Origin of the sequence: Streptomyces violens, from assembly GCF_000717745.1 — a bacterium.
GTDB classification, from domain to species: domain Bacteria; phylum Actinomycetota; class Actinomycetes; order Streptomycetales; family Streptomycetaceae; genus Streptomyces; species Streptomyces violens.
This window is the reverse complement of the sequence record NZ_JOBH01000017.1, coordinates 1-57204: the sequence shown is the minus strand read 5'-3', so window position 1 is coordinate 57204 and position 57204 is coordinate 1. Positions and strand designations below refer to the sequence as shown.

The window sequence follows — 57204 nt, the reverse complement described above, 5'->3', positions numbered from 1 at the left end:
CGCCCTGGACGCCGCACAGATCGAGCTGGACCGGCTGGCGGGCCTGCTCCCGTACCGTCCAGCCGGCGGCCCGCGCGCCTGGGCCCGTAACGTCGCCGAGCTGCTCGGCCACCGCTGCGGCTTCCACGGCCTGCCCGCCGACTACCAGCGGCTGGAGTCCTCGCTGCTCCACGAGGTGCTGCGGCGCCGCCGCGGGCTGCCGATCCTGCTGTCCGTGGTGTGGACGGAGGTCGCGCGGCGGGCGGGGGCGCCGGTGTACGGCGTGGCGCTGCCCGGGCACTACGTCGTCGGGTTCGGCGACCCGTACGGCGCGCATGTGCTGGTGGACCCGTTCGACGGCGGGCGGATCCTGACCGACGAGGACGCCGGACTGCTGGTCGCGGGCGCGACCGGCGAGCCGCTGACGCCGCAGATGCTGGCGCCCGCCGATCCCCTGGAGACCGTCCTGCGCGTCCTGAACAACATCAGGGCCTGGGCGGCGGCCCGCCCCGAGCGCAGCGACGTACGGCTGTGGGCGATCGAGCTGTCGCTGCTGCTGCCGAGCCATCCGGCGCGGCTGCGGCACGAGCACGCCAAGGTGCTGGTGGAGCGGGGCGACTTCGTGCGCGGCGCGGCGGAGCTGGAGGAGTACGCGACGGTGGTGGAGGCGGTGGACCCGGCGGCCGCCGAAACGGTCCGCCGGCAGGCGTCGGCGGCCCGGGCGATGCTGAACTGAGAGCGGTCAGCGGAGGGAGCGGGCCGGGGCGGCCGTACAGCCATGTGCGCGGCCGAGCTCCGGGCCGTCCGCCGCCGGCCGCAGCGGGGCGCTGTCCGGGCTGCGCCGGACGACCAGTACCGTCGCGTCGTCCCGTAGGGCCCCGTCCGTGAAGTCCTCCAGGTCGGCGCGGAGGGCCGCGGCCAGCTCGGCCGGGCCGAGGCCGGTCCAGCCGGCCAGCCGCTCGCGCAGCGGGTAGAACGTGCCGTCCGGGCCGCGGGCCTCGGTCACGCCGTCGGTGCACAGCACGGCCCAGTCCTCGTCCAGCGGCCGTGCGTCGAAGGCCCGGCGCCGCTCACCGGTCAGGTCGCCCAGGCCGAGCGGCAGCCAGTTGCCCTCGCCGCGCTCGGTGACGGAGTCGCCGCGGACGACGTAGTACGGGATGTGCCCGCAGGACAGCGAGCGGCCGCGGCCCTCGGGGCCGACCTCCATGAGCAGCGCCGTCACGAAGCGCTCCTTGCCGCCCTGCGCGACCGCACGCGCGTTGTGCCGCTTCAGGGACGCCTCCATGCGCTCGGCGACCCCCTCCAGCGTCGGTTCGTAGTGCGCGGCCTCGCGGAAGGACGCCAGCGCCTCGTGGCCCGCGCCGATCGCCGGCATGCCCTTCCCCTGCACGTCGCCGATGACCAGCCGGGTGCCGTACGGCGTCTCGACCGCCTCGTAGATGTCGCCGCCGACCCGGGCGCCCTCCAGCGCGGAGACGTAGAAGCCGGCGACGCCGTACCGTCCGGCGCGCAGCGGCAGCTCGTGCAGCATGGCCCGCTGCACCTCGTCGGCGACCAGCCGGGTACGGGAGTACACCTCGTCGCGCCGCCGCCGGTTGTGGCACAGCCCCAGGGCGAAGACGGCGACCACGAGGGTGCCGAAGATCCCCACGAGGGAGCCGGACAGGGTCCAGTCCACGAAGTTGAGCGAGTAGATCCAGGCGCTCGCGGCGACGAACGTGGCCGTCACCGCGGCGGTCCAGCGGGCGGAGCAGCGCAGCGCGGCGAACATGGGCACGACGCCGGCGAAGGAGATGATGCGCACCTGCGGACCCGTGGCCCAGTCCGCCAGTGCGAGCAGGACCAGCACGACGATCAGGAGCAGTGCTCTCCGGCGGCCGGAGTGCTTCAGACGCGTGAAAGGCATAGCACTGTCCAGCATGCGCCCGCCGCTCGCCGCCCCCACAGGGGCGAAGGTCCCGTCGTACAGGGGAATTCGCGGGCAGTACGGGAAGGCCCCCACGGGCGTGCCGTGGGGGCCTTCGCGTCGTCGCCGCGGGTCAGCTGGGGTTCGTCGGGATGGTGACGACCCGCTGGGCCGGGGTGGTGCCGCGCAGCGCCTGGCTGACGGCGCTCGCGACCTCCTCGACGCTGACCGGCTTCTTCGAGCCGTCGCCCTTGGTGACCAGGACGCCCTTGAAGGTGTCGCCGTAGAGCGACTTCAGGGCCGGCCGGTCGTAGTACTCCACGAGCTTGCCGTTGACGGGCTTCATGGAGAGGAACTTCGGGATCGACTTCTCGGGGCTGAAGGACACCGTGTGCTCCGCGTCCGTCCGCACCGTGATCAGCCCGGACATCGCCGGCCTGGCGAAGTCCTTCAGGGCGCGGTTCACCTCGGAGTCCGGGACCGTCGGCCGCTGCATGCTGGTCTTCAGGGCGACGGGCTGCCCCTCGGTACCGGCGAGCCGCTCCTGGTACGCCTTGGTGACCTCCTGCTTGGCGGCCGCGACGTCGATCGACTTGTACGGCTTGCCGTAGTGCGGGACGGCCTTGCCGGCGGTGAACACTATGCCGCCGTCCTTGGCCGCGCCCTGCTCGCCCGCCACCGCCTTCAGCGCGATGTCCAGCTTCTCGTCGTCGATGATCATCGAGGGCTCGGCCGTACGGGCACCGCCGAAGAGCGAGCCGATGACCGAGACCGGGTTGTAGTCGCGGCCCGCCGCGCCCCGCACCGTGGCCTGGGTGTCGATGTCCAGGCCCGCCTTGGCGGGCAGCAGGGTCTGCGGCTGCCCGTCGACGGTCAGCTTCAGCGGCGCGGTCCTGGTGTCCTTCAGCGCCGCGTCGAGCTTCTCGACGGCCTGTTCCTTCGTCGTGCCGCCGATGTCCACGCCGAGCGCGGTGGTGCCACCGGGCACGTCGGAGTGGTCCAGCAGCAGCCCGGCTCCGTAGGCGACGCCCGCGAGCACGACGATGCCGCCGAACGCGAGGACGAGCTTGTTACGGCCCTTCTTGCGCGGGTTGATCGGCTCGGGGATCTTCGCGCGCTGCGGGGGCTTCGGCGCCGTGGAAGCGTCGGAGGGACCCGGACGGTCCCCGCGCTTCGGAGCCGGCGGCGCGCTGTCGGCGGACACCGTGGGGATGCCGCTGACGAGCGTGTCGCTGGAGGTGCGGTCGTCCGTGCCGGTGACCGGGCCCACGGCGCCCGGGCGCTGCCCCGGCTGCGGGGTCAGCTCGGCGGTGTCGTCGCTCAGGGGCGGCGGGGTGGCGCCCCCGGTGAGCCCGCCTCCGTTGAGCGCGCCGCCGGGCCAGTCGTCGCCCGGCCGGTCGTCGCCCGGCCAGTCGTCGGAGCCGGAGCGCGCGCCGCGCCGCCCGCTCGCGGGCGCGGAGGGCGGCAGCGTCTCGCCCGCGGCCAGCGCCTCCAGCCCGGAGCGCGGCCGGCCGCCGCCGTCCGCGGGACCGGCTCCCGGGAAGGAGAGGTCGCCGCTGGCGGGTCCGGTCGTCGGCCCCGCCGGGCCGGGCGTGCCGGGCGCGGTGCCTCCGGGGCCCGCGGGGCCGCCGCCACCGGGCGCGGCCGGGCCGTCGGAGAAGTACGGCAGGACGGAGTCCTGGCCGGGCGCGGACTGACCGGGCCCGGACTGACCGGGGCGGCCGCCGCCGGCCGGGCGCTGCGGGAACTGCCCGCTGCCGGAGCCCTGGCCACCGGCGGGCGGGGTGCCGCCCTGCGCCGCGGGGGCCTGGCCGGGCGCCGGGCGCTTGGGCCGGCGCGGCGCGAACCAGTCACTGGTGCTGGTCGGGGCCGCGGGCTCCTTCCGGTCCTCGGGCGCGTTCTCGGCGGACGCGGCGGGCGCGGGCGGCGCGGCCTGCGGCCGGGGCCGCGGCGTGCTGCCGGTGCGCTCCGCGGTCCGGCCGGCGCCGGCGCCGCCGCGGCCGCCACCGGCCCCGTCGGCGCCGTTCGCAGCGGCGTCCTCGCCGACCGGCTTGCGCACCACGACCGGCGGGATCGGCCGCGATCCCGGAATGTTGATCTTGATGCGGGTGGTCAGCGTGGTCTCGGTCCTGGGCTCCTCCGGCCGCGCCGCTACCGCCTCGTCGGCGTCGCCCTGGCGGGTTCCGTACGGCGGGGTTCCCGAGGGGTAGGCGGCAGCGCCGCGCCCCTGGGGCCCGGAGGACGAACTGTCAGATTCACGACTCAAAGCAGGATCTCCCGGTTGGCTCCGCCGCTCGTCATCGACGTGCTTGGGCGGCTCGGCGGCGCGCACCACCATACTGTCCGGCGCGGGCGGGGATCCGGGGTGCGGAGGAACGCTCCCCGTACGGACGCCTGCCCGCGCCGCCGAACAAGGGCCTCGGACGGCCCGTCACATGCCACGTCGTACCGCACCCAGGTGCGCCGGGCGCCCCATGGACGTCGTGGTACAGATCACAGCGACGGCGATGCCGCCCAGCAGGAAGGCGTAGGCACCCAGCCCGGCGCCGAAGACGAAGTCGCCCTCGGCGCGCGTCGCGCTGAGCGCGATCACCGTCACCAGCCAGGCGGCGGCCGGGACCAGCGCCCCGACGACCGAGACGGCCGCCCGCGCGCCCCCGGTGAACAGCGCCGCGGCGCCCGCCAGCGCGAGCAGCAGGCCGCCGGGGAACCACGCCCCCTGGACCAGCGCCCCGGCCACCGCGACCAGCACGCCGAGGACGACCAGGAGCGCGTACAGCCCGGCCTTCAGCACGCCGCCGGGCGGCGTCTCCTGCTGCCGCGGCGCCTTGGCCTCGGCGGCCCCGGCGCCGCCGCCGGCCGCCCGGCTGCGCTTGTCCGACCCGTCGTTGCCGCTCATCGCGCCGTCTCCCTCGTGTCCGCGGCCGTGTCCGGCCCGTCCTGCGTCCGTACGCCCGCGAAGAGGTCGTCCTCGCGCGCACCGTCCCGCGCGCCGGACGTGCCGCGCACGAGGCGGTAGTGCTCGTCGCCCAGCAGCGGCTGGCCGAGATCGTTGGAGAGCGCGAAGAAGGGGCCGTCCACGGCGATCTGGGTGACGTGCGCGCGCATCGCGGCGGCCTTGGCCGCGCCGTGCTCGGGCGCGGCCGCGATCGAGGCGGTGACCTGGTCGTCCGGCACGACTCCGGGGACGTCGTCCACGGCGGCGACGCCGGGGAAGGACAGGCCGGCCGCGTGCAGCCGCTCGAAGCCCTCCTCGACGACGGAGCGCGGGTTGCAGTTCCAGTAGACCTTCTCGATCACGTGGGCCGCGCCGAGCTCCGGCCGGAAGGCGGGGTCGGCGGCCAGGTCGGCGGCGCGCATCGCGACCCGGTGGGCCTGGATGTGGTCGGGGTGGCCGTAGCCGCCGTCCGGGTCGTAGGTGACCAGGACCTGCGGGCGCACCTCGCGGACCACCGCGACCAGGTCGCCGGCGGCGGTGTCCAGGTCGGCCTGCCAGAAGGCGTCCGGGCGGTCGTTCTGGGGCGCGCCCATCATCCCGGAGTCGCGGTAGCGGCCCGGGGCGCCGAGCAGGCGGTGGTCGGTGACGCCCAGCTCGGCCATGGCTGCGGCCAGTTCGCCGCTGCGGTACGGGCCGAGCACGTCGTCCTTGTCGGCGGCCAGATGCGCGAGGTGCGGCGGGATGACCTCGCCCTCCTCGCCGAGAGTGCAGGTCACCAGCGTGACGAGGGCGCCCTCGGCCGCGTATTTGGCCATGGTGGCGCCGTTGTTGATCGACTCGTCGTCCGGGTGCGCGTGCACCAGCAGCAGACGGCGGGCGGGAAGGTCGGACATGGGGACAGCGTACGAGCCGTACGTGCGGCACGGGGAACCCGACCGGGTGATCCACCCGGTCGGGCTCGGTGGCGCACGTCACGGCCGCCGAGGCGGCAGCGACCGGCTCAGAACTTGATGCCCCCGATCATTCCCGCGATGTTGGTCGTCAGCTCTCTGATGGTCGGCGCGATCGTCGAGCTCGCGATGTAGAAGCCCAGCAAGATGCACACGACTGCGTGGCCCGCCTTCAAGCCTGACTTCTTCACCAGCAGGAAGACGATGATCGCCAGCAGCACCACCGCCGAAATCGAGAGTGCCACGGCGGTCACCTCCAAGTACGCACGGACGGAACGGGATTGGGCAGGTACGGCCCCGGCCCTTTGGCCAATGGCTCCATACCCACACGCCCCAGCGATCATAACTATCGGCACGCACGCATATGCCGGTGCACGGGAGCAGAGTGGGGGCGCACACGATCTTCACGAGAGCGGCCACGGTGAGCCCCGTGGCCCTTACGCTCGGCCCATGACCGGACAGCTCTCATTTCCCCGGCAGCACGCGCGCACCCAGCGCTTCAGCCTGGGCGTGCCGCGCGGCTTCAGCATCTCGCCGGATGGTACGCGCGTCGTCTTCCTCCGTTCCCGATCCGGCACCGATCGGGCGAATCTGTTGTGGGTCCATGACCTTGACGCCGGGCGCGAGTACCCCGCCGCCGACCCGGCGGCGCTGCTGGGCGGCACCGACGAGGAACTGTCGCCGCAGGAGAAGGCGCGGCGCGAGCGGGCCCGTGAGGGCTCGGCGGGCGTGGTCGGCTACGCCACCGACGCGGCCGTGGAACTGGCCGCCTTCCCGCTCTCCGGACGGCTGTTCGTCTCCGAGCTGCGGGCCGGCACCTGCCGCGAACTGCCCGTTCCCGGCCCGGTGGTGGACCCGCGCCCGTCCCCCGACGGCCGGTACGTCGCGTACGTCGCGGAGGGCGCACTGCGGGTCGTGCCCGTAGCGGGCGGCGGCACGGCCGACGGTGACGGCGCACGGGACGGCGACCGTGCGCTGGCGGCGCCGGACGGACCGAACGTCGCCTGGGGTCTCGCGGAGTTCATCGCGGCCGAGGAGATGAGCCGGTACCGCGGCTTCTGGTGGTCGCCGGAGAGCGACCGGCTGCTGGCCGCGCGGGTCGACGACTCCCCCGTACGGCACTGGTGGATCGCCGACCCCGCGCACCCGGACAAGGCGCCCGCCGAGGTGGCCTATCCGGCGGCCGGCACCCCCAACGCCGAGGTCACGCTGGCCCTGCTGGGTCTGGGCGGGGAGCGCACGGACGTCGTCTGGGACCGCGAGCGCTACCCGTATCTGGCCCGGGTCCACTGGTCCTCCGCCGGCCCGCCGCTGCTCCTGGTGCAGTCCCGCGACCAGCGCTCCCAGCGCTATCTGGCGGTCGACACCGAGACCGGCGCGACGCGCCTGGTGCACGCCGACGAGGACCCGGTGTGGGTCGAGCCGTATCCGGGCGTGCCCGCCTGGACGCCGGACCGGCGGCTGGTGCGGATCGCCGACGAGGGCGGCGCGCGCAAACTCTTCGTGGGGGACCGGCCGCTGACGTCCGCGCCGCTGCACGTGCGCGGGGTGCTCGATATCGGCCAGGAAGATGTCCTGTTTTCAGCGAGCAGCGAGGACCTGCACGACGTGGGGGTCTACCGGGCCTGGTACCGCGGCAGCGGCGACCAGGGCGGCTGGGAGCGGGTGACGGAGCGCCCGTACGCCTCGTACTCCTCCGCGGTGCGTGTGGGCGAGGTGGCGGTCGTGTCGCACATGTGCGCGGAGCGGCCCGGGGCGCAGGTGGAGGTCCTGCGGCTGAGCGCCGACGGCAAGGAGACCCGGCTCGCGGAGATCCCCTCGTACGCCGAGACACCGGTGCTCACCGCCCGGCCGCGGTTCGTGACGGCGGGCGAGCGGGACATCCCGTGCGCGGTGCTGCTGCCGACCGGTTACGAGGAGGGGGACGGGCCGCTGCCGGTGCTGCTGGACCCGTACGGCGGGCCGCACGCGCAGCGCGTACTGGCGGCGCACAACGTCTTCCTCACCTCGCAGTGGTTCGCCGACCAGGGGTTCGCCGTGGTGGTCGCCGACGGCCGGGGCACGCCGGGCCGCTCCCCCGCCTGGGAGAAGGCGATTTCGCGGCGGGTCGCGGAGGTGGTGCTGGAGGACCAGGTCGACGCGCTGCACGCGCTGGCGGAGCGTTTTCCGCTGGATCTGGAGCGGGTGGCCATCCGCGGCTGGTCGTTCGGCGGGTACCTCGCGGGGCTCGCCGCGCTGCGCCGCCCGGACGTCTTCCACGCGGCGGTGGTGGGCGCGCCCGTCACGGATCAGCGGCTGTACGACACGCACTACACCGAGCGGTACATGGGTCACCCGGACGAAGATCCGGATTCCTATGTGAGGAATTCCCTGGTCACGGACGCGGGCCTGGTCGAAGCGGCCGATCAGCACCGGCCAATGATGATCATTCACGGGCTGGCTGACGACAATGTGGTCGTGGCCCATTCGCTGCGGTTCTCCTCGGCACTGCTCGCGGCGGGCCGGCCGCACGAAGTACTCCCGTTGTCCGGGGTGACCCATATGACGCCACAGGAACAAGTGGCCGAAAATCTGCTCCTGCTGCAAGTCGCATTCCTCAAGCGGAGCCTCGGCCTCTCCTGAGTACGGGAGAACGGGCGAAAAGCGACCGGCCGGGGAGGCTGTTGGCCTCCCCGGCCGGTCCACGGCACCCGCACGGCCGTACGCTGTCGAGGATGGCGCGTTCGTATATCGGTGCTGCGACAGCCAAGTGTCCTTCTTGTTAAGGATGTTGGGGACGAAATGTCTCGCATGCCGTACACCTCCGGTAACTGTCAAGCACGCCGTGGCGTCAATCTGCGCAATCTTCGCTCAAGAAGCGAACAAGCTGGCTACGGTCCGTCCGCAGACTCTTGACTCCGCCGTAAATCACTTGCGAAAGTCCGCTCAACCAGCGGTGCAACTCTGTGCCGCTTCATGTTCCAAGAGAACTCGGCGCGGGGGCACTTCGCGATGACTAGTCCATCCCAGACCGCGGTTTCCAAGACCGACACCCCAGGACTTGGACCCGACGGGCTGAGCAAGGGAAAGGACCGCAAGGGCGGCGAATTGGTCGGCCGTTCGCCCGGCCAATTGATGTGGGCCCGCTTCCGGCGTGACCGCATCGGAGTGATCAGCGCCTACGTCGTGCTGTTCTTCTTCGCCGTCGGCCTGCTGGCCCCGGTCATCTCCAAGCTGTACGGCAAGGACCCCTACACGCGGTACGGCATGCTCACACCGGGCCTACTGACGAACGGTTACCCGACCCAGCCCAATGGCGGCATCTCGAGCGAGTTCTGGTTCGGCATCGAACCGACCCTGGGCCGCGACGTGTTCATGCAGCTCGTCTACGGCATCCGCACCACGCTGTACACCGCGGTCGCGATCACCATCGCCTCGGTGCTCACCGCCATCGTGCTCGGTGTGGCGGCCGGCTACTTCGGCGGCAAGATCGACTACTTCATCGGCCGGGTCATCGACCTGCTGATGGCCTTCCCGAACCAGCTCTTCTTCGTCGCCTTCGTCCCCGTCGTGGGCGCCATCTTCGTGGCCCCCGAGGACGCCATGCCGACCTGGCTGCGCGCGACCATCCTGATCCTGGTGATGTGGTTCCTGGGCTGGATGAGCCTGGCGCGGCTGCTCCGCGGGCAGGTCCTCTCGCTGCGGGAACGGGAGTACATCGAGGCCGCGAAGGTCTCCGGCGCCTCCCCGGCCCGCATCGTCCGGCGCGAACTGCTGCCGAACGTGGTGACGCCGATCCTGGTCCAGACGACCTACATGCTCCCGAACTTCGTGACGTCCATCGCGGGCCTGTCCTTTCTGGGCGTCGGCTTCGTCGAACCCACCCCGGACTGGGGCCGGATGTTCGCCAACGCCGCCGACTACTACCGCAACGACATCACGTACCTCTTCTTCCCCGGCCTGGCGATGGTCATCTTCATCGTCGCCTTCAACCTGCTCGGGGACTCGGTCCGGGACGCTTTCGACCCGAAGCGGGCTCGATGAGATCCGTTCCGTGGGGGGTGCTGCCACCCCGGCACCGCATGAGTCAGGCAGCAGCAACGGATCAACGACAGGCAGGTGCATACACCGTCATGAGCAGCAACCGTACGCGCAGAACTCACGCCACCCTGGTCGCCCTGGCCGCCGGCGCGCTCGTCCTCACCGCGTGCAGCAGCGGCGCGGGCACCAACACGGAGGGCGGCAACGACCGCTCCGGCGCGGAGGCACAGCGCTCGCAGATCGCGTTCGGCGACGCCGCGGCGTCCAAGGGAGCGGCCGAGGAAGTGCCGGGAGCCCAGAAGGGCGGCACGATCAAGGTCTACCAGCGCGACACCTTCTCGCACCTGGACCCGGCGCAGATCTACGTCAGCGACGAGGGCGCGCTCGCCACGCTGCTGTTCCGCAAGCTGACGACCTATCACATGGACAACAAGGGCAAGTACACGGTCGTCGGTGACCTCGCCACGGACAGCGGCCAGTCCTCCGACGGCGGCAAGACCTGGAAGTACACCCTCAAGGACAACGTGAAGTGGGAGGACGGCTCCCCGATCACCGCCAAGGACATCCGGCACTCGATCGAGCGGACCTTCGCGCCCTTCATCACCGACGGTCCGTACTACCTCCAGCAGTGGCTGGCGGACACGAACTCCACGGACTACCGCAAGCTCCTGAAGGACGGCCCCTACAAGGGCAAGCACCTTCCGGACAGCGTCCTCGAGACGCCGGACGACAAGACCATCATCTTCCACTTCAAGTCGCCGCATCCGGACCTGCCCTACGCCCTGGCCATGGCCGGCTACGCCGCGGTGCAGGAGAAGAAGGACACCAAGGAGAAGTACGACAAGGCCCCGCAGTCCTCGGGCCCGTACAAGATCAAGCCGGGGTCCTTCAAGTCCGGCAAGGGCATGACGCTGGTCCGGAACACCGAGTGGGACCCGAAGACGGACAACTCCCGCCACCAGTACGTCGACAAGTTCGACATCCAGTTCGGTGTGTCCTACCCCGACTCGACCCAGCGTCTGATCGCGGACAACGCCGACAACCAGACGGCGATCAGCTTCAGCAACCAGGTCGACGCGGCCAGCATGCAGACCGTGGCCAACGACCCGAAGGTCAAGAAGCGCTCGACCTCGGGTTACCAGCCCTACGTCGGCGTCATCAACTTCAACATGAAGCGGATCAAGGACAAGAAGGTCCGTGAGGCCCTCGCCTACGCGATGCCGACGCAGGCCGTCCTGGACGCCTACGGCACCCCGGGCGGCGGCGAGCTGGCGGGCAGCTACATCAGCCCGACGGTCACCGGCTACAAGGACATCGACCCCTACGGCAAGCTGAAGAAGCCGCTGGGCGACATCGAGAAGGCGAAGAAGCTCCTGAAGGAAGCCGGCAAGACCGGCATGAAGATCACCTTCGCCTACATGAACGCGCCGGAGCCGCAGAAGTACTCGGTCTCCATCGTCGACAACCTCAAGAAGGCCGGCTTCGACGTCCAGCCGAAGGACCTGCCCTCCGACACCTACTACGACGTGATCGGCAAGGTCGACAACAAGTTCGACATCTACGCGTCGGCGTGGGGCGCGGACTGGCCGAGCGCCTCGACCGTGCTGCCGCCCACCATGGACGGCCGCCAGGTCCAGGACGGCTCGCCGAACTACTCGCACTACAACAACCCGGAAGTCAGCAAGGAGATGGACCGCATCGCCAAGATGCCGGACCAGGAGAAGGCGTCCGAGGAGTGGTTCAAGCTCAACGAGAAGATCCTCAAGGAGGACCTGCCGGCGATCCCGACCTTCTACTACAAGCAGATCCAGCTGCACGGTTCCAAGGTCGGTGGCGTCGTGAACAACGACATCATCAGCGGTGTCGACCCGACGAAGCTGTTCCTCAAGAAGTAGCCGTGCCCCCGCGCCGGTAATCCTGGCGCCCGGTGTGCCCGTCCGGACCGGACGGGCACACCGCGCGGTCCCCACCCACCTCCTTCCGCTGCCCCACGAGAGCTGCGATCTGCCATGCTTCGTTTCCTTTTCCGCCGGTCCCTCGGCGCGATCGTGATCCTGCTGCTGATCAGCGCGTTCACCTTCTTCCTGTTCTTCGCCGCCCCACGGGATCCCGCGCTGCTGTCCTGCGGAAAGAACTGCACCCCGGACGCCATCGCCCTGATTCACAAGAATCTCGGCCTGGACAAGCCGATCCCCGTCCAGTACTGGGACTTCATGTCCGGCATCGTGACCGGGCGGGACTTCGCCCAGGGACCGTGCCCGGCCCCGTGCTTCGGCTACTCCTTCGCCAACGGCGACCCGGTCTGGGACACCATCGTCGACCGCTTCCCGACCACCATCTCGCTGACCATCGGCGGCGCGGCGGTCTTCCTGACGGTCGGCCTGAGCACCGGCATGATCGCCGCCTGGAAGCAGGGCAAGCTGGTCGACAAGGTCTTCAGCTCCGCCTCGCTGGTGCTGAGCTCCATGCAGATCTACTTCATCGGCCCCATCGTGCTGGCCCTGCTGGTGTACAACCTCGAAATCCTGGGGCAGCCGAAGTACGTGAACTTCACGGACAATCCAGCCGCCTGGTTCATGGGACTGCTGATCCCCTGGTGCGTGCTGTCGGTCATCTTCACCGCGCAGTACACCCGTATGGCGCGCTCCTCGATGATCGAGCAGCTGGCCGAGGAACATGTCCGTACCGCCCGCGCCAAGGGCATGAGCCGGCGGACGGTCTTCTTCCGGTACGCCTGGCGAGGGTCCCTCATTCCCATCGTCACCATCTTCGGCATCGACCTCGGATCGCTCTTCGGCGGCGCGATGATCACGGAGCAGACCTTCGCCCTGCCGGGCCTGGGCACCCTCGCGGTGCAGTCCGTACAGAACACCGACCTGCCCATGGTCATGGGCGTGATGCTGTTCGCGGCGACCTTCATCGTCCTCTTCAACATCATCGTCGATGCGGCTTACGCGTTCATCGACCCGCGCGTGCGCCTGTCCTAGGAGAGCCACCAGTGACCACACTCACCAAGACCGAAGGCGCACCGGTCCCGACCGGATCGGACCCCTTCCTGTCGGTACGCGACCTGTACGTGCGGTTCTCCACCGAGGACGGCATCGTCAAGGCCGTCGACGGGCTCTCCTTCGACCTGCTCAAGGGCCAGACGCTCGGCATCGTCGGCGAGTCCGGCTCCGGCAAGTCGGTGACCAACCTCGCCGTCCTGGGCCTGCACAACCCCGCCTCCACCGAGATCACCGGCGAGATCACGCTGGACGGCCAGGAGCTGACCGGCGCCCGCGAGCGCACGCTCCAGAAGCTCCGCGGCAACAAGATGGCGATGATCTTCCAGGACCCGCTGACGGCGCTCTCGCCGTACTACACGGTGGGCCGGCAGATCGCCGAGCCGTTCATGAAGCACACCGGCGCGAACAAGCGCGAGGGCCGGCAGCGCGCCATCGAGATGCTGACCAAGGTCGGCATCCCGCAGCCGGGCCTGCGGGTGGACGACTACCCGCACCAGTTCTCCGGCGGTATGCGCCAGCGCGCCATGATCGCCATGGCGCTGGTCTGCAACCCCGCGCTGCTCATCGCGGACGAGCCGACCACCGCGCTCGACGTCACCGTCCAGGCCCAGATCCTGGACCTCCTCAAGGACCTCCAGCAGGAGTTCGGCTCGGCGATCATCCTGATCACCCACGACCTCGGCGTGGTCGCCAACATGGCCGACGAGCTGCTGGTGATGTACGCCGGGCGGGCGGTCGAGCGCGGCACGGTCAAGGACATCCTCACCTCGCCGCAACACCCGTACGCCTGGGGCCTGCTGGGCTCGATGCCGCGGCTGTCGGCCAGCGTCGACGAGCCGCTGCACCCGATCCCCGGCACCCCGCCGAGCCTGCTGAACCCGCCGACCGGCTGCCCCTTCCACCCGCGCTGCGCCTTCACCTCGGAGGTGGGCGGCACCCGCTGCGCCGACGAGCGGCCGCTGCTGGCGCCGGGGCGCGCCTCGGCCTGCCACCTCACCGCCGAGCAGAAGCACACCTTCTTCACCGAGCAGATCAAGCCCCGGCTGGGCTAGGGAGCGACGACCATCATGAGTGAAGCCACAGACGTCACCCTCCCCGCTCCCCGCGACGCCGTCCCCACGGGCGAGCCGCTGCTGGTCACCGAGGGCCTGACCAAGCACTTCCCGATCATGGGCGGCTTTCCGTTCCGGCGGAAGATCGGCGCCGTGCAGGCCGTGGACGGGCTCGACCTGACCGTGTACGCGGGCGAGACCTTCGGCCTGGTCGGCGAGTCGGGCTGCGGCAAGTCCACGACGGGCCGGCTGCTGACCCGCCTCCTGGAGCCCACCAGCGGCACGATCTCGTACCGGGGCCGGGACATCACCCACGCGAACCGCAAGCAGCTCGCGCCGGTCCGGTCCGAGATCCAGATGATCTTCCAGGACCCGTACTCCTCGCTGAATCCGCGGCAGACCGTCGGCACGATCATCGGCGGCCCGATGGAGATCAACGGGATCAATCCGCCCGGCGGCCGCGAGAAGAAGGTCCGCGAGCTGCTGGAGACCGTCGGCCTCAACCCCGAGCACTACAACCGCTTCCCGCACGAGTTCTCCGGCGGCCAGCGGCAGCGCATCGGCGTGGCCCGCGCCCTCGCCCTGGAGCCGAAGCTGATCGTCGCCGACGAGCCGGTCTCGGCGCTGGACGTCTCCATCCAGGCGCAGGTCGTCAACCTCCTCCAGGAGCTCCAGCGCGAGCTGGACATCGCGTTCCTCTTCATCGCCCACGACCTGGCGATCGTGCGGCACTTCAGCCAGCGGGTGGCGGTGATGTACCTCGGCAAGATCGTCGAGGTCGGCGACCGCGAGTCCATCTACACCCGGCCGCGCCACCCGTACACGCACGCGCTGCTCTCCGCGGTGCCGGAAGCGAAGCTCACCGAGGACGGCGAGGACGACCGCGAGCGCATCCGGCTCGCGGGGGATGTCCCCTCCCCCGTGAACCCGCCGTCCGGGTGCCGGTTCCGCACGCGGTGCTGGAAAGCGCAGGACAAGTGTGCTTCCGAGGAGCCGCCGTTGTTGCAGATCGCGGGGAACGCGGCGGGGCACCTGACGGCTTGCCACTTTCCGGAGGAGCCGACGATTGCCTCGCGGGGCGAGGACATTGTGCTGGACCCTGCGCTTGCGGCGATCGAGGACGCGGACCGGGACCGGGACTGACGGCCCACCCGCCGTGGGTGGTTCGGTTCGTGGCGGACCATCCCGCCGCGTCGGTTGCGCGCGCAGTTCCCCGCGCCCCTTACGGGGCGCCCCCTTCAGGGGCGCGGGGAACTGCGCGACCAGCCACAACGGCGCCGCACCCGGCTACTCACTGGGCACAACATGGCGCTCCTCCGCGAAGTGGCAAGCGGAGGGATGCGCCGGCCCCGCCGCCCCCGCGAACCATTCGGGTACCGCCAGCGGCGGCACGACCTCCGCGCAGACCGGCTGCGCCTTCCAGCACCGAGTACGAAAGCGGCAGCCGCTGGGCGGATCGGCCGGCGAAGGCACGTCCCCGGCCAACAGGATGCGCTCCCGGTGCTCGCGCGCCTCCGGATCCGGTACGGGCACCGCGGAGAGCAGCGCCTGCGTGTACGGATGCGTCGGGTGCCCGTAGATCTCGTCCTCCGTGCCGGTCTCCACGATCCGGCCCAGGTACATCACCGCCACCCGGTCCGAGATGTGCCGCACCACCGACAGGTCGTGCGCGATGAAGACGTACGACAAGTCGAACTCGTCCTGGAGGCGCTCCAGGAGGTTCACCACCTGCGCCTGGACCGAGACGTCCAGCGCGGACACCGGCTCGTCCGCGACGATGATCTCGGGCCGGAGCGCCAGCCCCCGCGCGATGCCGATCCGCTGCCGCTGCCCGCCGGAGAACTGGTGCGGGTACCGGTTCACGTACTCCGGATTCAGCCCGACCACGTCCAGCAGTTCCTGCACCCGGCGCCGCCGGTCCCCCTTCGGGGCCACCTCCGGATGGATGTCGTACGGCTCGCCGATGATGTCGCCGACCGTCATCCGCGGGTTGAGCGAGGTGTACGGGTCCTGGAAGACCATCTGGATGTTGCGGCGCACCGCCTTCAGCGCGCGCCCGGACAGCTTGGCGATGTCCTCGCCGTGGTACCGGATCGCGCCCGCGGTCGGCCGCTCCAGGCCGACCAGCGTCCTGGCGACGGTGGACTTGCCGCAGCCGGACTCCCCCACGATGCCCAGCGTCTCGCCCTTGCGCAGGTCGAAGGAGACCCCGTCGACCGCCTTGACCGCGCCGACCTGCTTCTTCAGGACGATGCCCCGGGTCAGCGGGTAGTGCTTGACCAGATCGCGTACTTCGAGAATGGCCTCAGCGGGCATGCGGCGGCTCCTCGTCACGCACGGTCTCCTCCCAGAAGTGGCAGGCGCTGGACCGGCCCGGCGCCACGTCGTACAGCGGCGGGCGGTCCGTGGTGCAGACGTCGCGGGCCCGGGGGCAGCGCGGGTGGAAGGGGCAGCCGGGCGGAATGGCGGTCAGGCTCGGCGGCAGGCCCTTGATCGCGTACAGCTCCTGGCCCTTCTGGTCCAGCCGCGGGATGGAGTCCAGCAGGCCGCGGGTGTAGGGGTGCGCGGGGCTCTTGTAGAGATCGTGAATGGGAGCGGTCTCGACGATCCGGCCCGCGTACATCACCGCGATCCGGTCGGCGACGTCCGCGACCACACCCAGGTCATGGGTGATCAGGATCAGCCCCATGTCGTACTCCCGCTGGAGGTCGGCCAGCAGGTCCATGACCTGGGCCTGGACCGTGACGTCCAGCGCGGTCGTCGGCTCGTCGGCGATGATCAGGTCCGGCTCCAGGGCCAGCGCCATCGCGATCATGATGCGCTGGCGCATACCGCCGGAGAACTGGTGCGGGTAGTCACCGACCCGGCTGCGGGCCGCGGGGATCTTCACCCGGTCCATCAGCTCCACCGCCTTGGCCCGCGCGTCCTTGCGCTTCATGCCCTGGTGGACCTCGTACATCTCGCCGAGCTGGGCGCCGACGGAGAGCACCGGATTCAGGGACGACAGCGCGTCCTGGAAGATCATCGCCATTCGGGCGCCGCGGACCTTGCGGCGCTCCTCGGGCGTGGCCTTGAGCAGGTCACGGCCCCGGAAGAGGACCTCGCCGCCGGTGACGAAGCCGGGCGGCGAGTCGAGGATGCCCATGATCGCCTGGGCGGTGACGGACTTGCCGGAGCCGGACTCGCCCAGCACGGCGAGCGTCTCGCCCGCGTCGACGCGGTAGCTGACACCGTTGACGGCCTGGGCGAGGCCGTCGCGGGTGCGGAACTCCACGTACAGGTCGCGTACGTCGAGCAGGGCAGGAGCCGGTGTACCGGGGTCCGGCGCGGGCTCGGGAGTGGTGGCGGTGGCCATCAGCCGTCTCCTCAGCGCAGCTTGGGGTCGAGGGCGTCGCGCACCGCGTCGCCGAGCATGATGAACGCCAGCACCGTGATCGACAGCGCGCCCGCCGGATACAGCAGCATGTGCGGCGCGTTGCGGATGTAGGTGGAGGCGGTGGAGATGTCGATGCCCCAGGAGACGGTGGGCGGCTTCAGGCCCGCGCCGAGGTAGGACAGCGTGGCCTCCAGGGAGATGTAGGTGCCCAGCGCGATGGTGGCGACGACGATGACGGGGGCCACGGCGTTGGGCGCGATGTGCCGCAGCAGCAGCCGGCCGGAGGAGGCGCCGAGCGCCCGCGCGGCCTGGACGTAGTCGTTCTGCTTGGCGGTGACGACGGAGCCGCGGGCGATCCGGGCGATCTGCGGCCAGCCGAGCAGCACGATGAAGCCGACCACCGGCCAGACGGTCTTGCTGGTGACGACGGAGAGGAAGACCAGGCCGCCCAGCAGCACGGGGATGCCGAAGAAGATGTCGGCGACGCGCGAGAGCAGCGCGTCCCACCAGCCGCCGAAGAAGCCGGCGAGGCCGCCGAGGGCGCTGCCGAGGAGGGCCGCGCCCGCGGTGGCGCAGATGCCGACGGTGATGGAGGCGCGGGCGCCGTAGACGGTACGGGTGTAGACGTCCCGCCCCTGGGTGTCGAAGCCGAAGGGGTGGCCGGGCGCGGAGCCCTCCTGGGCCTTGGCGAGGTCCGCGCGGTAGGGGTTCCCATCGGCGATCAGCTGCGGCCAGATCGCGATGACGACCAGGAAGAGAATGATCAGCGCGGAGACCAGGAAGACGGGGTTGCGGCGCAGGTCGCGCCAGGCGTCGCCCCACAGGCTGCGGGGCTTGTCGCGCGGGCTGCCGCCCCGGCCGTTCCGGCCGCCCTCCAGCGTCTCGGCCTCGGCCATCGCCAGGGCGGCGGTGCCGCCGTCCCCATGGGTGACCGCTTCGTTCGGTACATAGCGCTCAGGCATAGCGGATCCTCGGGTCGAGGACGGCGTACAGCAGGTCGACGACGAGGTTGGCGAAGAGGAAGACCAGTACGAGGACGGTGACGAAGCCGACGACGGTGGGCGAGTTCTGCCGCAGGATGCCCTGGTAGAGCTGGAAGCCGACGCCGTGGATGTTGAAGATCCGCTCGGTGACAATGGCGCCGCCCATGAGCGAGCCGATGTCGGTGCCGATGAAGGTGACCACGGGGATCAGGGAGTTGCGCAGCAGGTGCCGGGTGACGACCCGGCGCCGCGGCAGCCCCTTGGCCACCGCCGTCCGCACATAGTCCGCGCGGGCGTTCTCGGCGAGCGAGGTGCGGGTCAGCCGGGTGACGTACGCGAGCGAGACCAGCGCGAGCACCACGCCGGGCAGCAGCAGCTCGTCCAGGTACGCGTCGGTGGAGACGGTCGGCTTCACCCAGCCCCACTTCACCCCGAGCAGGAACTGCAGCACATAGCCGCTGACGAAGGTCGGGATGGAGACCACGACCAGGGTGAAGACCAGGACGCTGGTGTCCAGCGCGCGGCCGCGGCGCAGCCCGCTGAGGACGCCGAGGGTGACGCCGACGATGATCTCGATGACGATGGCGACCAGGGTCAGCCGCAGGGTGACCGGGAAGGCGGTGCCCATCAGCTCGGTGACCGGCTGCCCGTTGAAGGCGGTGCCGAAGTCCCCGCGGAAGATCTGGCCCATGTAGTGCAGGTACTGCTTCCACAGCGGCTGGTCGAGGAGGAGTTCCTCGCGGATCCGCGCCGCGGTGGCGGGGTCGGGGGCGCGGTCGCCGAACATCGCGGCGACCGGGTCGCCCAGCGCGTACACCATGAAAAAGATCAGGAACGTGCTGCCGATGAACACCGGGATCATCTGGAGCAGCCGCCGGATGACGTAGCGTCCCATGAGGTCAGCTGCCGACCTTGATCCGGTCGTAGACGGGCACGCTGAACTGATTGAGTCTCACATCGCTCAGCCGGTCGGTGTAACCGCCGCTGCCGTTCTGGTACCAGAGCGGGATCACCGGCATGTCCTTGACCAGCACCCGCTCGGCGTCCTGGAACTTCTTCACCGCCGCCTGCCGGTCGGTCTCCGCATTCGCCTCGTCGACCAGCTTGTCGAACTCCTTGTTGCTGTACTTGCCGTCGTTGGAGGAGGCGTCGGTGTAGTACATCGGCTGCAGGAAGTTCTGGATGAGCGGGTAGTCCATCTGCCAGCCGGCCCGGAACGGCCCCTTCATCTTCTTGGCCGTGATCTGGTTCCGGTAATCGGCGAAGGTGCCCACCGGATTTCCCACGCACGCCTTGTCGTTCTTCAGCACCTTGTTGACGCTGTTGCAGAGCGCGTCGACCCAGTCCTTGTGCGAGCCGGTGTCGGCGTTGTACGTGACGGTGACCTTGCCGCCGGGCAGCCCGCCGCCCTCCTTGATGAGCTTGCGTGCCTCGGCCGGCTTGTATTCGCACGCCTTTCCGCACAGCCCCGACTTGTACCCGCCGTCGGCCTTGAGCACGGGCGAGGTCCAGTCACTGGCCGGGGTGCGGGTGTTCTGGAAGATCTGCCGCGTGATCGTCTTACGGTCGATCGCCATGGACAGCCCCTGCCGCACCTTCGCCATCTTTTCCGATCCCCACTGGGGGTCGTACATGGGAAAGGTCAGGGTCTGGATGATCCCCGCGGGCTGATTGATGTACCGGTCGCCGAGGTCGGCCTCAGCGTTCTTCAGCTGCGCGGCGGGAATGTCGTCGCTGAGGTCGAGATTGCCGGCCTGCAGATCGGTGTAGGCGGTGTTGTTGTCGGTGTAGACGCGCAGGTCCACGCCGCCGTTCCGGGCCTTGTCCGGGCCCTTGTACCCGCCCCACTTCCGCAGCTTCATCGCCGACCCCTTGGTGTAGGACTCGACCTTGTACGGCCCGTTCCCGACCGGCTTCTTCAGCCAGCCGTCGTGGTCCTTGAAGAAGGCCCGCGGCAGCGGCGCGAAGGCGGGATACCCGAGCGTCTGCGGCCAGGTGGAGAACTTCTGGTTGAGCTTGACGGTAAAGGTCCGGTCATCCTTCACCTGCAGCCCGGAAAGCGTCCTGGCGCTGGCCTTCCCGCTCTCCGGGTGGACCTTCTCATATCCCTCGATATACCCGAAGAAATACGCATTCTTCTGATTGTTGTCGATCAGCGCACCATAATTCCAGGCATCCACGAACGACTGCGCGGTGACCGGCTCCCCATTGCTGAACTTCCAGCCCTTCTTGATCGTGACCGTGTAATTCTGCTGATCCTTGGACTCGATCTTCTGGGCGAGCATGTCCTCGGCCGCGCCGGTCTTCGGGTCGTACCGCTTGAGCCCCCGGAAAATCATGTCGAGGACCTTGCCGCCCTGCACCTCGTTCGTATTGGCGGGCTCCAAGGGATTCTGCGGGTCACCCCAGGACGAACTGAGGACCCCCTTGCCGTCCCCGCCACCGCCGCCCCCGCCGCCACCACACGCCGTCGCCACGAGGGCGACGGCCACCGTTCCCACCGCCCACTTCGCACGGGTGGCTCCACGCATCCGGTGCCTCCTCAGTCCGCGACACAAGTCGTACGTAGGCCACATAAGAACCCAAAGAGGATGCGGTCGCACTCCCACTACGTCCGTACGAGCCCCCGGCCCCACGGAAACCATCCGAATGCGCGAGCGCCCCCGGGGATGCCGGGGGCGCGGAGAGGGGCGGAGGTCAGGAAAGCGGCGGGCTCACCTTGTCGATGTCCGCGAGGATCTGACGCTTCAGCTCGATGTCGGACTCCACGAGATCCCGCGCGAACTTCCCCGGGTCCTTGTCGTACATCGCCCGGCCGAGCTCCGAGTGAAAAGCCTCGGCCGGAAGCCGGTCCTGCCCCTCGGCGAAGAACTTGAGCACTTCCTCCGTCGCCGCGAGGGCGTAGACGGCCTGCGGGCGGAACTGGCGCCGCTCCGCCGCCGGAGTCCGCAGCATTTCGGGGCTGATACGAGTGGTGATCCGGGCGGCCACCGCCTTGAACTGTCCCGGATCGATAATGCGCGAAGGCGTCGGCCCGCCGAATGCCGGCGGAGGCGGCGGCGTTTCTTCCGCCATCTCGAAAGCGAACTGCCGCTGACGCCCGCATCCCGCACACGCGCCCTCGTACACCGAAACCAGCGCACCCGCGCGCTCCTGAAGGCTGTGCTGACGCGCGAATTCCGCGACCCCGCATTCGCACGGATGCAGGTCCATGTAGAGGTGGGCTTCCAGGGCCGAACGCGCTATCAGCATGATCGCGATCCTATACGCTGCGGCTCACGGTAGTACGGGAGTTGACGTCATCGGGGGAATACGTGGACGCGGGTACCGATCCCAGACTGCTGCTGAGCATGCCGCGGCAGCAGGGCTCATGGACGAGCCAGCGCGAGTTGCTCGCGGAAGCGCAGCGACTGCTGCCGCAGGTACTGGAACTCGCCGGTTACCGGGCCGAGCTGAAGCACGACGACGGGCGTCCCTTCTTCGACGCGCTGCATGTCTCCGGGCAGTCGATCTCCGTCTGGGTGGACGCGGTACCGCTCCCGGACGGCACGGTGGCGCGTACGTTCGTCAACACGACATCCGAGCACTACATGGTGCACGCGTCCGACCGCCTGCCCCTCGACCGGCTGGGGCGGGTGCTCGCCCACGGCGCGGGTGAATTCCTGGCCGGCCGGGAACGGTCCGGCGCCGGCCTCGCCCCCGTCACGCGGGACATGCTGCAGCACGGGACGGAGCTGCCGTCCGATGCGGAGCTGTCCGCGACGGACCGCGGGCAGATCGCTCAGCTCAACTGGCTCGCACGGCAGCTCTCCGACCCTGCGCTTCCGGTAGAGGAGCGAGCAGAGGTACGCGCCGAGCTGTCAGGTCTGATCGACCGGTGCGGCCTCCGGCCGACAGCGGCGCTCGACGAGAGCGAGGCGTTCGCCCAAAGCGCCATGGACGCCCGCATCCGGCTCGGCTACGCACGCGACCATCTGTCGGCCGACGCCGAACGGCTGACGGACGACCTCGCCCACCCCATAGAACACCTCACCCCCCAGGACGCCGCCGCCCTCCACGCCTTCCGGGAGGCCGAGGCCCGCGCCGCGCGCGAGGTGCGGACGGTCATCGGGGGGCGGGCGGTTTCGGTCGCGCTGCCGGAGGCGGACGCGCCGGCGAGCACCGTGGGCGAGAGCGCCCAGCAGGAGGCCGCGGCGCGCAGCGCGCGGAGCGCCGCCACGGAGCGGCAGCTTCGGGACGAGGCGCTGTGGCAGGGCGGCAGGGTGCGGCCGCGCCCGGTGATGATCGGCGGCGGCGCCGCGCTGACCGGCCGGGACGAGGACATGCTGCTGGTCGACGCGGTCGGGCGCTGGCATCTGGACCCGGGCGCGGGGCTCGTACAGTCCGCCGACCAGGACCGCGACCTGCGGCAGGTCGGGCTCGATCCGTACGCCGACAGCGGGCCCAAGGAACGGGTGTCCATCCTGGCGACCCGCGCGTGGGAGGACCGGCTGGCGGCGCGCGGGCCGCTGGTGGACGGGTACGGACAGCTCTCGCTGGACAAGAACGGCAGGCTCGTGACCCGGATCGAGCCGCTGAGCGGCGGCGAGCCGCTCACGGTCGAGGTGGCCGGTACGCCGGTCATCGCCACGGGGCTGACGCCGGAGGTCGTGCCGGGTGTCGAACGCGACGACAACGGCCGCGGCGTACGCGGCGTGGAGAGCCTGAGCGAGGCGGTGCGTCTCCTGGGCGAGCGCGTGCCCGAGCTGCGGGAGCGGCTCCACGAAGCGGAGCGCTCGGGCGACGGTGCCGCCGCCGTACTGCGCATGCTGGACGAGGAGGCGGTTCAGGAGCGGCTGGGTGGCAGTAAGTCCGTGCAGGGCGAGACGGTGGACGGCATCCGCCAGACGTTGGCAGCCACGCAGCGGTGGGAGGACGCCCGCGCGGCCGCGCCGGGGCGGGCGCTGATGGGTGACGAGGTCGCCGACAACCGCTTCGATCCGGACGCCGCCGAGCACTGGATCATCGCGGGATCGGGCGGCACCGGCGTCGCCAACGCGGAGATCATCCTGGAGCGGAACCAGCACGCACGCGTCACCATCCTGGGCGGAAACGCCCCGCCCGCCCTGGACCATCAGGTGCAGTACCGGGAGATGACAGCGAAGAACTCCAAGTACGGTGACCGGCTGAACATCGAGAGGGCCCGCCTGGGAGCGGTGGAGACCGTGCCGGGGCCGGACGGGAAGCCGCTCTTCCGCGTGCCGTACACGGACCGGGACGGCAACGTGACGGAGCTGGTCGCCGACGGGTACGTCGCCAGCCTCGGCCGTACGAATCCGCTGCCGCCGGTCACCCGGGAGCTCGCGGACCGCGTGCGGGAGGCGGGCGACAAGGTCGAGGGCACGCTGCTCTTCGACGAGCACCAGCAGTACCTGGGGTACGGGCTGACCTTCCCGGTGGACGGCAGGGAGCACCGGGTGGACGTGACCGGCGCGGCCTCCTGGCAGTTGCCGCGGCAGGTGTTCGACCAGCAGACGGTCGGCGAGCTGGGCCGGATGGGGACGCGGCAGATCCCGTCCGAGAGCGCCAACGCCGCGCCCGGGTTCGCGCCGGTCGCGCACCAGGCCGCCGCCTTCGCCACGGCGCGGGCGACGGACTCGGTGCAGCGGCTGCCCGGGGTACCGGAGCGATGGGTGGGGCCGCGACCGCCGGCCCCGGAGACCGACCCCCACGCCCCGGCCAAGGCCGCGCCGGAGGCCGAGGCCCATGCCCCGGCCAAGTCCGAAGCCGCGCCACCGGTGTGGCAGACCGGCGTGCCGGCCGAGCCGTCCAAGGGCCCGGCCGCGGCACGTCCCGTACAGACCCCGCCCACCGGGCCGGCGCCGGAACCGCCCCGGCCGGACCAGGGCCTCGGACTGTAAGGCGGGCTACGCCGCCCCCACCACGTCCTTCTCCTCCGCGAAGTGGCAGGCCGACGCGTGCGCGGCGAGCGAGTCGGTGTCCTTCAGCGCCTCGGGGACGGCGAGGAGAGGAATCTCCTCGGCGCACTTGTCCTGGGCCTTCCAGCAGCGGGTGCGGAAGCGGCAGCCCGAGGGCGGGTTCGCCGGGGACGGCACGTCGCCGCTGAGGATGATCCGCTCCCGCCCGCCGCGGGCCTCCGGGTCGGGGACCGGCACGGCCGAGAGCAGGGCCTGAGTGTACGGATGGGTCGGGTGCTCGTAGATCTCCTCGTCCGTGCCGATCTCGGCCATCTTCCCGAGGTACATCACGCCGACCCGGTCGGAGATGTGCCGGACGACGGAGAGGTCGTGCGCGATGAAGAGGTACGAGAGCTCGAACTCGTTCTGGAGGCGCTCCATCAGGTTGACGACCTGCGCCTGGACCGAGACGTCGAGCGCGGAGACCGGCTCGTCGCAGATGATGATCTCGGGGTTGAGCGCGAGGCCGCGGGCGATGCCGATGCGCTGGCGCTGGCCGCCGGAGAACTGGTGCGGGTACCGGTTGAGGTACTCCGGGTTCAGCCCGACCACGTCCAGCAGCTCCTGGACCTTGCGGCGCCGGTCGCCCTTCGGGGCCACCTCGGGGTGGATGTCGAAGGGCTCGCCGATGATGTCGCCGACCGTCATCCGCGGGTTCAACGACGTGTAGGGGTCCTGGAAGACCATCTGGATGTTGCGGCGGACGGCCTTCAGGGCGCGCCCTGTGAGCTTGGTGATGTCCTCGCCCTTGTAGAAGACCTCACCGGCGGTCGCCCGCTCCAGATTCATCAGCAGCTTGGCGACGGTGGACTTGCCGCAGCCGGACTCCCCCACGATGCCGAGCGTCTCGCCGCGGTACAGGTCGAAGGAGATCCCGTCGACCGCCTTGACCGCGCCGACCTGCTTCTTGAAGAGGACGCCCTGGGTGAGCGGGAAGTGCTTCACCAGGTTGCGGACCTGGAGGATCGGCTCACGCTCGACGCCCTTGGTGACCTCAGCCATCGATCGTCTCCTTCCAGAAGTGGCACGCGCTGCCGCGGCCGTCGGCGACCGTGGCCAGCGCCGGGACGTCCGCACGGCAGACGTCCTGGGCCTTGGGGCAGCGCGGGTGGAAGGCGCAGCCGCCGGGGATGTTCAGCAGGTTGGGCGGCAGGCCCTTGATCGCGTACAGCTCCTGGCCCTTCTGGTCCAGGCGCGGGATGGAGTCCAGCAGGCCGCGGGTGTAGGGGTGCGCGGGGTTCTTGTACAGCTCGCCCACGGGCGCGTGCTCGACGATGCGGCCCGCGTACATCACCGCGATCTTGTCGGCCACGTCCGCGACCACGCCGAGGTCGTGGGTGATGAGGATCAGGCCCATGTTGTACTCGCGCTGCAGCTCCGCGAGGAGATCCATGACCTGGGCCTGGACGGTCACGTCGAGGGCCGTGGTGGGCTCGTCGGCGATGATCAGGTCCGGTTCGAGGGCGAGCGCCATCGCGATCATGATGCGCTGGCGCATGCCGCCGGAGAACTGGTGCGGATAGTCCCCCACGCGGTTGGCGGCCGCCGGGATCTTCACCTTGTCCATCAGCTCGATGGCCTTGGCCTTGGCGGCCTTCTTGGACAGGCCCTGGTGGACGCGGAACATCTCGCCGAGCTGGTAGCCGACGGAGAGCACCGGGTTCAGGGAGGACAGCGCGTCCTGGAAGATCATGGCGATCTTGGCGCCGCGGATCTTGCGGCGCTGCTCGCCGGACATCGTCAGCATGTCCTGGCCGCGGAAGAGGATCTCGCCCTGCGGGATCTTCGCCGGCGGCATGTCGAGGATGCCCATGATCGCCTGGGCGGTGACGGACTTGCCGGAGCCGGACTCGCCGAGCACGGCGAGCGTCTCGCCCGCGCTCACGCTGTAGTTGACGCCGTTGACGGCCTTGACGACGCCGTCCCGGGTGTGGAATTCGACGTGCAGGTCGCGGACCTGGAGCAGCGGCGAACCGGCCGCTTCCGGGGTCCGCGGGCCGGGCACGGCCGCGGTCTTCTCGGTGGTGGTCACGTACGCCTCCCTCAGCGCAGCTTGGGGTCGAGGGCGTCGCGCACCGCGTCGCCGAGCATGATGAACGCCAAAACCGTAAGAGACAGCGCACCTGCCGGGTACAGCAGGGTGTGCGGAGCGTTGCGGATCTGGGTGGCGGCCTGGGAGATGTCGATGCCCCAGGAGACCGTCGGCGGCTTCAGGCCGACGCCGAGGAACGACAGGGTGGCCTCCAGCGAGATGTACGTACCGAGCGCGATGGTCGCCACGACGATGACGGGCGCGAGGGCGTTCGGGGCGATGTGCCGGAGCAGCATGCGCGGGGTCGACGCGCCGAGCGCGCGGGCCGCCTGTACGTAGTCCTGCTGCTTGGCGGTGATCACCGCGCCGCGCGCGATACGCGCGATCTGCGGCCAGCCGAGCACGGCCATCAGCAGGACGACCGTGAAGATCGAGCCGCCCTTGACGACGGACAGGAAGACGATGCCGCCGAGCAGGATCGGGATGCCGAAGAAGATGTCGCCGATCCGGGAGAGCAGCGAGTCCCACCAGCCGCCGAAGAAGCCGGCGAGGCCGCCCATGAGGCAGCCGATGACGGCGGCGAGGAGGGTGGTGCAGATGCCGACGGTGACGGAGGCGCGGGCGCCGTGGACCGTACGGGCGTAGACGTCGCAGCCCTGCTTGTCGAAGCCGAAGGGATGGCCGGGGGCCGCGCCCTGTGCGGACTTGGCGACGTCGCAGGCGTACGGGCTCGTGCTCGTCATGATGCTCGGCCAGATCGAGATGACGACCAGGAAGAGGATCAGTACGGCGGAGATGTAGAAGATCGGGTTGCGGCGCAGGTCCCGCCAGGCGTCGCCCCACAGGGAGCGGGCCTTCTCGGCCTGCTCGGGCACGGCCTCGGCGGCGGCCACGGCTTCATCGGCCGCTGTCTTGGTCATCTCAGGCATACCGGATCCTCGGGTCCAGGACCGCGTAGAGCAGGTCGACGAGCAGGTTGGCGGCGAGGAAGACGACCACGAGCACGGTCACGAAGCCGACGACGGTCGGCGCGTTCTGCCGCAGGATGCCCTGGTAGAGCTGGTAGCCGACGCCCTGGAGGTTGAAGATCCGCTCGGTGACGATGGCGCCGGCCATCAGGCCGCCGATGTCGGTGCCGAGGAAGGTGACGACCGGGATGAGGGAGTTGCGCAGCAGGTGCACGCTGATCACGCGGCGGCGCGGCAGGCCCTTGGCGGTGGCGGTGCGGATGTAGTCGGAGCGGATGTTCTCCGCGATGGAGGTGCGGGTCAGCCGGGCGACGTACGCCAGCGAGACGCCGGCCAGCACGATGCCGGGCAGGATCAGCTCCTCGAAGCGCACCTCGGTGGAGACCGACGGGGGCAGCGCGCCCCACTTCACGCCGACGAAGTACTGCAGCAGGTAGCCGGTGACGAAGGTCGGGATGGAGATCACGAACAGGGTGAGGACGAGCACGCCGGTGTCGATCAGACGGCCGCGGCGCATGCCCGCGATGACGCCCAGCGTCACGCCCACCACCAGCTCGATGACGAAGGCGACCAGGGTGAGCTGGATGGTGTTGGGGAAGGCGTCCCCCATCAGCTCGATGACCGGCCGGCCGTTGAAGGCGGTGCCGAAGTCGCCCTGGAAGATGCCCGCCATGTACTGCAGGTACTGGCTCCACAGTGGGTCGTTCAGGTGCAGGGACTCCCGGATCTGGGCTGCGGTCGCCGGGTCGGGGGTCCGGTCTCCGAACATGGCCGCGACGGGATCGCCGAGCGCGTAGACCATGACGAAGATCAGGAAAGTGGTGCCGATGAAGACGGGCACCATCTGGAGCAGTCGTCGCACGACGTAGCGCCCCATGTGTCCTCCAGAAGTGCGCCGACGCGGGGGCAGCCGGGCCCGGGGCCTCTTCGACGAGGCCCGGGTGACCGGCTACTCCCTGCCGCCGTGAGCGGTTGGTTCGGTGCGGCCCGCTCAGGGGCTGCGTCGGGTCAGCTCTTGACCTTGATCTGGGTGTAGACCGGGACGCTGAAGGCGTCGAGCGAGACGTTGGAGACGTTCTGCGACCAGCCGGCGACGCCGTTCTGGTAGAAGAGCGGGATGGCGACCATGTCGTCGAACACCAGCTTCTCGGCGTCCTGGTACAGCTTGGTCGCCTTCTTGGTGTCGGGCTCGGCCGCGGCCTTCTTCAGCAGCTCGTCGAACTCCTTGTTGCTCCAGTGCGAGTCGTTGGAGCTGGCGCCGGTGGCGTACAGCGGCGTCAGGAAGTTCTCGATCTGCGGGTAGTCCATCTGCCAGCCGGCGCGGAAGGCGCTGGTCATCTCGCCCTTGGTGATCTGGCTGCGGAAGTCGCCGAAGGTGCCCACGGGGTTGCCCACGCACGCCTTGTCGTCGCCCAGCACCTTGTTGACGCTGTTGCAGATCGCGTCCACCCACTCCTTGTGGGAGTCCTTGTCCGCGTTGTAGCTGATGGTCATCTTCCCGCCGGGCAGGCCGCCGCCGTCCTTGATGAGCTTCTTGGCCTCGGTGGGGTTGTACGTGCAGGCGTCGCCGCAGGCGTCCTTGGAGTAGCCGTTGGCGGCACCGAGCACCGGGGAGGTGAGGTCGGTGGCCGGCGTACGGGTGCCGTGGTAGATCTTCTCGGTGATCTGCTTGCGGTCGATCGCCATGGAGATGCCCTTGCGGACCTTCTCCATGCCCGGCTTGCTCCACGCGCCCTTGTCGAGCGGGAAGGTGATGGTCTGGTTGATGCCGGCCGGCTGCGAGACGTAGTTGCCCTGCAGGTCGGTCTTGGCGTTCTTGATCTGCTCGGCGGGCAGGCTGTCGAGCACGTCGAGGTTGCCGGCCTGGAGGTCGGAGTAGGCGGTGGTGGAGTCCGTGTAGACCTTCAGCAGCACGCCCTTGTTCTGCGGCTTGTCGTCGCCCTTGTACTTCTTGTTGGGCACGAGCTTCATCTGCGTGCCCTTCTGGTACGAGTCGACCGCGTAGGGGCCGTTGCCGATGGGCTTGTCCAGGTAGCCCTTGTGGTCCGAGAAGAACTTCTTCGGCAGCGGCGCGAACGCCTTGTAGCCCAGCCGGACCGGCCAGGTCGACATCTTCTGGGTCAGCTTGACCGTGAAGGTGTGGTCGTCGACGACCTTCAGGCCCGACAGGGTCTTCGCGGTCGGCTTGCCCTTGGCCGGGGCGACCTTGTCGTAGCCCTCGATGTCGGCGAAGAAGTAGCTGTTCTTCTGCTGGTTGGTGGCCAGCGCGCCGTAATTCCAGGCGTCGACGAAGGAGTTGGCGGTCAGCGCCTCGCCGTTGGAGAACGTCAGGCCCTTCTTCACCTTGATGGTGAAGGTCTGCTGGTCCTTCGTCTCGATGGACTCGGCGGCGTCGTTCTCGGCCGCGCCGGTCTTCGGGTCGTACTTCTTGAGGTTCTGGAAGATCATGTCCAGGACCTTGCCGCCCTGCACCTCAGTGGTGTTGGCGGGCTCCAGCGGGTTCTGCGGGTCGCCCCAGGCGGACCGTACGACTCCGGCCTCGGAACCCGCGCTGTCACCGCCGCCGCCGCACGCCGTCACACCGAGGGCGATGGCTATGGCTCCCGCGACCCAAGTAGCGCTTCTGGCACCGCGCATGGGACTGCCTCCTCATGAGTCCATTCGTGACATGGAAAGGAGCCGGCCGTCCGCTGACACCCCTGACAGCGCGCGACCGGCCCCCGATGCTCGTGAGTCGGCGCCTGCACAGCGCGTGACCCATTGACCCGAGCTCAATAGCCCCCATCCTCAGTCACGTTCGCCCCATTAGCCACGAGATAGTGGTTACTTTTTGGTCACATCACGGAGAGGCTCGTTCGGAATCCGGACAAACCAATCCATCCAGACGGGAACGAAAAGGACTCCATGCCACCGTCCGCTCACGCTCCGTCCGCGATCCGAACGGTCGCCGAACTGAGCGGGGTCCGGGCATTCTTGACACTCCGCCACCTGGCGGGGTATTGCCCCGCCGATCAGCGGGGGGGGGAACGGCCGGCCGCGCGCATACGCCGACGGCCCGGCACCCGCGGTGTGCGGGGCCGGGCCGTCGGACGGGACTGCGGGGTGCGTCAGTTGTGCTTGGCGCGCGACGCGGCGCGGGCGCGCTCGCGGGCGTCCAGGTTCACCTTGCGGATGCGCACGGCCTCCGGGGTGACCTCGACGCACTCGTCGTCGCGGCAGAACTCCAGGGACTGCTCCAGGGAGAGCTTGCGCGGCGGCACGATCGCCTCGAAGGAGTCGGCGGAGGAGGAGCGCATGTTGGTGAGCTTCTTCTCCTTGGTGATGTTGACGTCCATGTCGTCGGCGCGGCTGTTCTCGCCGACGATCATGCCCTCGTACACCTCGGTGCCGGGCTCGGTGAAGAGCACACCGCGCTCCTGGAGGTTGGTCATCGCGAAGGCGGTGACCACACCGGCGCGGTCGGCGACCAGCGAGCCGTTGTTACGGGTCGTCAGCGTGCCGAACCAGGGCTCGTGGCCCTCGTGGATCGAGTGCGCGATGCCCGTACCGCGGGTGTTGGTCAGGAACTCCGTACGGAAGCCGATCAGACCGCGGGACGGCACGATGAACTCCATGCGGACCCAGCCGGAGCCGTGGTTGGACATGTTGTCCATCCGGCCCTTGCGGACGCCCATGAGCTGCGTGACCGCGCCCATGTGCTCCTCGGGCACGTCGATGGTCATGCGCTCGGTCGGCTCGTAGGTCTTGCCGTCGACCTCCTTGGTGACCACCTGCGGCTTGCCGATGGTCATCTCGAAGCCCTCGCGGCGCATCTGCTCGACCAGGATGGCCAGCGCCAGCTCACCGCGGCCCTGCACCTCCCAGGCGTCGGGGCGCTCGGTGTCCAGCACGCGCAGCGAGACGTTACCGATCAGCTCGCGCTCCAGGCGGTCCTTCACCTGGCGGGCGGTGACCTTGCGGTCCTTGACCGCGGCCTTGGCGTCCGCACCCTTGCCCGTGCCACCGCGGCCGACCAGCGGCGAGGTGTTCGTACCGATGGTCATCGAGATCGCGGGCTCGTCGACCGTGATCAGCGGCAGCGCGACCGGGTTCTCCGGGTCGGCCAGCGTCTCGCCGATCATGATGTCGGGGATACCGGCGACGGCGCAGATGTCACCGGGGCCCGCCACCTCGGCCGGCTTGCGGGTCAGCGCCTCGGTCATCATCAGCTCGGTGATGCGGACGTTGGAGATGGTGCCGTCACGCTTGATCCACGCGACGGTCTGGCCCTTCTTCAGCTCGCCCTGCTCGACGCGGAGCAGCGCGATACGGCCGAGGAAGTTGTCCGCGTCGAGGTTGGTGACGTGGGCCTGCAGCGGCGCGGTCTCGTCGTACTCGGGGGCCGGGACGGTCTCCAGGAGCGCGTTGAAGAACGGCTCCAGGTTCGTGCTGTCGGCCGGGACGGTGCCGTCCTCCGGCTTGGTCAGCGACGCGACGCCGTCACGGGCGCAGGCGTAGACGATCGGGAACTCGATCTGGTCCTCGTCCGCATCCAGGTCCAGGAACAGGTCGTACGTCTCGTCGACGACCTCGGCGATCCGGGAGTCGGGGCGGTCGGTCTTGTTGATGCACAGGATGACCGGCATCTTCGCGGCCAGCGCCTTGCGCAGCACGAAGCGGGTCTGCGGCAGCGGACCCTCGGAGGCGTCGACCAGCAGGACGACCGCGTCGACCATCGACAGACCGCGCTCGACCTCACCGCCGAAGTCGGCGTGGCCGGGGGTGTCGATGATGTTGATCGTGATCGGGTCCCCGCCGTCCTTGGGGTGATACTTCACCGCCGTGTTCTTGGCGAGGATCGTGATGCCCTTCTCACGCTCCAGGTCGTTGGAGTCCATCATGCGCTCGTCGAGGTTCTCGGCGGCGTGTGCGGCGAAGGCTCCCGCCTGCTTGAGCATGGCGTCGACAAGGGTGGTCTTGCCGTGGTCGACGTGGGCGACGATGGCGACGTTACGAATGTCGTGGCGCGTGGGCACTTGCGGCGCTTCTCCCGGAATTGTGGTTGACGGCGCGTACGGTCCGGCACGCGCGCCCGCCGGGCATGCAGACGCCACGGCCTCATCCCATGGTACGGGGCTGACGCGGCAACGGCCGCCCCAGCCCGCTCGCACCCGCCCTGACCTGCTACTTCTTATAGCCGATGGCCTGATACACAGGCGTCGCGAAGCCAAAAGCGCCCACATTGGCCAGCTGGGACCTGGCCGCGACGAGCTGCGGCTGCCGGTACAGCGGGATCGATCCTGCGGCCGCCCAGATCCGCTGGTCCGCCTGGGCGACGAGGTCCCGCGCCGCCTCCGGGTCCAGCTCGGCGGACGCCTGGTCGAAGAGCTGGTCGATCCGGTCGGTGCCGACCCGGGTGTAGTTCTGCTCCACGGTCAGCGAGCCGTCGGCGGCGGGCCGGGGCTTGGCGTAGATGGGCCGGGCGTCGGTGGCCGGGTAGGCGCTGCCGGGCCAGGAGTAGAGCGCCAGGTCGTAGTCCCCGGACGCGATGTGGTCCTCGAAGTAGCTCTTGTCGGCCACTTTCTGGACGGTCGTCCGTACGCCGATCTTCGCCAGCATTTCGGAGATCCGGTCGGCGACCGTACGGAGCTGGGCGGTGCCGGGGCCGTCGGGCAGGACGAAGCGCAGCATGAGCGGCCGGCCGTTCTTCTTCACGAAGACGGCGCTCTTGCGGGCGGCGGCGTCGTCCTTGCCGCCCTTGGCGCCCTCATCGGGCCTGCCTGCCTCGTCGGCCTTACCGGCCTCGTCGGACTTGTCGCCGTGGGAGTTCTTCTCGTCGTCCGCGCCCGGCGCGTTCCCGGCCTGGGCGCCGCCCTGAGCGGCCGGCCGCTCCCGTGCCGCGGCGCCGTCCGCGCGCTCTGCCGCGGCCGCCAGCCGGTTCCGCTCGGCGGCGGCCGCGGCCTCCCGGGCCTGGACGGCGCTGAGCGGACCGGCCGGACCGGTGCCCGCGACGTCCCGGCCCGCGCCCGGCTTGGTGTCGTCCCAGCCCGGCCGCCCGGCACCGGCCGCGAGCGCGGTGGTCCGCCGCTCGGCGGCCTCCGCCAGCACGTCGGCCTGGTCCCAGGCGTCCGCGGCCCGGCCGCTCGCCCGCTCGTACGACGCGTACGCCGCCGATCCGGTGTCCCCCGCGGCGTGCCGCCGGTCGGCCCGCGCCGCCGCGTCGTACAGCGCCGCGCTCTGCCGCAGCAGCGCCACCCGCTGGAGCCCCGCCGACCCGGCGCCGGTCAGCGCGGAGAGGGGGGCGGTACCGGCCGGGAAGCCGACCGCGGCCGGGCGCTCGGCGCCGGATCGGGCAGGGCCGCCGTGCGGCTGCCGGGCGCCGGGCTCCGCGGCACCGGGGGCATCGGCGCCCCCGCCCCCGGCCTCCCGCTGCCCGTTCTCCCCGTCCGTCCGGTCCCCGGGCTGCGCGTCCGTCTTCTCCTCGACGCCGCCCTGCGGCATCCGCCAGCCCGCGTCGGCCAGCAGGGCCTGGGCGGCGTCGGTGTCCTGGCCGCCCAGCGCGCCGCTGTTGTCGCGGTACCCGGGCTGCCCGGCGAGCAGCAGGTGGCTGCCGACCGGCGCCGCGGGCAGCCGGAGCGGGCCCAGTACCTCCTTCGCCAGCGTGTCGCGGTCGATGGCGCGGGCCACCGCGCGGCGGACCCGCTCGTCGGTGAGCGGCCCGGTGCTGCCGTTGAGGGCTAGCTGGGTGAAGGACGGGGAGAGGGCGCGGTGGACGGTGTAGCCGCGCAGCTCTGCGCGGCGCTCGGCGGCGGCCGCGGCCTCCTTGCGGTGCTCGAGCTCCGCCTTCCGCTCGGCGTCGGTGCCGCGGGCCAGCGCCTGGTGGCGCAGCGCGTCGGCGGAGACGGCACCGCGCGGCGCGTCGTCCCCGACGGCGGCCTGCTGGTTCCCGGCACCCGCCGTGGTCAGCTCCTTGGCCGTGCCGCGGTCGATCTCCGCGACGTCGATCTTCCCCTTGGCCAGCGCGGCGGGCCGCTTCGAAGCGGGCAGCTCGGTCAGCACGATCTTCTTCAGCCGGGCCCGGCCGCCCCACCACTCCGCGTTCCGTACGAGGGTGACCGTGCCGGCGCCGGCGTCCCGCTTCCGCACCCGGAACGGCCCGGCGCTGCTCGCGAGCTTCTTGCGCGCGCCGTCGTTGAACGCCGCCGGGCTGCCCATGACGCCCTTCGGGTACAGCGGCGTGAAGAGCGACTGCCAGTCGGCGTACGGGCGGTCGAAGGTCACCCGGACCTCGCCGGGGCCGGCGCCCGGCTCGACCTTCTCGATGCGGTCGTAGCCGGCGTTGCGCGCCGTCCAGTACGCGGCGTTCCTGCCGCGCAGCGCCTTCCACTGGGCGGCGAAGTCGGCCGCCGAGATCTTCCGGCCGTCGCTCCAGCGCGCCGTCGGGTTCAGGGAGTACCGCACGACCTGCTTCGGCTCGCGCTGGGTGACCTCGGCGCCCTTGAGGTAGTCCGGGTTGCGCTGCGGCACGCCGTTGGCGTCCACGGTGAACAGCGCGGGCAGCACGGCGCCCGCCACCATGTCCGTGCTCTCCCCGGCGTCCGCCTGGAAGGCATTGAAGGTGCCGGGGAGTTCGTCCACGGCCCAGCGCACCGTGCCGCCGTCGCGCAGCGTCGCCGGGGCGGCCGGGGCGATGTCCTGGCTACCGGCGCCGGCCGGCCGCGCCTCGTCGCCGCTGCAGCCGGCCAGTACGGGCAGCGGGAGCAGCGCACCCGCGGTGAGCAGCGCGACCCGGCGGCGCCCACGGCCCGCCACCCGGCCGCCACTCGCGCCCTGCGGTCCGACGTCGTCGGTCATCACTGTTACCTCCGGGCTCGCCCGTGCGGCGGCGCCGCCGCTGATCACATTCGGCCGACTTTGCGGCTCATCACATCTATGGCCCGTCCACTCAAAGCGACGGCGCGCCCCGCGACCCGGCGACACGGCGGCCGCACTTCCCAAGGCCACCCGCCCGGCCCAACGCGTTCCGGTACGACCGGTCACGCCCCCTATGCGCCATCGTGACCCGCAATACCGGCGAATCCCTTCCCAACCGCGACTGTGACGCGCGACACTCGCAGGCGCATGAGATTGCCGACCGCTCCCTCGGAAGTGAGGGCACGTCATGTCCTTGCACGATGATCTGACGGCTGTGCAGCGCAGCCTCGACGACCTGGTCCGCTCGGTGGGACGCCTGGAGCAGCGGGTCGGCGGCGGGCTGGAGATACGCCGGGTCCGCAGCGACACCGAGCATCTGCGCGAGAGCCTCGAACTGCTGCGGGCACAGACCGCGCCGGAGACCGGCGGCCGGCCTGCCCCGACCGGGGGCCGCGCGGTCTCCGACATGGTGACCATCCCGGACGCGCCGTACGACGCCTCCCTGTGGACCGATGCCGAGGACGAAGGGCTGGGCGCCCGCGACCGCCGGGCGCCGTAGCGGGGTCTCCTGCCCGGACGTCCCCCCTCGCCCCTGTCCTCACCCCCCGCTCACGGAGACCGACGTTGGCCACAGGCACAGAACCCTCATCCACGACCGGCACGGGCGGGGTGCACGGCCCCACTCGCGCCGCCATCCCCGCCCGTCACCTGCGTACCGAGCGCTGGTGGCTGTACCCGGCGAGCACCGCCGCCGGGCTGCTCGCGTTCATCGTGTACTCGACGTGGCGGGCGTTCGCGAACGCCGACTACTACCACGCGCCCTACGTCTCGCCGTTCTACTCCCCCTGCCTCGCGGAGAACTGCGAGACCATGCGCGCGGGCCCCAACTGGGAGATCTTCGGGAGCTGGTGGGGCCTGTCCCCCGCGCTGCTGATCCTGATCTTCCCGCTGGGCTTCCGGCTGACCTGCTACTACTACCGCAAGGCGTACTACCGCGGCTTCTGGGCCTCGCCCCCGGCCTGCGCGGTCGCCGAGCCGCACAAGAAGTACAGCGGCGAGACCCGCTTCCCGCTGATCCTGCAGAACATCCACCGGTACTTCTTCTACGCCGCGCTGCTGGTCGCGGGCGTGCTGACGTACGACACCGTCCTCGCCTTCCGCGACGAGACCTACGCGTGGGGGCATATGGGCCTGGGCAGCCTGGTCTTCCTCGTCAACATCGTGCTGATCTGGGCGTACACCCTCTCCTGCCACTCCTGCCGGCACATCGTCGGCGGCCGCCTGAAGCACTTCTCCAAGCATCCGGTGCGGTACCGGCTGTGGGGCTGGGTCGGGAAGCTCAACGCCCGGCACGCGGCGCTCGCCTGGGCCTCGCTGATCAGCGTGGCCGCCGCCGACTTCTACGTCTACCTGCTGGCCGTCGGGGCCTTCGACGATCCGCGGTTCTTCTAGAGCTTCCAGGAAGGTGCGCACTTTCATGACGCAAGTCGAACGGCAGGGCTGGGACGTGGTCGTGGTGGGCGCGGGCGGCGCCGGGCTGCGGGCCGCCATCGAGGCCCGCGAGCAGGGCATGCGGACGGCGGTGATCTGCAAGTCGCTCTTCGGCAAGGCCCATACGGTCATGGCCGAGGGCGGCATCGCCGCCAGCATGGGCAACGTCAACGAGGGCGACAACTGGAAGGTCCACTTCCGCGACACGATGCGGGGCGGGAAGTTCCTGAACCACTGGCGGATGGCCGAGCTGCACGCGCGCGAGGCCCCGGACCGGGTCTGGGAGCTGGAGACCTGGGGCGCGCTCTTCGACCGGACGCCGGACGGGCGGATCTCGCAGCGCAACTTCGGCGGGCACGAGTACCCGCGCCTCGCGCACGTCGGCGACCGTACGGGCCTGGAGCTGATCCGCACCCTCCAGCAGAAGATCGTCTCGCTGCAGCAGGAGGACGAGCGGGAGTTCGGCGCGTACGACGCGCGCCTGAAGGTGTTCCAGGAGTGCACGGTCACCCGGATCTTGAAAGAACACAGCCTCAAGCAGGACGGCCGGGTCGCGGGAGCGTTCTGTTACGAGCGGGAGTCCGGCCGCTTCTTCGTCCTGGAGGCCCCGGCCGTCGTCCTCGCCACCGGCGGCATCGGCAAGTCCTTCAAGGTGACGTCGAATTCCTGGGAGTACACCGGCGACGGCCACGCACTCGCCCTGCTCGCCGGAGCCCCGCTCGTGAACATGGAGTTCGTCCAGTTCCACCCCACCGGCATGGTCTGGCCGCCGTCGGTGAAGGGCATCCTCGTCACCGAGTCGGTGCGCGGCGACGGCGGGGTGCTGCGCAACAGCGACGGCAAGCGCTTCATGTTCGACTACGTCCCGGACGTCTTCAAGGAAAAGTACGCGCAGTCCGAGGACGAGGGCGACCGCTGGTACGAGGACCCGGACAACAACCGCCGGCCGCCCGAGCTGCTGCCCCGCGACGAGGTCGCGCGGGCCATCAACGCCGAGGTCAAGGCGGGCCGCGGCTCCCCGCACGGCGGCGTCTTCCTCGACGTCTCCACGCGGATGCCCGCCGAGGTGATCCGCCGTCGGCTGCCCTCGATGCACCACCAGTTCAAGGAGCTGGCGGACGTGGACATCACGGCCGAGGCGATGGAGGTCGGGCCGACCTGCCACTACGTCATGGGCGGCGTGGACGTCGACCCGGACACCGCGGCCGCGGCCGGCGTGCCCGGGCTCTTCGCCGCGGGCGAGGTGGCCGGCGGGATGCACGGCTCCAACCGGCTCGGCGGCAACTCCCTCTCCGACCTGCTGGTCTTCGGGCGGCGGGCCGGGCTGTACGCGGCGGAGTACGCCGCGGCGCTGGTGAGCGGCGAGCGGCCCGCCGTGGACCCGCGGGAGATGGAGGCGGCCGAGGCGGAGGCGCTGCGGCCGTTCAGCGCGGAGGGCACGGACCCGCTGCACCCCGGGGGCCCGGCGGAGAACCCGTACACCCTGCATCAGGAGCTCCAGCAGGCGATGAACGACCTGGTGGGCATCATCCGGCGGCAGCCGGAGATGGAGCAGGCGCTGGACAAGCTGGCGGACCTGCGGGTGCGGGCGCGGCGGGCCGGGGTGGAGGGCCACCGGCAGTACAACCCCGGCTGGCACCTCTCCATCGACCTGCGGAACATGCTGCTGGTCAGCGAGTGCGTGGCGCGGGCCGCGCTGGAACGCAAGGAGAGCCGCGGCGGCCACACCCGCGACGACCACCCGGAGATGGACCGCCGCTGGCGCCGCGTCAACCTGCTGTGCCGGCTGGCCACGAACGAGAGCCGCACCGGACTCCCCGAAGATCCGGCGCTCGCCCACATCCGGCTGGAACGGCGGGAGATGCCGGCGATCCGCGCCGACCTGCTGGAGCTGTTCGAGCGGGACGAACTGGCGAAGTACCTGACGGACGAGGAGCTGAGCTCGTGAGTTCGTACGACGCGCACTTCAGGGTGTGGCGGGGGGACGCGGCGGGCGGCGCCCTCGGCGACTTCACCGTCGAGGTGAATGAGGGCGAGGTGGTGCTGGACATCATCCACCGGCTGCAGGCCACCCAGGCGCCGGACCTGGCCGTGCGCTGGAACTGCAAGGCCGGCAAGTGCGGCTCGTGCAGCGCGGAGATCAACGGCCGGCCGCGGCTGATGTGCATGACGCGGATGTCGGTCTTCGACCGCGCGGAGACCGTCACGGTCACGCCGATGCGGGCCTTCCCCGTGGTCCGCGACCTGGTCACGGACGTCTCCTTCAACTACGCCAAGGCCCGCGAGGTGCCGTCCTTCGTCCCGCCCGCCGACCTCAAGCCCGGCGAGTACCGGATGCGGCAGGAGGACGTCGGCCGCTCGCAGGAGTTCCGGAAGTGCATCGAGTGCTTCCTCTGCCAGGACACCTGCCATGTCGTCCGCGACCACGAGGAGAACAAGGAGGCGTTCGCGGGCCCCCGCTTCCTGATGCGCGTCGCCGAGCTGGACATGCATCCGCTGGACGCCGCGGCCGACGAGGGCCTGGACCGCAAGACCGCCGCCCAGGACGCCCACGGTCTGGGCTACTGCAACATCACCAAGTGCTGCACCGAGGTCTGTCCCGAACACATCCGCATCACGGACAACGCGCTGATCCCCCTGAAGGAACGGGCGGCGGACCGCAAGTACGACCCGCTGATCTGGCTGGGGAAGACGATCCGCCGTCGCCGGTCGGGGTGACCCGACCGGGCGCGTCGGTCAGAAAAGGTCCAGCAGAGCATCCGCCGGATCCACCGGCTTTGTATCGCCGTCGGGCAGGTCCAGTTCGAACCAGACGGTCTTGCCCCGCGGCGTACGCCGGCTGCCCCAGCCCCTGCTGAGGAGGCCGACGAGCTGGAGGCCGCGGCCGCCCTCGTCGGTGTCGCGCGCGCGCCGCCGCCGCGGCTGCGCGAGGTCCGCGTCCCAGACCTCGCAGACGAGCGTGCGGTCCAGCAGCAGCCGGAGCCGGATGTCGCCGTGGCCGTGCCGCAGGGCGTTCGTGACCAGTTCGCTGACCAGCAGTTCGGTGGTGTCGACGAGAGGTTCCAGGCCCCAGTCGGTGAGCTGGTCGCGGGCCAGTTCGCGGGCGCGGGCGACCGAGCGGGCCTCGGGGGCGAGGCTCCAGTCGCCGACCGCGTCCTTCGGCAGGCCGTGCACCCGGGCCATCAGCAGGGCGATGTCGTCCTCGCCGTGCCGGGTGTCCAGCGCGGACAGTACGTGGTCGCAGGCGTCCTCCAGCGGCCGGCCGGCCGCCGACAGGGCCGTACGGAACGCCCGCAGCCCCTCGTCGAGCGGATGGTCCCGGGACTCGACCAGGCCGTCGGTGTACAGCGCGAGCAGCGCCCCGTCCGGCAGCTCGACCTCGGTCTCCTCGAAGGGCTCGCCGCCGACGCCCAGGGGCATGCCGGGCGGGACATCCAGGAGGAGAGCGTCCTCGCCCTCCTCGACCAGGACCGGCGGCAGATGACCGGCGTTGGCGAACGTACATCGCCGGGTGACCGGGTCGTAGACGGCGTACACGCAGGTGGCGAGGTAGACCTCGGAGAGGTCGGCGGCGCGGTCGGAGCGCCGGGAGCCCGCGTGCGTACCGGCGTCCGCGACGGCTTCGATGTCCGCGTGCTGCCCGGCGCCCCCCGCGGCTCCGCGCCCCCGCAGGCCCGAACGCCTCTCACTGCCCGTGGCACCCAGCCCGCGCGCGATCTCGTCGAGCGCCGAGAGCACCTCGGCCGGCTCCAGATCCAGCAGGGCCAACGTCCTTACCGCCGTACGCAGTTCGCCCATGGCGACGGCGGCGCGCAGGCCGCGTCCCATGACGTCGCCGACGACCAGGGCCGTGCGGTGGCCGGGCAGCTCGATCACGTCGAACCAGTCGCCACCGACCTCCGTGGCGGTCGTACCGGGCAGATAGCGGCAGGCGATGTCCAGGCCCGCCGCCTCGGGGTCGCCGGGCGGCAGCAGGCTGCGCTGGAGGATCAGCGCGCGCTCGTGCTCGCGGCGGTACAGCCGGGCGTTGTCGATGCAGACGGCGGCGCGCGCCGCCAGCTCCACGGCGAGCGCGGTGTCCCGTTCGCCGAAGGACTCGCTGCCCTTCGTCCGGGAGAACTGGACGAGGCCGACGACGGTGTCGCGGGCGACCATGGGCACGGCGAGCGTGGAGTGCACCACGGCGCCGCCGAGCTCGGGCCGCTCGTCGTCCGTCTGCCGTCCCGGGATGATCTGCGCCTCGGCCGTACGGAGCGCGCCCGCGCAAGGGGAGTTGAAGGGGAAACGGTGCACCGCGCCGACCGCGACCGGCGTGCCGTCGTCCTCCGCCGCGTCGCCGCCCGGGGCGCTGCCGCCGCTGTCGCCCTCCGGGAGCGGCCCGTCGGACACGGCGCTGGCGAAGGCGACCCTGCGCAGCTCGGCGCTGCCGTCGGTCATGCCGGGCGGCGCCTCGTCCCCGGCCAGCAGTCCTTGGTACAGGTCGACCGAGGCCAGGTCGCAGAACTGCGGCACGGCGACGTCGAGGAGGGTGCGGGCCGTGGTCTCCAGATCCAGCGAATTGCCTATGCGCGCCCCCGCTTCGTTCAACAGCGCGAGATTGCGGCGGGCGTTGGCGGCCTCCCGCTCGGCGCGGCGGCGGCCCGTGACGTCCTGGGCGAGCGCCGCGACGCCGATGGGGCGGCCGCTGGCGCTGTGCAGCCGGTACAGCGACACCGACCAGCGGCGGCGCTCGTCCGTGCCGTGCGGGGTGCCCACGAGCTGCATCTCGGCGACCGGGTCGCCGGTCTCCAGGACCCGGCGCAGCGCGGCGTTGAGCCGGTCGGCCTCGGGGCGGGGCAGATACTCCTCGGGCGACGCGCCGTTGAACCTGCTCGGCGGGCCGCCGAAGACGGTGGCGAAGCGCTCGTTGACCCGGCGCAGCCGCAGGTCCGTGCCGAAGAGCATGAATCCGATCGGGGACTGTCCGAAAACCGCCTGCGCGGCGGCGAGGTCGGTCTCGATGCCGCGCAGCGCCCGTACGTCCACGACGAGGCAGACCGCGGCCCGGTCACCCGTGCCGGTCTCGGACGGCATGACATAGATCTCGGCGAGGCCGTCGACGGGGGCGTCCGGGCCCGTGCGGTAGGGCACCAGGCCGGTCCACTCGCGGCCGTCGAGGATCTCGCTGACCGTGCGGTGCCCGGCCTCGCGCAGCTCGCGCGGGACGAACGCCTCCACCGGGTCCTGGCCGATGGCGTCCTTGGCGGGGATGCCGAGCATGTCGGCGGCGCGGCGGCTCCACTGCTCGATGCGGCCGTCGGGCCCGAGGGCGAAAGAGGCGACGCGGATGTAGTCGTAGATCGATCCGGGCGCGCTGCTCTGCCAGACGGGCGGGCCGTCCGGTACGTCCATCCGGCCCGACCCATCCCTCATCGCAGGGTGTTCCTCACCCGCTGACATCTCGCTCACGAGCCCCGTCCCCTCCAGCTCATCGTGCCCGGACCGGACAGGCCGAGTATCCAGCAACACGGCTATCCGGAACACGGTCTTCACGATCACAGCACAGTCTCGATCGCAGGTCATCGACGAGTTCTCGATGAATCTGCAACGATCGCGACCCACCCAGACTCATAACCAGACACGGTGCGCTCCAACCTCCCCACCAGGCACGAAGCAGTGATTTCTGCGCGACGGCCACAGGGGGCGCGATCGCCCGGTGGGTGTCAGCCGGTTTCGGCGAGCTCGAACCACACCGTCTTGCCGCTCCTGCCCCGTCGGGTGCCCCAGCGGCGGGCACTGCATGCCACCAGCTGCAGTCCGCGTCCGCCCTCGTCGTCGGGCGCGGCCGTGCGCTCGCGGGGCGGGTCGGGGAGCGGGTCGGACACTTCCACGAGGAGGTCGCCGCCGCGCAGCCGGACGATCCGTACGCCGATCGGCCCGCTGGCGTAGCGCAGGGAGTTGGTCACCAGCTCGCTGACGAGGAGGACGGCCACGTCCACCGCCGGCTCCATGTCCCAGTCGCGCAGCGTCTCGCGGACCATGGCACGGGCCGTACGGACCACGCCCGGCTCGGCCGGGAAGCTCCACTCGGCGATCGGGGGGATCGCTGCCGTGCCCAGCCGGCGGGCCTGCCACGCAGGCGACCCCGAGGGACCTGCCGCTGCGCTCTCGCTCACGCCGATCACTTCCCCAGCCCGATGCTCCCCCGGCGGTTTTGTACATTTTGAGGGGGGTTAATCAGCACATACCCGATATCAGGGTTCGGTTATCGCCCCAAGAGGGTCAACCAGGTGCATCGTGGCGCGAACGGCGTAGCCCGTCATTCGAGCGCCCCCTGCCTCATGAGCTGCGTCATCGCTTCGGCGACGGCCGGCCGGTCCTGGTCCAGCCAGTCCACCGTGCCCTCGTCGCCCGGCGGCAGCCAGCGCAGCGCATCGTGGTCCTGCAGCGGCCGCGGCGTCCCGGAGACCAGCCGTACGGTCCACACCTGGAGCACCAGTCCGGGTTTCAGCGGCCACTCCCCGGGGATGCGCGCCAGCGGCTCGACCGCGACGCCCAGTTCCTCGCGCAGCTCCCGTACGAGCGCCTGCTCGGGCGTCTCGCCGTCCTCGACCTTGCCGCCGGGCAGCTCCCAGCGTCCGGCCAGCTCCGGCGGCGCGCTGCGCCGCGCGGCCAGCAGCCGCCCCCGGTCCAGCACCGCTCCGCCCACCACCACGCGCACCGCACTCATGCGTGGCAGCCTATGCGGCCGTCACTCTCTGCCCGCCTCGCCCCTTCCCGCACCGGTCCCGCGCCGGTCCCGCCGCCGCGACCGTCAGGCCGTGGCGCGGTCGACGCGCTCGACCACGTAGAGCCGCTCGCGCGCGCGGCCGCCGAGCCGGTCGGCGACCTGCTCCGCCTCCGTGCGGGTGGCGTACCGGCCGACGCGGTAGCGGTTGCCGTTGTCGTCCTCGCGGATGACCAGCCACGGCAGTACGGCGCCACTGTCGGTCATCGCGCTCCTCCGTCCGCCGTCCGGCGCGCCGTGGCGCGCCCGTCCTGCACTAACACCGAAAACCCGATCCGCATATGCCCGAGCCTACGCCCGACCTTCACGCACCGGATACGTCTTTGCACAAAGAGGCACCGAACCGGCCATGTCACCGTCCACATCCGTCGTCCCGCGTCACTCGTACCGCTGACCGGTCGCCCGGCGGGCCCGGAAACGACGGCCGCCCGGCACCGAGACGGTGCCGGGCGGCCGGACGAGTGCGGGCGGTGGATCAGGCGCCGGCGCCGACCTTCTCGGCCGGCTCCCGGCCCTCGTCGTCACCGTCGGTGGCCTCGTCCCGCTCGGCAGCGGCGCGCGCCTCGGCCTCGGCCACGAGGAGCGAGGGGTTGCGCCAGGAGCTGCGCACGCCCCAGTAGTAGAAGGCCAGCGCGAGCACCACGACGACCGCGAGGTCCACGCCCTGCGGGATGAAGCCGCGGCCGCCGAACTCCGTGCCGCCGCAGTACGACACCGCGGCCATGACCAGCAGGTACGCGACCATCCAGGCGCCGGCCTTCAGGTGCGGCTTCAGCTCGGCCCAGGGCTTGCGCAGCTCGTACCAGGCCCAGACGGGCAGGCCGACGGCCATGATCAGGATGACCTTGCCGGTGAGCGGCCAGCGGCCCCAGTACAGGACGAGCGAGCCGAAGACCATCGCGATCGGGGCGATGACCGGCATGGCGCGCAGCTTCACGGGGCGCTTGAGGTCCGGCGAGAGGCGGCGCAGCGACATCACGGCGACCGGGCCGGTGATGTACGAGATGACGGTCGCGATGGACACGATCTCGGCGAGCGAGCCCCAGCCGCGGAAGACCGCGAGGAAGAGGAACGCGATGACCAGGTTGAGGACCAGCGCCGGGCGCGGCACGCCGGTCTTCTTGTCGACCTTGCCGAAGATGCCGGGCAGGTGGCCGTTCTCCTGCACGCCGTGGATCATGCGCGAGGTGGTGGCGGCGTAGATCATGCCGGTGCCGGACGGGGAGATGAAGGCGTCCGCGTACAGCAGCATCGCCAGCCAGTTCAGGCCCCAGGCGAGCGAGAGGTCGGCGAGCGGGGAGTTGAAGCCGAGCCCGGCCCAGCCGTTCGCCTCGGACAGGTCGCCGTGCGGGACGCCCATGAGGAAGGCGACCTGCAGGGCCAGGTAGATGATCAGCGCGATGACGATCGAGGAGATGACCGCCTTGGGCAGCGACTTGCCCGGGTTGCGCGCCTCGGCCGCCATGTTCAGCGGGGACTGGAAGCCGTTGAAGGCCCAGACGATGCCGGAGAGGGCGACGGCGGTGAAGACGGCGCTCCAGCCGTTGGGCGCGAAGCCGCCGAAGTCCTTGACGTTGCTGGTGTCGAAGTGCGCCAGCATCAGGGCGCCGGCGGTCAGGATCGGGACCACGACCTTGAAGACCGTGATCGCGGTGTTGGTCTTCGCGAACAGCGTGATCGCGAACCAGTTCAGGAAGAAGTAGAAGATCAGCAGCACGCTGGCGCACGCGACGCCGGAGCCGGTGAGCTCCTTGCCGTCGTACAGGCCCTGCGCCCAGCCGAAGTCCCACGAGCTCATGTACTGAACGGACGCGGTCGCCTCACCGGGGATGACGGAGACGATCGCGATCCAGTTGGCCCAGGCGGCGAGGTAGCCGGCCAGCGAGCCGTGCGAGTACTGGCCGTACCGGACCATGCCGCCGGCCTTGGGGAACATCGAACCCAGCTCGCTGTAGGTCAGCGCGATGGTGAGGGCGACGATCGCGCCGATGACCCAGGCCAGGATGGCGGCAGGACCGGCGATGGCGGCGGCGCGCTCGGCTCCGAACAGCCAGCCGGAGCCGATGATCGACCCGAGTCCCGTGGCCGTCAGGGCGATGGTCCCTAGGGACCTGCGGTAGTTCGAGCTGGAGCCCTGCTCCGCGCTCGGGGTCTTCGGCGTGCTCAACGTGCTTGGTCTCCTGATCTTCCCCCACGGCCGTGCACAAACTTCGCCATCGTAAGAGCGAAACGGAAGATCAGAATCCAAGGTTCGGTCAAATACCCCTGTTCACTTGGGCGATGTGAGTTTTTCAACATCGCAAAGTGGGGGACAAATGTGGACATTGTTGGGCGTTCCAGGGTGCTGACCTGGTGGTTACGCACCAGTACGGACGGTGGTGTGCCGGCGTCAGTACGCAGTCGGCACAGGGCACTTCGCTACCGGGAACGGTGTCGGCTCACCATTTCACTGCCCGGCCGCCGCACCGGCCCACCGCGGCGGCTCACTTCACCGGGAGGTGGTAAGCGACCCGGTGCCGGTCGGCGAGCATGACCACATCGGCGGTCTCCACGGGGCGGCCGCCCGCGTAATACGTCCGCGAGATGACCAGTACGACATGGCCGGGCACGCCGCCCAGCACCATCGCCTCCTCGGCCAGCCCCGGCCGGGCCCCGACCTCCTCGACGACGTTGTCGACGATCACGTCGATGGCCGCCATCCGCTCGACCACGCCGCGCCCGGCCAGCGGCCCCTCCTCGGGCAGCATCACGGGCGTCCGGCCCGTCACCTCCAGCGGCTCCCAGGAGGTGGAGAGCATCGCGGGCTCGCCCTCGGTGCGGAAGAGATAGTGCGTACGCATGACCCGCTCGCCCGGCCTGATGCGCAGCCGGTCCGCGATCGCGTCGCTCGCCTCGTCCTGCTCGCTGCTGGACTCCCAGGTCCCCTTGACCTTCTCGTCCGACTGCTCCTGGCGGAACGGCGTCGCGCCGGCGCCGGTGCGGAATCCGGCGCGGGCGATGCGGCGCTGGGCGGGGCGCTCGCGGACGTATGTCCCCGATCCCGAGCGGCCCTCCACCAGTCCTTCGGCCATCAGGACCTTGCGCGCCTCCAGCGCGACCGTGTCCGAAACGCCGTACTCCTCGCGGATGCGGGCTTGCGAGGGGAGGCGGGTGTGCGGCGGCAGCACGCCGTCGACGATCTTCTGACGCAGGTCACCGGCGACACGGAGGTACGCGGGCTGCTCACCGAAAGGCACATGCCCTCCCAAGGGCTTGACAGTCAGCAACAGCGTGGCAACCCACCGTTGCCACCCGCAAGCCTGGGCCACTTATTCACCCGATGTGATGACATGCAGCTCAGCAGGCACAGCAGCAGGCGCACTTGCGCGCCCGGCGCGCGCCACGGCTGCGCGCCGGCGCCACCCGGAGGTCCCCCGAACCTCCTGCAGGCCCCCCACGACCGTCGAGGATCAGCCGTTTCCGACGGGCCCGTTTCCGCCATCCCCGGGCACCGCACCGTGGCATGCTCGAAGCAGGCGTACGCCGTTCACCGGTACGCCGCGCAGGGACGCGCACGCCGTGCGCCCCGGGAAGGAGCCCCTCGTGCCCGCACCCGACCCCACGGCCCCCGGCCCCGCCGGCCTCACGCCGCTGCCCGACGACTGGCAGCGCGCGCTGGCGATCGTCGCCCACCCCGACGACCTCGAATACGGTGCCGCCGCCGCGGTCGCCGAGTGGACCGACGCCGGCCGCGAGGTCACGTATCTCCTGGTCACCCACGGAGAGGCGGGCATCGACGGGCTCGGCCCCGAGGAGTGCGCGGTGGTCCGGGAGGCCGAGCAGCGGGCGAGCGCGGCGGCGGTCGGCGTGCAGAACGTGGAGTTCCTGGGCCATCCGGACGGCGTCATCGAGGCCGGGCTGCCGCTCCGCCGGGACCTGGCGGCCGCGGTCCGGCGGCACCGCCCGGAGCTGCTGATCACGCTCAACCACCACGACACCTGGGGCGGCGTGCACTGGAACACGCCCGACCACCGGGTGGTCGGGCGCGCCGTCCTGGACGCGGCGGGCGACGCGGGCAACCGCTGGATCTTCCCCGAGCTGTTCAAGGAGTACGGACTCCCGCCCTGGGAGGGCGTGCGCTGGATGGCGGTCGCCGGATCGCCGCACCCCACGCACGCCGTCGAGGTCGGCCCCGGCATCGAGCGCGCCATCACCTCGCTCGCCGAACACCGCTCGTACATCGAGGGCCTCAACGGCGGCGCCCAGGACCCGCTCGCCTACGCCCGCGGCTTCATCGAGCAGATGCTCCAAATGGCGGGCGAACGCCACCGCGGCCTTCCGGCGGTCACCTTCGAGGTGTTCCCCCGCTGAACGCCCGCAGCCCCGCGATCAGCCACTCGACCGCCGGGGCCGTCGCGGCCGGTGCGGGCCGACCGTTGACCACCGCGAGGAGCTGCCAGTACCGCTCGTACTCGGCGACGTGCGAGGAACGACGCGGATGCTACGCCGCCGCCCGGACGTGCGCGGCCGCGCGCTCCGCCTCTCGTACGACCTCCTCCGTGTCGACGCCGACCAGCTGCCCGTGGGCCTTGCGCGGCCGGCCGTCGACGAAGACGTACGAGACGTTCGGGGGCTGGCCGTTCAGGACGATCTGGCTGATCCAGTCGAAGCGGGGCGCGAAGTTGAGCGTGCCGGGGTCCAGGACGAGGACGTCGGCGCGCTTGCCGGGCGTCAGGGAGCCGATCCGGTCGGCCATTCCGATGCACTCGGCGCCGCCCAGCGTCGCCATCCGGAGCACGGCCGGGAGGGTGGGGTGGATCTCCGCGTCCTCGTGCAGCGCGCGCTGGAGCCCGACCGCGGCCTTCATGACGTTGAACATGTCGGAGGTGTCGTTGGTGCCGCCGTCGTGGCCGAGCCCGGCCTTGATGCCGCGCCGGTGCATGGCGGGCAGCGGCATGATGCCGGAGGCCAGCCGCATGTTGCTGAGCGGGCAGTGCGCCACCCGTACGTCGTGGTCCGCGGTCAGCGCGATCTCGTCGTCGGTGAGGTGGATCGCGTGGTTCATCAGCAGCCCGGGCCCGAAGGCACCGGCCTCGCGGAGCGAGCGGATCGGGTCGTCCGCGCGGTCGTCGCGGTGCTCCAGTACATGCGAGTTGAGCAGCACGCCCAGGTCGTGCGCGACCTCCCGGAAGCGGCGCAGCTCCGGCACGGCCTCCATGCCCGCGTGCACGGACACCTGCGCGGAGGCCAGCGGCAGCGGGTCCAGCAGCTCCTTCTTGACGCGCGGTATGAGGTCGATCGCGTCGGCGCTCTGCGTCATCGCGTACACGAAGCGCAGCCCCGTGCCGTCCAGCGCCCGGATGTACTGCTCGCTGGTGTCGTACGGGATGCCGTGCACCCAGTCGACGACGGTGGTGACACCGGCCTGCAAAGCATCCAGGGCGGCGAGGCGCACGAAGCGGTACATGTCCGCGGCGTCGATCTTCGGGAGGGTGGCGCGGTTGCAGGCGGCCAGCCAGCCGTTCAGGTCCTGGTCCGAGCAGCCGCCGCGGATGCTGGACTGCCACAGGTGGTTGTGCAGGTCGACGAAGCCGGGGAGGACGAGCTTGCCGCGGGCGTCGATCACGCGGGCGCCCGCCGGTGCGGTCAGCCCGTGGCCCACCGCGGCCAGCCGCCCGCCCCTCATCAGTACGTCCGCGTGCTCCAGGGTGCCCAGCTCACCGTCGCCGATCCCGGGGTCCATGGTGAGGACGAGGTCGGCGCCGCGGAGCAGGGTGTCGCGGCCGCCGCCGTCGCCGGGTCCGGTCGGTGCCTCCTGGCGTGGCGCGGCGCCGGCGATGCCTGCGGCGAGCGGGACGCTGCCGAGACCTGCCAGAACGGTTCTTCGCGTCAGTTGCGATGTCGGTTTCGGAAAAGTCATTCCGCTGTTGTACCGCGGGTAACACTTCGTCCCGAGAGGCGACTTCGAGCCAACTGACAGTCTGTCAATTACGCCGACCGCAGGCTCAACTCTTCGTAGAATCAGACCACTTGCACAACAGGTGGCGGACCCGTACCAGGGACCTCCGCGCCTCGGGCGTCCACACCGCGCTCACGTAGACGTGGCCCGCCTCGGGCTCGAACGTGTACGTACCGCCATTGCCGGCCGCCGCCAGCCGGTCCGCCAGCAGCCGGGCTTCGGCGGCGAAGAGGTCCCGGCCGCCCTGGAAGACGTGTACCGGCGGCAGCCCGGCCACGTCCGCGAACCGCGGACTGAGCAGCGGGTCGCGCGGATCGGCGCCGTGCGCCCACAGCCGCCCCGCCTCGATCAGGTCATCGGTACGGAGCAGCGGATCGAGCGGTTCGAGGGACGGCAGCGCGGGGTGCGACATCGTGAGGTCGAGCCACGGCGAGAACAGCAGCACCTGGCGCGGCGGGGGCAGGCCCGCGTCCCGGTACGCGACGGCCTGGCCGAGCGCGAGCCCGCCGCCGGCCGAGTCGCCGCCGAGCGTGACATTCTCGGATCCCGCCTCGGCGCACAGGGCGTTGTAGACCGTACGCAGCAGGGCGTACGCCCCGGGCGCGTCACCCTCGGGGGCGAGCCGGTAGAGCGGCACGGTGAGGGTGACGCCGGTGCCCTTGGCGGCGTGCTGGAGGAGCCACCAGTGGGCGGTCTGCAGCGGGAAGGCGTACGCGCCGCCGTGCGTGTAGAGCAGATGGCGGCCGGTGGCGCCGCGGCGCGGGGCGAGCCGCAGGACCGGGCGGCCGGCCACCGTCGAGCGGGTCACCTCGTAGCGGGCGCGCAGCGGGGCCGGTACCGGTGCGGCCTGCGTGTCCGGCGCGCACGTTCCCGCCATCGGTCACGTCATCCCTTCGCGGTGCCCCTCGCCGCCGTGCTCCCGGCGTCGTCCCCCGCAGTGCCCTTCGCGGGGTCCGGCACATCCTTCGCGGGGCCCGCCACGCTGTCCAGGAACCCGGCCGCCAGCGCGGCGAATTCCGCCGCCCGCTCGATCTGGGGCATGTGCCCGGTGGCGGGAAAGAGGTGGCTGCGGGCGTGCGGCAGCGCGGCGACCGCGGCGTGGAAGTGCGTGACCGGCAGTACCGCGTCCGCGTCGCCCCAGACGACGAGGGTGGGCACGCGGGCGGCCGCGGTCCGCGCGAGGAGGGCGCGGCGCCAGCCGGGGTACGAGCCGAGGACCGGCACGCCCAGGCTGAGCATCGTGGCCACGAAGGTGCCCCGGAAGTCGGGCTGCCGGCCGACGAGCCCGGCGTGCCGGATCAGCTCCTCCGTCGCGTGCCGCGGGTCGTGGAACAGGTCGCGGTTGACCTGCACACCGGCCTCCCGGGCCCGGCCCCGGAACCGCTTCCCGATACCGGGCAGCGCAGCCAGTACGGCGTACCCCATGGAGCTCAGCGAGAGGTTGGCCTCGCGGCCGAAGCCGGCGCTGTTGGCGAGGACGAGCGCGGCCACCCGGTCCGGGTACTCCGCCGCGACGGTCATGGCGACCGCGCCGCCGAGGGAGTTGCCCATCAGGTGGACGGGCCGCCGCTCCCCCAGCGCGTCCAGCACGCCGATCACGGCCCGCGCGAAGGAGGCGAGTCCGGCGCGGCCCTTCATGCGGCGGGTCAGGCCGAAGCCGGGCAGGTCGGTGCTGATGACGCGGTGGCCACGCGCCGCGAGCAGGTCGTGGGTGAGCTGCCAGTCCTCCAGGCTGCGCGCGATGCCGTGCAGCAGCACGACCGGCGGGCCGTCCGCGGCGCCGCTGACGCGTACGCGTACGGGGTGGCCCGCGACATCCACGTACGTCGTGTCGGCGGCGGTCACTTGGCGGCCTCCGCCCGCGTGTGCGCCCGGTCCTGCCCCGGCGCACCGGCCGGCGCGTGCTCCGGCTCGCGGCCCGGCACCCGCTCCCCGCGGCGCACGGCCGCGCGGGGCGTGGGTTTCAGCGTGCGCCGGAGGTTCGTGCGCATCGTCGTGGCGGCGTCCAGCACGTAGTTCTGCCGTACCTTCCACGGCCCGCGGTCGCCCTGCCGCGGGAAGGCGTCGATGGAGCGCTTGACGTACCCGGCGGCGAGATCGAGCAGCGGGCGCTCGGCGAGCGGGCGTCCGGGCTCCGGTACCACCGCCGCGTAGTCGTTCCGGTCCATGAAGTTCAGCACCTTGCACACCAGCCGCGAGGTGAGGTCGGCGCGGAGCGTCCAGGAGGCGTTGGTGTAGCCGATGCAGACGGCGAAGTTGGGCACGCCGGTCATCATCGCGCCGCGCCACACGAACTGCCGCGACAGCTCGACCGGCCGCCCGTCGATCTGCGGAGCGATCCCGCCGAAGGCGAGCAGCTGCAGCCCGGTGGCGGTGACGACGACGTCCGCCTCCAGCACCTTCCCCGACTTCAGCCGGATGCCCTCGGGGACGAAGGTGTCGATGTGGTCGGTGACGACCTCGGCCCGGCCCTGCTTCAGCGCCTTGAAGAGGTCGGCGTCCGGCACCGCGCACAGCCGCTGGTCCCAGGGGTTGTACGAGGGCGTGAAGTGGTCCCGCACCGCCTGCTCGTCCTTCAGCATGCGGGTGTTCAGGCGGGTGAGCAGCTTGCGCGCGGCCTGCGGGCGGCGCCTGCAGAACTGGTAGAAGCCGATGCCGAAGAGGATGTTCTTCGTCCGCACGGCACGGTGGGCGACGCCCGCGGGCAGCGCGCTCCGCACCTTGTCGGCGATCTTGTCGCGGCCCGGCACGGCGCTGATCCAGGTCGGCGTGCGCTGCAGCATGGTGACCCGCTCGGCCCGGCCGGCCATCGCCGGCACCAGCGTCACGGCGGTGGCCCCGCTGCCGATGACGACCACGCGCTTGCCCGCGTAGTCCAGGTCCTCGGGCCAGAACTGCGGGTGGACGACGGTCCCGGTGAAGGAGTCCAGGCCGGGGAAGTCGGGCGCGTGCCCCTTGTCGTAGTCGTAGTACCCGGCGCAGGAGTACAGGAAGTCGCAGGTGACGGTGGAGCGTACGGCCTCGCCCGTCGCCTCGTCGGTGCGTTCGAGGGTCAGCGTCCAGCGCGCCTCCCGCGTCGACCAGTCGGCGGAGAGCACCTTCGTGCGGTACCGGATGTGCCTGTCTATCCCGAATTCCGCCGCCGTCTCCTTGATGTACCGCAGGATCGTCGGGCCGTCCGCGATCGACTTGGCGTCCCGCCACGGTTTGAACGGATAGCCGAGCGTGAACATGTCGGAGTCCGAGCGGATGCCCGGGTAGCGGAAGAGATCCCAGGTGCCGCCCAGGGACGCGCGCGCCTCCAGGATCGCGTACGAGCGTCCCGGGCACTCCGTCTGCAGCCGGTAGGCCGCGCCCACGCCGGACAGCCCGGCGCCCACGATCACGACATCGATGTGCTCGGTGTCCGGCCGCTGGCCGGCGGAAGTCGTCATGGCCCCAGTGTGCGCAATGGGGCCGGTGGGCTTCTTGACTTCACGCGACACGTATTTGACCCTGAACGACATGTCGGTGACCGGATTCAGGCACGGGCTCCCAGCATGTCGGTGATCTCAGCATGTCGGTGATCAGATCAGCGGGGCTGCGGGGCTTCCGTGCGACGGTCGCCGAGCTGGGCGGCGATGCCGAGGAGTATGCCGTGGCCGCCGGCCTGCCCGTCGCCGCGCTCGACACCGACGATCTCCTGGTCGACGACCAGGCCATGACGAAGGTGCTGGAGCTCGCCGCCGCCGGGCTGGACCGCCCCGACCTCGGGCTGCGCGTCGCGGCCCGGCAGGACTTCGGCATGCTCGGCGCGCTGGCCCTGGCCATCCAGCACTCCCCCACCGTCGCCGACGCGCTCGAATGCACTTCGCGGTACCTCTTCGTGCACGCGCAGGCCCTCAGCCTCACCCTCGAACCCGACCCGTACGACGCGCCGGGCATCGCCGCCCTCCGCTACGGCCCGCACCCCGGCCTCCCGGCCCCCGTCCAGGGCACTGACCTGGGCCTCGGCTTTCTGCACCGCGCGATCCAGTTCCTCGTCGACGGCCCCTACGGGCTGCGCACCGTCGAGCTCCCGTACCGACCCGCCGCCCCGCTCGCCACGTACGAGGAGTTCTTCGGCGCCCCGGTGCGCGTCGCCGGTCCCGCCGCCCTGCTCCGCGTACCGAAGAGCCTCGGCGACCGGCCGCTCGCGGGCGGCGACGAGCACCTCCGCCGGCTCGCCCTGGCGTTCCTCGCCGAACAGGCACCGGACGAACGGGCCGATATCGTCCTCCGGGTCCGCGGCGCCGTGCAGCAGTCCCTGGGCACCACCCCGCCCGACATCGGCGCCGTCGCCCGACTGCTCAGCGCCCACCCGCGCACGCTGCAGCGGCGGCTGCGCGACGAAGGCACGACGTACGCCGCGATCCTCGACGACGTACGCCGCCAGGCCGCCCGCCACTACCTCACGGGCACCGCCATCCCCATGACCCAGATCGCCGCCCTCCTCGGCCTCTCCGAACAGTCGGCCCTGAGCCGCTGCTGCCGGCGGTGGTGGGGGATGTCGCCTACGGGGGTGCGGCGGGGGGAACGGCTTCCGGAGGCTGTCGCATAGAGGTAAGCCTTGTCGTGCAGAGGTAAGCCTCTGTCGTGCAGGGTCAAGCCGGGGACGGTGCTGCACGGGCAGACTGGTGCGGCCGGAGATCACCGAAGCCCCTACCCCGGAGGAGCCCCATGCCTGCCGCCGCCCTCTCCCCGTACCGTTTCGCCGGCGGTACCGCGGTCCTGACCGGCGCGGCCGGCGGCATGGGCGAGCAGCTGGCCTACGGACTCGCGGCGCGCGGCAGCGGTCTCGTCCTCATCGACCGGGACGCCGACCGGCTGACGGCGGTCGCCGACAAGGTACGTGCCAACCACCCGCACCTGACCGTCGACACCCACGTCGCCGACCTCTCCGACACCGACGGCCTGGACGCCCTCGTCGCGCGGATCACCGAGGCCCACCCCCGCATCACGCTGCTGATCAACAACGCCGGGGTGGCGCTCGGCGGCCGCTTCGAGCAGCTGACGGCCGAGGAGTTCGACTGGGTACAGGCCATCAACTTCCGCGCCCCCGTGGCCCTCACCCGACTCTTCCTGCCGCACCTGCTGCGCACCCCCGGCAGCCACATCGTGAACGTCTCCAGCCTCTTCGGGCTGATCGCGCCGCCCGGCCAGTCGGCGTACGCCGCCAGCAAGTTCGCGCTGCGCGGCTTCAGCGAGGCCCTCCGCCACGAGCTGGCCGACCGCGCCACCGGAGTCACCACCGTCCACCCCGGCGGCATCCGCACCCGTATCGCCGAGAACGCGCGGGTGGCCGCCGCGGCCGACGCGGCCGAGTCCCGCGCGGGCAAGGAGAGCTTCGCCAAGCTGCTGACCTACCCGGCCGACAAGGCCGCCGAGCAGATCCTGGCGGGCATCCGCACCCGCAGCCCCCGCGTCCTGATCGCCACCTCCGCCGTCGTCCCCGACCTTCTGGCCCGCCTCTTCCCCGCCTCGTACATGAGCGTCATGAACCGCCTCCGGCCGTCGACGGCGCGGCGCGCGGTGCCGCGGGCTGGTGGCGGCGGACGGTAGTCCGAGGTCAGCGGCTCCCGTACTTGGCGGCGGACGGTAGTCCGAGGTCAGCGGCTCCCGTACTTGGCGGCGTACTTCCGGGCGATCTCCAGCTGCTCGCGTTCCATCCACTCCGCGGCGACCAGCATGTCCGGCAGCGACTTGCGCTCGGTCGTCACGGCGCGGAACAGCCGCCCGACCGTGACCTCATGATCCGGGCGGTCCACCACCTCGACCGGGTCGCCGGCGCTGAACTCCCCCGGCTCGATGACGCGCAGCATCGCCCCCGAGGAGCCCGCCTGCGTGAACCGCCGCAGCCAGCCCTTCTCGGCGAGCCGGCCCGCGAACGTACGGCACGGGATGCGGCCCCCCGTCACCTCCAGCACGACCCCGTCCCCGACCCGCCACCGCTCGCCGACCAGCGCCTCCCGCAGGTCCATCGCCATGGTGGTGAGGTTCTCCCCGAACGCGCCGTTGGCCAGCGGCCGCCCCAGCTCCTGCTCCCACGCGTCCAGGTCCTCCCGGGCGAACGCGTAGACGGCCCGGTCGTCGCCCCCGTGGTAGCGCAGGTCGCAGACCGTGTCCCCGGCCACCCCGCTCGCTCCGACCCCGGCCGGCCCGGGAGCCGTCACCCGCACCGGCCCGGCCACTGGCTGCTTGTCGATACCGGTCGTTCCGGACGGCGCATCGGTGTACTCGACCGCCTTCGCCGCCCCGACGTTCACACTGAGGATCTTCATAACCCGAATCTAGGCTCTAACGGGACCATTGGGTCGCAGTCGGGCGGCTTACTGATACGCCGCCGCACGGTTATCCACAGGCTCGGTACCCTCGATTGCGGCGCTCATCCCGACTTGATAGATATGACTCCACTTGAGACGACGGTCGTCCAGTCCGACGGGGGGAGCCTGATGAAGTTCGACATGGGAGCGCAGACGCTGTCGACGCTGCAGTCGAAGTCGCGTGGGTCGAGTGAGGATCTGGGGACGCTCATCCGGCAGCTGGTGGACGCCGCGGCGCCGCTGGAGGGCAAGTTCAACGGGTCCGGCAAGGCGGCCTTCGATCAGTTCAAGGCCCGTTCGGACGAGATCGCCTCTGCCCTGCAGAGTTCCCTGTCGGGGATTCTGGGCGGTCAGTCGGGGATGGATTCGGCGTTCAGCTCCGGCGATCAGGAGAGCGGGGACAACGCACGACAGCAGATGTCGGCGGCCAATTTCGACGCGGCGCGATTCGGCGCCCGCTGAACATTCTGTGTGACGGGGAGTGTGTGTGATGGGTGCCGGTCAGGATCGTCGTTCGTACGACACGGGTGCGTCGGCGGATGCGCAGGGCAATATCCAGACGGTGATCGCGCGGCTGGAGCAGGTGATCACGGCGCGCGATGGTCAGGTGAAGGCGGCGATGGCGGACTTCACGGCCGATGGTGTGGCGGATGAGTACCACGGTAAAGAGATGCGCTGGAACCGCGCCTCGCAGGAGGTCAAGAGCATCATCCAGCTGCTGAAGACGACGCTGGAGAAGAACGACGGCACGGCGCAGCACACGCTGTCCAAGGCGAAGGCCGCGGTCGACAACATTGGCTGACCTGCGCGGGCGCAGACAGTAACGGGGAGCGTGGGTAGGCATGGCGGGCTGGGACCTGCATCCGCAGGGCATTTCGGGCGTGCTGAAAACGACCGGTGAATTCGCCGGAAAGATCGAGGGACACGCCAAGGCGTACGGCGATCATCTGCAGTCCGCGGCCACCAGCGCGGGCACGATCACCGCCGAGGGCGAAGCGCACGGCGGCGGCAAGGGCGGGGAAAAGGCCGCCGGCGGCCTGGTGGCCCTGGCCCTCTCGCAATTCGCCGAACACACCACCAACGACCTGAAATTCATCGCCGCCCGGGCCGGAAAGTCCCTCACGGGCGCGGTGGAAGCCACCACCGCCTATCTCAACGGCGACCTGGACATGGCCGCCGAAGCCCAGCGCAAGGCCCTCGGCGTACCGGACCTGGACCCGAAGAAGCCGGGGGTGCAGTCCGCATGAAGATCGAGCTGAAGCCTGATCAGATCCCGCAGTACACCGGTGACCTGGCGCAGCTGGAGAAGGACCATGCGGCGCTGAAGACCGATGCCGGGCACATCCGTACCACCGGCTCGGACGTCCACTCCCATTTCCAGGGCCTGTCGGCGTACTACAAGGCTCCCGAGGCCGAGCAGCTCTTCGCGACGACCAAGCCGGTGCAGGACCGGGCGGACGGCTTCGCCGACGGCCTGGAGACGGTCGCCTCGGCGCTGTCCGCCTACGCCGATGAGATCCGCCCGCTGGTGCCGAAGCTGGCGGAGCTGAAGACCAAGGCGCAGAACTTCATCCGGGACCACAAGGACGATGAGGACGGCGACTAC

Annotated in this window: 47 protein-coding genes and 1 pseudogene (1 of these 48 only partly in view); 19 read left to right on the top strand and 29 right to left on the bottom strand. The window is 70.9% G+C overall.

The features are described from left to right. Window positions 1-715, top strand: the 3' portion of a protein-coding gene (locus tag IF04_RS0128465) for a transglutaminase-like and tetratricopeptide repeat-containing protein (protein ID WP_030264065.1). It extends 140 nt beyond the left edge of the window; only the last 715 of its 855 coding nucleotides appear in the window; its start codon lies beyond the left edge, outside the window; its stop codon occupies window positions 713-715. Window positions 716-721: 6 nt separating this feature from the next. Here IF04_RS0128465 and IF04_RS0128460 read toward each other — a convergent pair whose 3' ends face one another. From IF04_RS0128460 to IF04_RS0128440, 5 genes are all read right to left on the bottom strand, one after another. Then, window positions 722-1885 (bottom strand): PP2C family protein-serine/threonine phosphatase, encoded by a 1164-nt coding sequence (locus IF04_RS0128460; protein WP_063829538.1) that lies wholly within the window; start codon window positions 1883-1885, stop codon window positions 722-724. Window positions 1886-2018: 133 nt separating this feature from the next. Further along, window positions 2019-4151 carry a hypothetical protein gene (locus tag IF04_RS0128455; RefSeq protein ID WP_030264058.1) on the bottom strand — a complete coding sequence of 711 codons (2133 nt, stop codon included), beginning with the start codon at window positions 4149-4151 and terminating at the stop codon, window positions 2019-2021. A gap of 165 nt (window positions 4152-4316) precedes the next feature. Further along, window positions 4317-4784, bottom strand: a complete 468-nt coding sequence (locus tag IF04_RS36125) for a DUF6113 family protein (RefSeq protein ID WP_245654538.1) — start codon at window positions 4782-4784, stop codon at window positions 4317-4319. Continuing rightward, window positions 4781-5716, bottom strand: coding sequence for an N-acetyl-1-D-myo-inositol-2-amino-2-deoxy-alpha-D-glucopyranoside deacetylase (gene mshB, locus IF04_RS0128445; RefSeq protein WP_030264055.1), 936 nt, complete (start codon window positions 5714-5716; stop codon window positions 4781-4783). Before mshB ends, IF04_RS36125 begins: the two co-directional genes overlap by 4 nt. Window positions 5717-5823: 107 nt before the next feature. Next, window positions 5824-6018 carry a hypothetical protein gene (locus tag IF04_RS0128440; RefSeq protein ID WP_030264052.1) on the bottom strand — a complete coding sequence of 65 codons (195 nt, stop codon included), beginning with the start codon at window positions 6016-6018 and terminating at the stop codon, window positions 5824-5826. Window positions 6019-6223: 205 nt separating this feature from the next. Between IF04_RS0128440 and IF04_RS0128435 the strand changes: the two genes are divergently transcribed. The 6 genes from IF04_RS0128435 to IF04_RS0128410 all read left to right on the top strand — a co-directional run bounded on the left by IF04_RS0128435 (window position 6224) and on the right by IF04_RS0128410 (window position 14996). Beyond that, complete coding sequence (locus tag IF04_RS0128435; RefSeq protein WP_030264049.1) at window positions 6224-8395, top strand: S9 family peptidase; 2172 nt, start codon at window positions 6224-6226, stop codon at window positions 8393-8395. A gap of 369 nt (window positions 8396-8764) precedes the next feature. After that, window positions 8765-9796 (top strand): ABC transporter permease, encoded by a 1032-nt coding sequence (locus IF04_RS0128430; protein ID WP_030264046.1) that lies wholly within the window; start codon window positions 8765-8767, stop codon window positions 9794-9796. An 89-nt stretch (window positions 9797-9885) separates the two neighbouring features. Further along, on the top strand, window positions 9886-11688 hold the full coding sequence (locus IF04_RS0128425) for an ABC transporter substrate-binding protein (RefSeq protein WP_030264042.1): 1803 nt from the start codon (window positions 9886-9888) through the stop codon (window positions 11686-11688). Between the two features lie 114 nt (window positions 11689-11802). Beyond that, entirely contained in the window at window positions 11803-12780 is a 978-nt protein-coding gene (locus IF04_RS0128420; RefSeq protein WP_030264039.1) for an ABC transporter permease, read from the top strand. An 11-nt stretch (window positions 12781-12791) separates the two neighbouring features. Continuing rightward, entirely contained in the window at window positions 12792-13853 is a 1062-nt protein-coding gene (locus IF04_RS0128415; RefSeq protein ID WP_030264035.1) for an ABC transporter ATP-binding protein, read from the top strand. 15 nt (window positions 13854-13868) lie between these two features. Beyond that, window positions 13869-14996 carry an ABC transporter ATP-binding protein gene (locus tag IF04_RS0128410; RefSeq protein WP_030264032.1) on the top strand — a complete coding sequence of 376 codons (1128 nt, stop codon included), beginning with the start codon at window positions 13869-13871 and terminating at the stop codon, window positions 14994-14996. A gap of 144 nt (window positions 14997-15140) precedes the next feature. Here the strand turns inward: IF04_RS0128410 and IF04_RS0128405 are convergent, their stop codons facing one another. The 6 genes from IF04_RS0128405 to IF04_RS0128380 all read right to left on the bottom strand — a co-directional run bounded on the left by IF04_RS0128405 (window position 15141) and on the right by IF04_RS0128380 (window position 21464). After that, complete coding sequence (locus IF04_RS0128405; protein ID WP_030264029.1) at window positions 15141-16169, bottom strand: ABC transporter ATP-binding protein; 1029 nt, start codon at window positions 16167-16169, stop codon at window positions 15141-15143. Further along, window positions 16159-17208, bottom strand: a complete 1050-nt coding sequence (locus tag IF04_RS0128400) for an ABC transporter ATP-binding protein (RefSeq protein ID WP_051831639.1) — start codon at window positions 17206-17208, stop codon at window positions 16159-16161. Before IF04_RS0128400 ends, IF04_RS0128405 begins: the two co-directional genes overlap by 11 nt. A gap of 11 nt (window positions 17209-17219) precedes the next feature. Then, window positions 17220-18191 (bottom strand): ABC transporter permease, encoded by a 972-nt coding sequence (locus IF04_RS0128395; protein ID WP_030264023.1) that lies wholly within the window; start codon window positions 18189-18191, stop codon window positions 17220-17222. Then, a complete protein-coding gene (locus IF04_RS0128390) occupies window positions 18184-19107 on the bottom strand; it encodes an ABC transporter permease (protein ID WP_030264021.1) in 924 nt (307 codons plus the stop codon). Before IF04_RS0128390 ends, IF04_RS0128395 begins: the two co-directional genes overlap by 8 nt. A 4-nt stretch (window positions 19108-19111) precedes the next feature. Further along, a complete protein-coding gene (locus tag IF04_RS0128385) occupies window positions 19112-20743 on the bottom strand; it encodes a peptide ABC transporter substrate-binding protein (protein WP_030264018.1) in 1632 nt (543 codons plus the stop codon). 166 nt (window positions 20744-20909) lie between these two features. Further along, the gene (locus IF04_RS0128380; RefSeq protein ID WP_037961041.1) at window positions 20910-21464 is read right to left on the bottom strand and encodes a hypothetical protein; all 555 of its coding nucleotides are present in this window, start codon (window positions 21462-21464) and stop codon (window positions 20910-20912) included. A gap of 98 nt (window positions 21465-21562) precedes the next feature. Between IF04_RS0128380 and IF04_RS36785 the strand changes: the two genes are divergently transcribed. Then, window positions 21563-24112, top strand: a complete 2550-nt coding sequence (locus IF04_RS36785) for a hypothetical protein (RefSeq protein WP_211259869.1) — start codon at window positions 21563-21565, stop codon at window positions 24110-24112. Between the two features lie 6 nt (window positions 24113-24118). On the opposite strand, the gene IF04_RS0128370 is transcribed toward IF04_RS36785, so the two are convergent. From IF04_RS0128370 to IF04_RS0128340, 7 genes are all read right to left on the bottom strand, one after another. Then, window positions 24119-25171, bottom strand: a complete 1053-nt coding sequence (locus IF04_RS0128370; protein WP_030264011.1) for an ABC transporter ATP-binding protein — start codon at window positions 25169-25171, stop codon at window positions 24119-24121. Next, on the bottom strand, window positions 25164-26201 hold the full coding sequence (locus IF04_RS0128365) for an ABC transporter ATP-binding protein (RefSeq protein ID WP_030264010.1): 1038 nt from the start codon (window positions 26199-26201) through the stop codon (window positions 25164-25166). Before IF04_RS0128365 ends, IF04_RS0128370 begins: the two co-directional genes overlap by 8 nt. Before the next feature lie 11 nt (window positions 26202-26212). After that, a complete protein-coding gene (locus tag IF04_RS0128360) occupies window positions 26213-27121 on the bottom strand; it encodes an ABC transporter permease (RefSeq protein WP_245654545.1) in 909 nt (302 codons plus the stop codon). Window position 27122: 1 nt separating this feature from the next. Beyond that, window positions 27123-28046 (bottom strand): ABC transporter permease, encoded by a 924-nt coding sequence (locus IF04_RS0128355; protein ID WP_030264007.1) that lies wholly within the window; start codon window positions 28044-28046, stop codon window positions 27123-27125. Window positions 28047-28177: 131 nt separating this feature from the next. Next, window positions 28178-29806 (bottom strand): peptide ABC transporter substrate-binding protein, encoded by a 1629-nt coding sequence (locus IF04_RS0128350; RefSeq protein ID WP_030264002.1) that lies wholly within the window; start codon window positions 29804-29806, stop codon window positions 28178-28180. Between the two features lie 470 nt (window positions 29807-30276). Continuing rightward, window positions 30277-32184: a translational GTPase TypA gene (gene typA / locus IF04_RS0128345; protein WP_030263999.1), complete on the bottom strand. Its 1908-nt coding sequence runs from the start codon at window positions 32182-32184 to the stop codon at window positions 30277-30279. 148 nt (window positions 32185-32332) lie between these two features. Next, on the bottom strand, window positions 32333-35002 hold the full coding sequence (locus tag IF04_RS0128340; protein ID WP_030263996.1) for an ABC transporter substrate-binding protein: 2670 nt from the start codon (window positions 35000-35002) through the stop codon (window positions 32333-32335). A gap of 307 nt (window positions 35003-35309) precedes the next feature. On the opposite strand from IF04_RS0128340, the gene IF04_RS0128335 reads away from it, so the two are divergent. From IF04_RS0128335 to IF04_RS0128320, 4 genes are all read left to right on the top strand, one after another. After that, window positions 35310-35621: a hypothetical protein gene (locus IF04_RS0128335; protein WP_030263994.1), complete on the top strand. Its 312-nt coding sequence runs from the start codon at window positions 35310-35312 to the stop codon at window positions 35619-35621. A 65-nt stretch (window positions 35622-35686) separates the two neighbouring features. Continuing rightward, a complete protein-coding gene (locus IF04_RS0128330) occupies window positions 35687-36514 on the top strand; it encodes a hypothetical protein (RefSeq protein ID WP_030263991.1) in 828 nt (275 codons plus the stop codon). A 25-nt stretch (window positions 36515-36539) separates the two neighbouring features. Then, the gene (locus IF04_RS0128325; RefSeq protein ID WP_030263988.1) at window positions 36540-38501 is read left to right on the top strand and encodes a fumarate reductase/succinate dehydrogenase flavoprotein subunit; all 1962 of its coding nucleotides are present in this window, start codon (window positions 36540-36542) and stop codon (window positions 38499-38501) included. Continuing rightward, window positions 38498-39271, top strand: a complete 774-nt coding sequence (locus IF04_RS0128320; RefSeq protein ID WP_030263984.1) for a succinate dehydrogenase/fumarate reductase iron-sulfur subunit — start codon at window positions 38498-38500, stop codon at window positions 39269-39271. The genes IF04_RS0128325 and IF04_RS0128320 overlap by 4 nt, the downstream gene beginning before the upstream one ends. An 18-nt stretch (window positions 39272-39289) precedes the next feature. Here IF04_RS0128320 and IF04_RS0128315 read toward each other — a convergent pair whose 3' ends face one another. The 6 genes from IF04_RS0128315 to IF04_RS0128290 all read right to left on the bottom strand — a co-directional run bounded on the left by IF04_RS0128315 (window position 39290) and on the right by IF04_RS0128290 (window position 46555). After that, on the bottom strand, window positions 39290-41965 hold the full coding sequence (locus tag IF04_RS0128315) for a SpoIIE family protein phosphatase (RefSeq protein WP_245654537.1): 2676 nt from the start codon (window positions 41963-41965) through the stop codon (window positions 39290-39292). A 290-nt stretch (window positions 41966-42255) separates the two neighbouring features. After that, complete coding sequence (locus tag IF04_RS0128310) at window positions 42256-42651, bottom strand: ATP-binding protein (protein WP_030263980.1); 396 nt, start codon at window positions 42649-42651, stop codon at window positions 42256-42258. Window positions 42652-42851: 200 nt separating this feature from the next. Further along, window positions 42852-43262, bottom strand: coding sequence for a (deoxy)nucleoside triphosphate pyrophosphohydrolase (locus IF04_RS0128305; protein ID WP_211259868.1), 411 nt, complete (start codon window positions 43260-43262; stop codon window positions 42852-42854). Window positions 43263-43346: 84 nt separating this feature from the next. Beyond that, entirely contained in the window at window positions 43347-43526 is a 180-nt protein-coding gene (locus IF04_RS0128300; RefSeq protein ID WP_030263977.1) for a hypothetical protein, read from the bottom strand. A gap of 268 nt (window positions 43527-43794) precedes the next feature. Continuing rightward, a complete protein-coding gene (locus IF04_RS0128295) occupies window positions 43795-45486 on the bottom strand; it encodes an APC family permease (RefSeq protein ID WP_030263974.1) in 1692 nt (563 codons plus the stop codon). 316 nt (window positions 45487-45802) lie between these two features. After that, window positions 45803-46555, bottom strand: a complete 753-nt coding sequence (locus IF04_RS0128290) for a GntR family transcriptional regulator (RefSeq protein ID WP_030263971.1) — start codon at window positions 46553-46555, stop codon at window positions 45803-45805. Between the two features lie 346 nt (window positions 46556-46901). On the opposite strand from IF04_RS0128290, the gene IF04_RS0128285 reads away from it, so the two are divergent. Further along, a complete protein-coding gene (locus tag IF04_RS0128285; RefSeq protein ID WP_037961035.1) occupies window positions 46902-47669 on the top strand; it encodes a PIG-L deacetylase family protein in 768 nt (255 codons plus the stop codon). A gap of 130 nt (window positions 47670-47799) precedes the next feature. Here IF04_RS0128285 and IF04_RS36110 read toward each other — a convergent pair whose 3' ends face one another. The 4 genes from IF04_RS36110 to IF04_RS0128265 form a co-directional block, all read right to left on the bottom strand. Next, complete coding sequence (locus tag IF04_RS36110) at window positions 47800-49218, bottom strand: amidohydrolase family protein (protein WP_030263965.1); 1419 nt, start codon at window positions 49216-49218, stop codon at window positions 47800-47802. Window positions 49219-49303: 85 nt separating this feature from the next. Then, window positions 49304-50134: an alpha/beta hydrolase fold domain-containing protein gene (locus IF04_RS0128275; RefSeq protein WP_051831638.1), complete on the bottom strand. Its 831-nt coding sequence runs from the start codon at window positions 50132-50134 to the stop codon at window positions 49304-49306. An 8-nt stretch (window positions 50135-50142) separates the two neighbouring features. Continuing rightward, complete coding sequence (locus IF04_RS0128270; protein ID WP_063829537.1) at window positions 50143-51102, bottom strand: alpha/beta fold hydrolase; 960 nt, start codon at window positions 51100-51102, stop codon at window positions 50143-50145. Then, on the bottom strand, window positions 51099-52691 hold the full coding sequence (locus tag IF04_RS0128265) for a flavin-containing monooxygenase (protein ID WP_078600897.1): 1593 nt from the start codon (window positions 52689-52691) through the stop codon (window positions 51099-51101). The genes IF04_RS0128270 and IF04_RS0128265 overlap by 4 nt, the downstream gene beginning before the upstream one ends. A 122-nt stretch (window positions 52692-52813) precedes the next feature. On the opposite strand from IF04_RS0128265, the gene IF04_RS0128260 reads away from it, so the two are divergent. After that, window positions 52814-53836 carry an AraC family transcriptional regulator gene (locus IF04_RS0128260; protein ID WP_030263951.1) on the top strand — a complete coding sequence of 341 codons (1023 nt, stop codon included), beginning with the start codon at window positions 52814-52816 and terminating at the stop codon, window positions 53834-53836. 119 nt (window positions 53837-53955) lie between these two features. After that, window positions 53956-54837, top strand: a complete 882-nt coding sequence (locus tag IF04_RS0128255) for an SDR family NAD(P)-dependent oxidoreductase (RefSeq protein WP_037961032.1) — start codon at window positions 53956-53958, stop codon at window positions 54835-54837. 47 nt (window positions 54838-54884) lie between these two features. Here IF04_RS0128255 and IF04_RS0128250 read toward each other — a convergent pair whose 3' ends face one another. Beyond that, complete coding sequence (locus tag IF04_RS0128250) at window positions 54885-55556, bottom strand: MOSC domain-containing protein (protein WP_030263944.1); 672 nt, start codon at window positions 55554-55556, stop codon at window positions 54885-54887. Window positions 55557-55727: 171 nt separating this feature from the next. Between IF04_RS0128250 and IF04_RS0128245 the strand changes: the two genes are divergently transcribed. The 4 genes and pseudogenes from IF04_RS0128245 to IF04_RS36105 form a co-directional block, all read left to right on the top strand. Next, on the top strand, window positions 55728-56060 hold the full coding sequence (locus IF04_RS0128245; protein ID WP_030263941.1) for a hypothetical protein: 333 nt from the start codon (window positions 55728-55730) through the stop codon (window positions 56058-56060). 28 nt (window positions 56061-56088) lie between these two features. Then, on the top strand, window positions 56089-56400 hold the full coding sequence (locus IF04_RS0128240; RefSeq protein ID WP_030263938.1) for a pore-forming ESAT-6 family protein: 312 nt from the start codon (window positions 56089-56091) through the stop codon (window positions 56398-56400). 40 nt (window positions 56401-56440) lie between these two features. Continuing rightward, the gene (locus tag IF04_RS0128235; protein ID WP_030263935.1) at window positions 56441-56845 is read left to right on the top strand and encodes a DUF6507 family protein; all 405 of its coding nucleotides are present in this window, start codon (window positions 56441-56443) and stop codon (window positions 56843-56845) included. Continuing rightward, window positions 56842-57204 (top strand): annotated as a pseudogene (locus tag IF04_RS36105) (ADP-ribosyltransferase); the annotation flags it as partial. The gene IF04_RS0128235 and the pseudogene IF04_RS36105, both read left to right, overlap by 4 nt.

What these genes read in the sequence shown, in the direction of transcription:
- IF04_RS0128460 (WP_063829538.1), bottom strand. Translation starts at nt 1,885, where the DNA reads ATGCCTTTCACGCGTCTGAAGCACTCCGGCCGCCGGAGAGCACTGCTC.
- IF04_RS36125 (WP_245654538.1), bottom strand. Translation starts at nt 4,784, where the DNA reads ATGAGCGGCAACGACGGGTCGGACAAGCGCAGCCGGGCGGCCGGCGGC.
- mshB (WP_030264055.1), bottom strand. Translation starts at nt 5,716, where the DNA reads ATGTCCGACCTTCCCGCCCGCCGTCTGCTGCTGGTGCACGCGCACCCG.
- IF04_RS0128435 (WP_030264049.1), top strand. Translation starts at nt 6,224, where the DNA reads ATGACCGGACAGCTCTCATTTCCCCGGCAGCACGCGCGCACCCAGCGC.
- IF04_RS0128430 (WP_030264046.1), top strand. Translation starts at nt 8,765, where the DNA reads ATGACTAGTCCATCCCAGACCGCGGTTTCCAAGACCGACACCCCAGGA.
- IF04_RS0128425 (WP_030264042.1), top strand. Translation starts at nt 9,886, where the DNA reads ATGAGCAGCAACCGTACGCGCAGAACTCACGCCACCCTGGTCGCCCTG.
- IF04_RS0128420 (WP_030264039.1), top strand. Translation starts at nt 11,803, where the DNA reads ATGCTTCGTTTCCTTTTCCGCCGGTCCCTCGGCGCGATCGTGATCCTG.
- IF04_RS0128410 (WP_030264032.1), top strand. Translation starts at nt 13,869, where the DNA reads ATGAGTGAAGCCACAGACGTCACCCTCCCCGCTCCCCGCGACGCCGTC.
- IF04_RS0128405 (WP_030264029.1), bottom strand. Translation starts at nt 16,169, where the DNA reads ATGCCCGCTGAGGCCATTCTCGAAGTACGCGATCTGGTCAAGCACTAC.
- IF04_RS0128400 (WP_051831639.1), bottom strand. Translation starts at nt 17,208, where the DNA reads ATGGCCACCGCCACCACTCCCGAGCCCGCGCCGGACCCCGGTACACCG.
- IF04_RS0128395 (WP_030264023.1), bottom strand. Translation starts at nt 18,191, where the DNA reads ATGCCTGAGCGCTATGTACCGAACGAAGCGGTCACCCATGGGGACGGC.
- IF04_RS0128390 (WP_030264021.1), bottom strand. Translation starts at nt 19,107, where the DNA reads ATGGGACGCTACGTCATCCGGCGGCTGCTCCAGATGATCCCGGTGTTC.
- IF04_RS0128385 (WP_030264018.1), bottom strand. Translation starts at nt 20,743, where the DNA reads ATGCGTGGAGCCACCCGTGCGAAGTGGGCGGTGGGAACGGTGGCCGTC.
- IF04_RS0128380 (WP_037961041.1), bottom strand. Translation starts at nt 21,464, where the DNA reads ATGCTGATAGCGCGTTCGGCCCTGGAAGCCCACCTCTACATGGACCTG.
- IF04_RS36785 (WP_211259869.1), top strand. Translation starts at nt 21,563, where the DNA reads ATGCCGCGGCAGCAGGGCTCATGGACGAGCCAGCGCGAGTTGCTCGCG.
- IF04_RS0128370 (WP_030264011.1), bottom strand. Translation starts at nt 25,171, where the DNA reads ATGGCTGAGGTCACCAAGGGCGTCGAGCGTGAGCCGATCCTCCAGGTC.
- IF04_RS0128360 (WP_245654545.1), bottom strand. Translation starts at nt 27,121, where the DNA reads ATGACCAAGACAGCGGCCGATGAAGCCGTGGCCGCCGCCGAGGCCGTG.
- IF04_RS0128355 (WP_030264007.1), bottom strand. Translation starts at nt 28,046, where the DNA reads ATGGGGCGCTACGTCGTGCGACGACTGCTCCAGATGGTGCCCGTCTTC.
- IF04_RS0128350 (WP_030264002.1), bottom strand. Translation starts at nt 29,806, where the DNA reads ATGCGCGGTGCCAGAAGCGCTACTTGGGTCGCGGGAGCCATAGCCATC.
- IF04_RS0128340 (WP_030263996.1), bottom strand. Translation starts at nt 35,002, where the DNA reads ATGACCGACGACGTCGGACCGCAGGGCGCGAGTGGCGGCCGGGTGGCG.
- IF04_RS0128335 (WP_030263994.1), top strand. Translation starts at nt 35,310, where the DNA reads ATGTCCTTGCACGATGATCTGACGGCTGTGCAGCGCAGCCTCGACGAC.
- IF04_RS0128325 (WP_030263988.1), top strand. Translation starts at nt 36,540, where the DNA reads ATGACGCAAGTCGAACGGCAGGGCTGGGACGTGGTCGTGGTGGGCGCG.
- IF04_RS0128315 (WP_245654537.1), bottom strand. Translation starts at nt 41,965, where the DNA reads ATGAGGGATGGGTCGGGCCGGATGGACGTACCGGACGGCCCGCCCGTC.
- IF04_RS0128305 (WP_211259868.1), bottom strand. Translation starts at nt 43,262, where the DNA reads ATGAGTGCGGTGCGCGTGGTGGTGGGCGGAGCGGTGCTGGACCGGGGG.
- IF04_RS0128300 (WP_030263977.1), bottom strand. Translation starts at nt 43,526, where the DNA reads ATGACCGACAGTGGCGCCGTACTGCCGTGGCTGGTCATCCGCGAGGAC.
- IF04_RS36110 (WP_030263965.1), bottom strand. Translation starts at nt 49,218, where the DNA reads ATGACTTTTCCGAAACCGACATCGCAACTGACGCGAAGAACCGTTCTG.
- IF04_RS0128275 (WP_051831638.1), bottom strand. Translation starts at nt 50,134, where the DNA reads ATGGCGGGAACGTGCGCGCCGGACACGCAGGCCGCACCGGTACCGGCC.
- IF04_RS0128265 (WP_078600897.1), bottom strand. Translation starts at nt 52,691, where the DNA reads ATGACGACTTCCGCCGGCCAGCGGCCGGACACCGAGCACATCGATGTC.
- IF04_RS0128260 (WP_030263951.1), top strand. Translation starts at nt 52,814, where the DNA reads ATGTCGGTGATCAGATCAGCGGGGCTGCGGGGCTTCCGTGCGACGGTC.
- IF04_RS0128255 (WP_037961032.1), top strand. Translation starts at nt 53,956, where the DNA reads ATGCCTGCCGCCGCCCTCTCCCCGTACCGTTTCGCCGGCGGTACCGCG.
- IF04_RS0128250 (WP_030263944.1), bottom strand. Translation starts at nt 55,556, where the DNA reads ATGAAGATCCTCAGTGTGAACGTCGGGGCGGCGAAGGCGGTCGAGTAC.
- IF04_RS0128245 (WP_030263941.1), top strand. Translation starts at nt 55,728, where the DNA reads ATGAAGTTCGACATGGGAGCGCAGACGCTGTCGACGCTGCAGTCGAAG.
- IF04_RS0128240 (WP_030263938.1), top strand. Translation starts at nt 56,089, where the DNA reads ATGGGTGCCGGTCAGGATCGTCGTTCGTACGACACGGGTGCGTCGGCG.
- IF04_RS0128235 (WP_030263935.1), top strand. Translation starts at nt 56,441, where the DNA reads ATGGCGGGCTGGGACCTGCATCCGCAGGGCATTTCGGGCGTGCTGAAA.